The sequence below is a fragment of the Glaciimonas immobilis genome, from assembly GCF_011947285.1.
Taxonomy (GTDB): domain Bacteria; phylum Pseudomonadota; class Gammaproteobacteria; order Burkholderiales; family Burkholderiaceae_D; genus Glaciimonas; species Glaciimonas immobilis.
Genome location: NZ_JAAOZT010000001.1, coordinates 1 through 57,671 on the forward strand (window position 1 = coordinate 1; position 57,671 = coordinate 57,671).

51 protein-coding genes (1 of these 51 running past the window's edge) are annotated in these 57,671 nt (G+C 51.4%); 42 read left to right on the forward strand and 9 right to left on the reverse strand.

The genetic code is table 11. The features are described 5' to 3' along the window. Window positions 1–341 precede the first annotated feature (341 nt). Together HAV38_RS00005 and HAV38_RS00010 are read right to left on the reverse strand one after the other, a co-directional pair. Window positions 342–842, reverse strand: coding sequence for an acyloxyacyl hydrolase (locus tag HAV38_RS00005; RefSeq protein ID WP_245182139.1), 501 nt, complete (start codon window positions 840–842; stop codon window positions 342–344). A 708-nt stretch (window positions 843–1,550) separates the two neighbouring features. Further along, the gene (locus HAV38_RS00010; protein ID WP_168051194.1) at window positions 1,551–2,849 is read right to left on the reverse strand and encodes an MFS transporter; all 1,299 of its coding nucleotides are present in this window, start codon (window positions 2,847–2,849) and stop codon (window positions 1,551–1,553) included. A gap of 264 nt (window positions 2,850–3,113) precedes the next feature. On the opposite strand from HAV38_RS00010, the gene argE reads away from it, so the two are divergent. From argE to HAV38_RS00030, 4 genes are all read left to right on the forward strand, one after another. After that, the gene (gene argE, locus HAV38_RS00015; RefSeq protein ID WP_168051196.1) at window positions 3,114–4,313 is read left to right on the forward strand and encodes an acetylornithine deacetylase; all 1,200 of its coding nucleotides are present in this window, start codon (window positions 3,114–3,116) and stop codon (window positions 4,311–4,313) included. A 55-nt stretch (window positions 4,314–4,368) separates the two neighbouring features. After that, window positions 4,369–6,450 carry a molybdopterin-containing oxidoreductase family protein gene (locus HAV38_RS00020; protein ID WP_168051198.1) on the forward strand — a complete coding sequence of 694 codons (2,082 nt, stop codon included), beginning with the start codon at window positions 4,369–4,371 and terminating at the stop codon, window positions 6,448–6,450. 21 nt (window positions 6,451–6,471) lie between these two features. Beyond that, window positions 6,472–7,635 (forward strand): aminopeptidase, encoded by a 1,164-nt coding sequence (locus tag HAV38_RS00025; RefSeq protein ID WP_168051200.1) that lies wholly within the window; start codon window positions 6,472–6,474, stop codon window positions 7,633–7,635. A 299-nt stretch (window positions 7,636–7,934) separates the two neighbouring features. Beyond that, window positions 7,935–9,626 (forward strand): long-chain fatty acid--CoA ligase, encoded by a 1,692-nt coding sequence (locus HAV38_RS00030; RefSeq protein ID WP_168051202.1) that lies wholly within the window; start codon window positions 7,935–7,937, stop codon window positions 9,624–9,626. Window positions 9,627–9,807: 181 nt separating this feature from the next. On the opposite strand, the gene dgoD is transcribed toward HAV38_RS00030, so the two are convergent. From dgoD to HAV38_RS00045, 3 genes are all read right to left on the reverse strand, one after another. Further along, complete coding sequence (gene dgoD / locus HAV38_RS00035) at window positions 9,808–10,956, reverse strand: galactonate dehydratase (protein WP_168051204.1); 1,149 nt, start codon at window positions 10,954–10,956, stop codon at window positions 9,808–9,810. Between the two features lie 34 nt (window positions 10,957–10,990). Further along, window positions 10,991–11,611: a 2-dehydro-3-deoxy-6-phosphogalactonate aldolase gene (locus HAV38_RS00040; RefSeq protein ID WP_168051206.1), complete on the reverse strand. Its 621-nt coding sequence runs from the start codon at window positions 11,609–11,611 to the stop codon at window positions 10,991–10,993. A gap of 79 nt (window positions 11,612–11,690) precedes the next feature. After that, window positions 11,691–12,743 (reverse strand): 2-dehydro-3-deoxygalactonokinase, encoded by a 1,053-nt coding sequence (locus HAV38_RS00045; RefSeq protein WP_168051208.1) that lies wholly within the window; start codon window positions 12,741–12,743, stop codon window positions 11,691–11,693. A gap of 315 nt (window positions 12,744–13,058) precedes the next feature. Between HAV38_RS00045 and HAV38_RS00050 the strand changes: the two genes are divergently transcribed. Next, window positions 13,059–13,877, forward strand: coding sequence for an IclR family transcriptional regulator (locus HAV38_RS00050; RefSeq protein WP_168051210.1), 819 nt, complete (start codon window positions 13,059–13,061; stop codon window positions 13,875–13,877). Between the two features lie 50 nt (window positions 13,878–13,927). Here HAV38_RS00050 and HAV38_RS00055 read toward each other — a convergent pair whose 3' ends face one another. Continuing rightward, window positions 13,928–14,344, reverse strand: a complete 417-nt coding sequence (locus HAV38_RS00055; protein WP_168051212.1) for an acyl-CoA thioesterase — start codon at window positions 14,342–14,344, stop codon at window positions 13,928–13,930. A gap of 77 nt (window positions 14,345–14,421) precedes the next feature. Between HAV38_RS00055 and HAV38_RS00060 the strand changes: the two genes are divergently transcribed. The 15 genes from HAV38_RS00060 (at window position 14,422) to coq7 (ending at window position 31,250) form a co-directional block, all read left to right on the forward strand. Then, on the forward strand, window positions 14,422–16,287 hold the full coding sequence (locus HAV38_RS00060) for an ABCB family ABC transporter ATP-binding protein/permease (protein WP_168051214.1): 1,866 nt from the start codon (window positions 14,422–14,424) through the stop codon (window positions 16,285–16,287). 88 nt (window positions 16,288–16,375) lie between these two features. Then, a complete protein-coding gene (locus tag HAV38_RS00065; RefSeq protein ID WP_168051952.1) occupies window positions 16,376–17,332 on the forward strand; it encodes a LysR family transcriptional regulator in 957 nt (318 codons plus the stop codon). A gap of 178 nt (window positions 17,333–17,510) precedes the next feature. After that, window positions 17,511–18,797, forward strand: coding sequence for a Glu/Leu/Phe/Val family dehydrogenase (locus HAV38_RS00070; RefSeq protein ID WP_168051216.1), 1,287 nt, complete (start codon window positions 17,511–17,513; stop codon window positions 18,795–18,797). A 421-nt stretch (window positions 18,798–19,218) separates the two neighbouring features. Then, on the forward strand, window positions 19,219–20,079 hold the full coding sequence (locus tag HAV38_RS00075) for an amino acid ABC transporter substrate-binding protein (RefSeq protein WP_375791677.1): 861 nt from the start codon (window positions 19,219–19,221) through the stop codon (window positions 20,077–20,079). Between the two features lie 282 nt (window positions 20,080–20,361). Beyond that, complete coding sequence (locus HAV38_RS00080) at window positions 20,362–21,309, forward strand: amino acid ABC transporter substrate-binding protein (protein ID WP_168051220.1); 948 nt, start codon at window positions 20,362–20,364, stop codon at window positions 21,307–21,309. A gap of 156 nt (window positions 21,310–21,465) precedes the next feature. Further along, entirely contained in the window at window positions 21,466–22,218 is a 753-nt protein-coding gene (locus HAV38_RS00085; RefSeq protein ID WP_168051222.1) for an amino acid ABC transporter permease, read from the forward strand. 2 nt (window positions 22,219–22,220) lie between these two features. Next, window positions 22,221–22,916, forward strand: a complete 696-nt coding sequence (locus HAV38_RS00090; RefSeq protein ID WP_168051224.1) for an amino acid ABC transporter permease — start codon at window positions 22,221–22,223, stop codon at window positions 22,914–22,916. A gap of 80 nt (window positions 22,917–22,996) precedes the next feature. Further along, a complete protein-coding gene (locus HAV38_RS00095) occupies window positions 22,997–23,722 on the forward strand; it encodes an amino acid ABC transporter ATP-binding protein (protein ID WP_168051226.1) in 726 nt (241 codons plus the stop codon). 535 nt (window positions 23,723–24,257) lie between these two features. Continuing rightward, window positions 24,258–25,298 (forward strand): dihydroorotase, encoded by a 1,041-nt coding sequence (pyrC, locus tag HAV38_RS00100; RefSeq protein ID WP_168051228.1) that lies wholly within the window; start codon window positions 24,258–24,260, stop codon window positions 25,296–25,298. 227 nt (window positions 25,299–25,525) lie between these two features. Further along, window positions 25,526–26,146: an ANTAR domain-containing response regulator gene (locus HAV38_RS00105; RefSeq protein ID WP_168051230.1), complete on the forward strand. Its 621-nt coding sequence runs from the start codon at window positions 25,526–25,528 to the stop codon at window positions 26,144–26,146. A gap of 346 nt (window positions 26,147–26,492) precedes the next feature. Beyond that, window positions 26,493–27,767 carry a CmpA/NrtA family ABC transporter substrate-binding protein gene (locus HAV38_RS00110; protein ID WP_168051232.1) on the forward strand — a complete coding sequence of 425 codons (1,275 nt, stop codon included), beginning with the start codon at window positions 26,493–26,495 and terminating at the stop codon, window positions 27,765–27,767. Window positions 27,768–27,832: 65 nt separating this feature from the next. After that, the gene (gene ntrB / locus HAV38_RS00115; RefSeq protein WP_168051234.1) at window positions 27,833–28,735 is read left to right on the forward strand and encodes a nitrate ABC transporter permease; all 903 of its coding nucleotides are present in this window, start codon (window positions 27,833–27,835) and stop codon (window positions 28,733–28,735) included. A 108-nt stretch (window positions 28,736–28,843) separates the two neighbouring features. Next, entirely contained in the window at window positions 28,844–29,647 is an 804-nt protein-coding gene (locus tag HAV38_RS00120; protein ID WP_168051236.1) for an ABC transporter ATP-binding protein, read from the forward strand. A 73-nt stretch (window positions 29,648–29,720) separates the two neighbouring features. Then, a complete protein-coding gene (locus HAV38_RS00125) occupies window positions 29,721–30,605 on the forward strand; it encodes a DUF3025 domain-containing protein (protein WP_168051238.1) in 885 nt (294 codons plus the stop codon). An 18-nt stretch (window positions 30,606–30,623) separates the two neighbouring features. Further along, the gene (gene coq7, locus HAV38_RS00130) at window positions 30,624–31,250 is read left to right on the forward strand and encodes a 2-polyprenyl-3-methyl-6-methoxy-1,4-benzoquinone monooxygenase (protein ID WP_168051240.1); all 627 of its coding nucleotides are present in this window, start codon (window positions 30,624–30,626) and stop codon (window positions 31,248–31,250) included. A 186-nt stretch (window positions 31,251–31,436) separates the two neighbouring features. On the opposite strand, the gene HAV38_RS00135 is transcribed toward coq7, so the two are convergent. Then, the gene (locus tag HAV38_RS00135; RefSeq protein WP_168051242.1) at window positions 31,437–31,883 is read right to left on the reverse strand and encodes an OsmC family protein; all 447 of its coding nucleotides are present in this window, start codon (window positions 31,881–31,883) and stop codon (window positions 31,437–31,439) included. 658 nt (window positions 31,884–32,541) lie between these two features. Between HAV38_RS00135 and rplM the strand changes: the two genes are divergently transcribed. The 6 genes from rplM to erpA all read left to right on the forward strand — a co-directional run bounded on the left by rplM (window position 32,542) and on the right by erpA (window position 36,657). Further along, a complete protein-coding gene (gene rplM / locus HAV38_RS00140; RefSeq protein WP_108442890.1) occupies window positions 32,542–32,970 on the forward strand; it encodes a 50S ribosomal protein L13 in 429 nt (142 codons plus the stop codon). Window positions 32,971–32,979: 9 nt separating this feature from the next. Next, the gene (gene rpsI / locus HAV38_RS00145) at window positions 32,980–33,372 is read left to right on the forward strand and encodes a 30S ribosomal protein S9 (RefSeq protein ID WP_108442889.1); all 393 of its coding nucleotides are present in this window, start codon (window positions 32,980–32,982) and stop codon (window positions 33,370–33,372) included. 379 nt (window positions 33,373–33,751) lie between these two features. After that, the gene (argC, locus tag HAV38_RS00150; protein WP_168051244.1) at window positions 33,752–34,789 is read left to right on the forward strand and encodes an N-acetyl-gamma-glutamyl-phosphate reductase; all 1,038 of its coding nucleotides are present in this window, start codon (window positions 33,752–33,754) and stop codon (window positions 34,787–34,789) included. A 91-nt stretch (window positions 34,790–34,880) separates the two neighbouring features. After that, window positions 34,881–35,567 carry a DUF6776 family protein gene (locus HAV38_RS00155; protein ID WP_245182115.1) on the forward strand — a complete coding sequence of 229 codons (687 nt, stop codon included), beginning with the start codon at window positions 34,881–34,883 and terminating at the stop codon, window positions 35,565–35,567. Between the two features lie 113 nt (window positions 35,568–35,680). After that, window positions 35,681–36,142, forward strand: a complete 462-nt coding sequence (locus tag HAV38_RS00160) for a bactofilin family protein (RefSeq protein WP_168051246.1) — start codon at window positions 35,681–35,683, stop codon at window positions 36,140–36,142. Between the two features lie 155 nt (window positions 36,143–36,297). Beyond that, window positions 36,298–36,657, forward strand: coding sequence for an iron-sulfur cluster insertion protein ErpA (erpA, locus tag HAV38_RS00165; RefSeq protein ID WP_168051248.1), 360 nt, complete (start codon window positions 36,298–36,300; stop codon window positions 36,655–36,657). Window positions 36,658–36,874: 217 nt separating this feature from the next. Here the strand turns inward: erpA and HAV38_RS00170 are convergent, their stop codons facing one another. Both HAV38_RS00170 and HAV38_RS00175 read right to left on the reverse strand, forming a co-directional pair. Then, a complete protein-coding gene (locus tag HAV38_RS00170) occupies window positions 36,875–38,035 on the reverse strand; it encodes an anhydro-N-acetylmuramic acid kinase (RefSeq protein WP_168051250.1) in 1,161 nt (386 codons plus the stop codon). A gap of 82 nt (window positions 38,036–38,117) precedes the next feature. After that, window positions 38,118–39,488, reverse strand: a complete 1,371-nt coding sequence (locus HAV38_RS00175; protein WP_245182116.1) for a M23 family metallopeptidase — start codon at window positions 39,486–39,488, stop codon at window positions 38,118–38,120. 393 nt (window positions 39,489–39,881) lie between these two features. On the opposite strand from HAV38_RS00175, the gene tyrS reads away from it, so the two are divergent. The 16 genes from tyrS to murD all read left to right on the forward strand — a co-directional run. Then, window positions 39,882–41,147 (forward strand): tyrosine--tRNA ligase, encoded by a 1,266-nt coding sequence (gene tyrS, locus HAV38_RS00180; RefSeq protein WP_168051254.1) that lies wholly within the window; start codon window positions 39,882–39,884, stop codon window positions 41,145–41,147. A 122-nt stretch (window positions 41,148–41,269) separates the two neighbouring features. Beyond that, entirely contained in the window at window positions 41,270–41,731 is a 462-nt protein-coding gene (gene dtd, locus HAV38_RS00185; protein WP_168051956.1) for a D-aminoacyl-tRNA deacylase, read from the forward strand. A 126-nt stretch (window positions 41,732–41,857) separates the two neighbouring features. Next, a complete protein-coding gene (locus tag HAV38_RS00190) occupies window positions 41,858–42,517 on the forward strand; it encodes a histidine phosphatase family protein (RefSeq protein WP_168051256.1) in 660 nt (219 codons plus the stop codon). A 137-nt stretch (window positions 42,518–42,654) separates the two neighbouring features. Next, the gene (locus HAV38_RS00195; protein ID WP_168051258.1) at window positions 42,655–44,019 is read left to right on the forward strand and encodes a GGDEF domain-containing protein; all 1,365 of its coding nucleotides are present in this window, start codon (window positions 42,655–42,657) and stop codon (window positions 44,017–44,019) included. Between the two features lie 137 nt (window positions 44,020–44,156). Beyond that, window positions 44,157–45,170: a tRNA dihydrouridine synthase DusB gene (dusB, locus tag HAV38_RS00200; protein WP_168051260.1), complete on the forward strand. Its 1,014-nt coding sequence runs from the start codon at window positions 44,157–44,159 to the stop codon at window positions 45,168–45,170. Window positions 45,171–45,369: 199 nt separating this feature from the next. After that, entirely contained in the window at window positions 45,370–45,603 is a 234-nt protein-coding gene (locus tag HAV38_RS00205; protein WP_168051262.1) for a Fis family transcriptional regulator, read from the forward strand. Between the two features lie 310 nt (window positions 45,604–45,913). After that, window positions 45,914–47,479 (forward strand): bifunctional phosphoribosylaminoimidazolecarboxamide formyltransferase/IMP cyclohydrolase, encoded by a 1,566-nt coding sequence (gene purH, locus HAV38_RS00210; protein ID WP_168051264.1) that lies wholly within the window; start codon window positions 45,914–45,916, stop codon window positions 47,477–47,479. A gap of 232 nt (window positions 47,480–47,711) precedes the next feature. Continuing rightward, window positions 47,712–48,254 carry a crossover junction endodeoxyribonuclease RuvC gene (gene ruvC / locus HAV38_RS00215; RefSeq protein WP_168051266.1) on the forward strand — a complete coding sequence of 181 codons (543 nt, stop codon included), beginning with the start codon at window positions 47,712–47,714 and terminating at the stop codon, window positions 48,252–48,254. A gap of 644 nt (window positions 48,255–48,898) precedes the next feature. Further along, window positions 48,899–49,327, forward strand: coding sequence for a division/cell wall cluster transcriptional repressor MraZ (gene mraZ, locus HAV38_RS00220; RefSeq protein ID WP_168051268.1), 429 nt, complete (start codon window positions 48,899–48,901; stop codon window positions 49,325–49,327). A 10-nt stretch (window positions 49,328–49,337) separates the two neighbouring features. Beyond that, window positions 49,338–50,324, forward strand: a complete 987-nt coding sequence (rsmH, locus tag HAV38_RS00225; RefSeq protein ID WP_168051270.1) for a 16S rRNA (cytosine(1402)-N(4))-methyltransferase RsmH — start codon at window positions 49,338–49,340, stop codon at window positions 50,322–50,324. After that, a complete protein-coding gene (gene ftsL, locus HAV38_RS00230) occupies window positions 50,321–50,596 on the forward strand; it encodes a cell division protein FtsL (protein WP_168051272.1) in 276 nt (91 codons plus the stop codon). Before rsmH ends, ftsL begins: the two co-directional genes overlap by 4 nt. After that, on the forward strand, window positions 50,593–52,356 hold the full coding sequence (locus HAV38_RS00235; RefSeq protein WP_168051274.1) for a peptidoglycan D,D-transpeptidase FtsI family protein: 1,764 nt from the start codon (window positions 50,593–50,595) through the stop codon (window positions 52,354–52,356). Before ftsL ends, HAV38_RS00235 begins: the two co-directional genes overlap by 4 nt. Next, window positions 52,356–53,996, forward strand: a complete 1,641-nt coding sequence (locus HAV38_RS00240) for a UDP-N-acetylmuramoyl-L-alanyl-D-glutamate--2,6-diaminopimelate ligase (RefSeq protein WP_168051276.1) — start codon at window positions 52,356–52,358, stop codon at window positions 53,994–53,996. The genes HAV38_RS00235 and HAV38_RS00240 overlap by 1 nt, the downstream gene beginning before the upstream one ends. A gap of 152 nt (window positions 53,997–54,148) precedes the next feature. Continuing rightward, a complete protein-coding gene (locus HAV38_RS00245; protein ID WP_184013415.1) occupies window positions 54,149–55,561 on the forward strand; it encodes a UDP-N-acetylmuramoyl-tripeptide--D-alanyl-D-alanine ligase in 1,413 nt (470 codons plus the stop codon). Beyond that, complete coding sequence (mraY, locus tag HAV38_RS00250) at window positions 55,561–56,730, forward strand: phospho-N-acetylmuramoyl-pentapeptide-transferase (RefSeq protein WP_168051278.1); 1,170 nt, start codon at window positions 55,561–55,563, stop codon at window positions 56,728–56,730. Before HAV38_RS00245 ends, mraY begins: the two co-directional genes overlap by 1 nt. 9 nt (window positions 56,731–56,739) lie before the next feature. Further along, window positions 56,740–57,671 carry the 5' portion of a UDP-N-acetylmuramoyl-L-alanine--D-glutamate ligase gene (gene murD / locus HAV38_RS00255; RefSeq protein WP_168051280.1) on the forward strand. 604 nt of this gene lie beyond the right edge of the window, so 932 of the gene's 1,536 nt are visible here — the first part of the coding sequence; it begins with the start codon at window positions 56,740–56,742; its stop codon lies off the right edge, out of view.

Here is a 57,671-nt window from a genome sequence, read left to right on the forward strand (position 1 = left end):
TGCAACCAGTGTGAAAGTAGGTCATCGTCAGGCTCTTATTAAAAAACCCTCCCGGAGTAATCCAGGAGGGTTTTTGCTTTGCCGGTACGCTTTGCGCTATGGCATGCTTCATAAGTAAATAAGCGTGCCCGCCGGACCGTCTGTCTCTAAAAATGCGCCGCAGAGGCGTCAATCGCAATCCCGGTTAAAGTAAAAGGCCGCTAACCTGCGTGGGCTACGACCTTTCACGAATCTCCTTTATATGTGAAGCCCGATCATCCCGATCTTAGCAAAAGACTGACTTTTGCATTAAGACTGGCCTTGAAATTATTTGGAGTATTCAAAAAGGCTGAGCTTTAGCCTTAAAAGTGGTAACCAACACGCACTATGGCAAAATTGGCACCGCTATTGGGCTTCTTAATGCCGCCGTTTGAAAAATGCTGCAGTCTCAAACCCAGATCAACGCCGTTGCTGAATACAAAGCCGGCACCTATATGGTCACCAAACTCAAATGCTGTAGAAAAACGACGGCTGTTGTTATCGTATAAATGCGACATCACGTGAACGCCGATACCTGCCTCGGCATAGGCACCCTTTTTATCATCTTTTTGGAAGCGGAATACAGGGGTGAAACCGATATCAGTGATCTTCTTTTGTTGCCCAGGAAAATTTAAATACTGATTTTCCCGAAATTCCGTCAGACTCAAGTCCCAATAACCGCCAATATGCGTCCCGTTGGATTGCCACCATTTGGTGCCCCAATCCCATTGCGTTGCGGCGCGTACAAATTGACTCTTATTACCGGTGCCGACTTCTAATGAAGCGGAGTCGGGGGTGTAGTCGATCGCATGGGCCGCCTGCATACCCGCTAATAAGCATCCGATTGTGAGGAGTTTAAAACCCATTCGTTTGTTTGACATAGAAGACTTTCGACAAAAAAAGCAGGTAGGAAGTGTTAATGGACAATAATCAGCGGTCAATTTATCTGCCGCAAGCTATCACGCATGGCTCTAAATAATAGATTAAAAACCGTAAATTCTACCAAAATCGTAGTAATGGTGGCGTAAAAACACAATGATCAAAAATGTACCAGATTTTATGTGCCTTGATCCATTGTTACTTACCTTACCTCGCTTATTTAATCCCAACGAAAGCAATACAAGACAAGACAGTAAAGAAAATTTCATATATGCAAGGTTGATGTCAACTTATGGGTTATAAAGTTGGAGATGGGAATTTTATTATCTCGCGACGCCTCTGGGATCGCGTCCGGGGACGCGATACAAAGCTGCACCACTACCTAACGGTTTCAAAAACGCCCCAGCGAAATTAACCCGCTAGCTGGCACCGATCGGTAGTAACGCATCGTTGACCTTCTGATTGGCGTGGAGGAGGTTGCAGGATCCCAGCCATGGCCGCCGTCACGACGAGGGGCCATGGCTATACGACTTTTCACGGAAGATTTATGGCTAAATTTTTGACGAATCGCAGAAGAGAATTAAGTTGTGTTGAAGCTTAACGAAAAATCCACTCGCGGTTAGCACCAACACATTGACAACGTTGCACATTGATTACCGCAGACGCAGCCTGTGCCGCGCCGCAAGCGTTGCAATCACACTCAATATCGCACCAGCAATCACATAAAACGTCACCGCTAACTTGTTCCCCGTGGCTGCAATTAGCCATGTAATAGTCATGCCGGCAAAGCCGCCAAAAATCATCACTGCGATGTTATAACAAAGCGACATCCCGGTACCGCGCGTCTGTACGGGGAAAATATCTGACAACAGCGCAGGCATAGAGGCGAAATACATCGTCATCAAAATACCGATGATGCCCTGAACCAATAGCAAATTTAAGAAGCTCGGGTTTACAGACAAGTAAGAAAATAAAGGGTAAGTCATCACCACAAACAGGATGCTACTTGCCAGCATAAACGGTGTTCTGCCATATTTGTCCGAAAGGTGGCCGACCAGCGGCGAAAAAAACATCATGATCGCTCCGGCAAGAATGGTCGCGCTAAACGAAGCGGCAGAGGTCATACCCAATTGTTTGACGGCATAGGTCGGCATGTAAATCACCAGATATACCGATACTGTTGCCATAATTACGCTGCCAGTTCCGATCAGCAGGCGTTCTTTATGAAAAGTCAGGATGTCGCGGAGCGGTGTAGCGGTGGCATTGGTCGCCGAAAATTCTGGCGACTCTTCAAGGTTTCTACGGATGTAGTACCCGGCAGGACCGATCAGCAGGCCGAAAATAAACGGTAGGCGCCAACCCCATCCCTGTAACTGTTCGGGGGAAAGCTGCGAAGACAAAACTGCACCAAAGCTAGCGGCCAGCAAAATGCTGAGTCCTTGGCTTGCCACTTGCCAACTAGAAAAGAAGCCGCGCCGATGCGGTGCATGTTCGACGAGAAAAGCCGTAGAACTACCGAATTCGCCGCCCGCAGAAAAGCCTTGAATCAAACGTGCTAATACAATTCCTGCGGGTGCCCAAAGGCCAATTGACGCGTACGTTGGCATGACAGCAATCATTAACGTACCGATCATCATCAGCAAAATGGAGAGTGTTAGCGCCGCCTTGCGTCCGACGCGGTCTGAGTAGGCACCCAATATCACCGCCCCCAGCGGACGCATAAAGAAAGATACGCCAAATGTCGCAAACGTGATCAGCAACGACACCGTCTGGTTTTCTGTGGGGAAAAACAACTTGGCAATGGTGACGGCAAAGGCGCTATAAATCAGCACATCGAACCATTCCAGCGCGTTCCCAATAGAGGACGAAATAACGGCGCGCCAGGTTTGGGGATGATGGTCGGGTAGGATCGACACCGGGCTGGCTTCGGGACTGACTTCTTGTATGATCATATAGAACCTCCTTTGACGCGCTTGCTATTATGGATGCGATTTTATGTAAATATTATTTATATCGCCGCTTAGATCACCAGCTTCCGTATTGGCTTGGGCAAAACCTTCCAAACAAAGGTAAGATTCTGATTGGTATAACGCATATGCATCGTCGAAGATAGTAAACCAGTTTGATTGAAGCGGCATATAAATCGCTAGGATTATGCCGGCTCAGGCCACCGCTAACGAATATCTTGCACCTCAGCGAACACCAAAAAGGAACCCATGAATAGCACCGTACCAAGCCCAGCATCGCTTCATCCATCGCCCGAAATTATCACCATGATCGAGCGCCTTATCGCGTTTCCTACCGTCTCCCGCGACTCAAACCTGGGCTTGATCGAATGGACCCGAGACTATCTGGCCGGGCTGGGCGTGACATCAAGGTTGACCTATGACGCGAGCGGAAAGAAGGCAAATCTCTTTGCTACCTTGGGACAGGGGAAGAAACCGGGACTGATTCTTTCCGGCCATACCGATGTTGTGCCGGTGGAAGGCCAAGCCTGGGATACCGATCCCTTTAAGGCGACGATCAAGGATGGATTGTTGTATGGACGCGGTTCAGCGGACATGAAAGGCTATATCGCCACTGCCCTGGCTATGGCACCGAAATTCCTGGCAGCTGACATGGATGCGCCGTTGCATTTTGCGTTGTCGTACGATGAAGAAGTTGGCTGCATCGGGGTGCAAGGACTCATCAAGGATTTACAGGAACTGGGCTTGACCCCGGCCGGTTGCATCGTTGGCGAGCCAACTTCAATGCAACCGATTATTGCGCACAAAGGCACCAACCGTTTTCGCTGCTGTATTACCGGCCGTGAAGCGCATTCTAGCTACACCACTCTGGGTGTGAACGCGATTGAATATGCCGCACGCATCATCGTGTACATCCGGCAGATGGCCGATCGCTTCGCACAACTTGAAACGCGCGACTACGGATTTACCGTCCCCTACACCACCATGCAGACCGGTTTAATTCACGGTGGTCTGGCGTCCAATATCGTGCCTAAAGAATGTGTCTTCGATTTTGAAGCGCGCACCATGCCGGGCGTTGATGCAGGGGTGCTGTATCAGGAGGTGCAGGATTTTGCGGCCAAATTACTACCAGAAATGCAACTGGTTGAGCCGAACGCTAAGATCGCCTTTGAATGGCTGGCATCGGCACCGGGTCTGAATACCAAAGAGCATGACGCCATCGTCCAGTTGGCGGCTTCGCTATCGCGCAATAAGACCACAGGGGCGGTATCGTATGGCACGGAGGCTGGCCTGTTTCAACGGGCAGGCATTCCGACTGTCGTATGCGGTCCCGGCAATATTGAACAAGCGCATCGCCCGAACGAATTCGTTGCGCTGGAACAGATCGCCCAATGCGAAGCCTTTATGATGCGTCTGTTAGATCCGGTCATTTCCCTTTCGCAGAAATAGTCTGAGGGATCCAAACTAAATTGACACCAATCTTTTTATACGTAACCAGACGATCATGACTACAACTATTGTTCGCGCAGCCTGTCCACACGATTGTCCCGACACTTGTGCCATGTTGGTCACAGTTACAGACGGCGTGGCGACCGAGGTGCGGGGCGATCCCGATCATCCGACGACAGCTGGCGTGCTCTGTACCAAAGTGTCACGCTACACAGAGCGCACTTATCACAAAGACCGCTTGCTATATCCCATGAAGCGAATTGGTGCCAAGGGTGAAGGTAAATTCGCCCGCATCAGTTGGGATGAGGCGATAGAAACGATAGCGACTCGCCTGGGTGCGATAGCAGATAAAGATCCGCTCGCGATCTTGCCATACAGTTACGCGGGCACGATGGGACTGGTGCAAAGCGAATCAATGTCGATGCGTTTCTTTAACCGGATTGGTGCCTCCTTACTGGATCGCACTATCTGCTCGTCCGCTGGAGGCGCAGGCTATAAGTATACTATCGGCGCCCGCATAGGAACCGACACCGAACAATTCCAGAATGCCAAATTGATCCTGATTTGGGGCGGCAATCCGATTGCTTCCAATCTGCATTTGTGGATGCGTGTGCAGGCAGCAAAACGCAACGGTGCAAAACTGATTGCGATCGATCCTTATCGTTCGCTGACGGCAGAAAAATGTCATCAACATATTGCTTTGCTGCCGGGCACCGATGCCGCATTGGCGTTAGGCATGATGCATGTGTTGATAGCGGAGAGCCTGCTGGACCAGGATTACATCACACAACACACGCTTGGATTTGACGCGCTGCAAGCCCGCGCGTTAGAGTGGCCACCAGAGCGCGTTGCTGAGGTGTGTGGCATAAGCGCGCAAGAAGTCATTCAGTTAGCGCGCGATTACGGTACGGCTGCGCTCGCCGGTGACGGTGTCGCGATCCGGGTTAATTATGGCCTGCAACGGGTGCATGGCGGTGGTATGGCGGTACGGAATATCACTTGTCTGCCGGCATTGGTCGGGGCTTGGCGGCACGCGGCTGGCGGGGTCCAGTTATCGACATCGGATAGCTTTCCTAAAAACAGTCAGGCCCTGCAACGACCAGATCTTTTGACACGCCAAAAGAAGCCATCACGGTTGATTAACATGAGCACCATCGGCGCAGATTTACTGCGGGAGTCATCGGTTGATTTCGGCTCTAAAATTGAAGCGCTGATAGTTTATAACGCAAATCCCGTAGCGGTTGCGCCGCAATCGAGCGCAGTTGCAGCAGGCTTTGCCCGTGAAGATTTGTTTACTGTAGTGCTCGAACATTTTCAGACAGATACTGCCGATTTTGCCGATATATTATTGCCCGCCACGACGCAACTTGAGCACTCGGACGTGCATTCTGCGTACGGTCATTTGTACATGCTCGCCAACAATCCGGCCATCGCGCCGTTGGGCGAAGCGAAGCCGAATACCGAGATATTTCGGTTGTTGGCAGCGCGGATGGGATTCGATGAAGATTGTTTTAAGGAGAGCGACGATGCGATCGCCGCACAGGCTTTTGACAGTAGTCATCCGCGCGCAATCCATTTCGATTGGGACGCACTGAAGCAGAAGGGCTGGCAAAAACTAATCATGCCCGATGCACCCTTTGCGCATGGCGGATTCATGACGCCATCAGGTAAATGTGAGTTCTTTAGTGCCAGCATGCAAGCCGACGGACTGGACCCGTTGCCGACGTACATTCCACCGTACGAATCGGTCGCCAGCAACCCTTTGCTGGCGATCAAATATCCTCTGGCGATGATATCCCCGCCTGCACGTAATTTTCTCAATTCAAGCTTTGTAAATGTACAAAGTCTGCGCGATACCGAGGGCGAGCCGCATCTGGATATGCATCCTTCCGATGCCGCGCAGCGAGGCATTACTAGCGGTGCTGCGGTGCGGATTTTTAATGATCGCGGCACGTTGACGGCCAAGGTTCGCGTTACTGACAAAGCGCGACCGGGATTGGTGGTCGGACTATCTATCTGGTGGAAAAAATTTGCCTCCGATGGAAAAAATGCGAATGAGGTCACCAGCCAGCGCCTGACGGATATGGGACGGGCACCCACATTTTATGACGTGTTAGTCGAGGTTGAGTCAATGTGACAGGACCCGGGGAGCGCGCACATGGTCACGATCCAGCCAGGAAAGTTATCGATCATTGGTGTGAACGCGTTATTTCTAACGTTCTTTGCATCCCTGATAGGCGGTTGCGCGCAGTTGGATTATTACGCGCAAGCCGTGCGCGGAGAGTTCTCATTGCTGGCCGATGCACGTCCAATTCCTGTATGGCTGAGCGATCCGTCTACCAGTGAAAAACTGAAGGGGCAACTGCGCACGGTGCAGGAAATTCGGCAATTCGCCGTAACGCAGTTGCGCTTGCCCGACAACCAAAGTTATCGTAATTATGTTCAGTTGCAACGCAAGTTTGTGTTGTGGAATGTGGTGGCGACCCCGGCCTTATCGTTGAAGCCAAAACAATGGTGCTTTCCCATTGCGGGCTGTGTGTCCTATCGCGGTTATTATAACCAGCAAAGCGCCCAGCAATATGGTGCGCAACTTCGCAGCGAGGGCTACGATGTACAAGTACTCGGTGTACCCGCCTACTCTACTTTAGGTTGGTTCAACGATCCGGTCATATCTACATTTATACGTTATCCGGATGCCGAGTTGGCACGCATCATTTTTCATGAGCTTTCGCATCAGCTGCTATATGTGAAAGACGATACCGACTTCAACGAGGCATTTGCTACCACCGTTGAAGAAGAAGGGACAGAAAAATGGCTGGAAGTCCACGGTAACGACGATAGACGACGTGCTTATCAGGAATTCGAAGAACGAAAAACAGATTTCCTGGCGCTGCTTCTAACCCATCGGCAGCAATTGCAGGACAACTACGCCAGCGGATTAAGTAACCGGGAAAAATTGCGAAAAAAGGCCCTGATATTTACAGCGCTTCAGGATAGCTATCAAACCTTAAAAAAGCAGTGGGGCGGCTTTGGCGGCTATGACCGCTGGTTTGCCGAGCCACTCTCGAACGCGCATCTGGCCTTGGTAGGGACTTATTATGATCTCGAACCGGGATTCCGCGCATTGCTCGCGCAGCAAAAAAACTTCCAGCAATTTTATATCGCCGTCGCCCGGCTGGCAAAATTGCCCAAGAAAGAACGCCATCGGCAGCTGTTCGCCCTGGCTGCAGGAGCATCGCCAAACCTTAAGGCGGCGCGGCCATTGACCTTGCATCGCGAGGTCGACACAGATTTCCCTCGGGAAACTTATGTTGCACCTTAACACTCTATGATGTCGAAGAGTTACTCGAATATGCGTCAAAATGCTTGCAAGTAGGTGCTATGCCCGCTAGCATCACTACAGAATAAAACAATCGTGCTTTTTTATAAAAGGCAGCCGCTCCTGCACGTTCCTCTTTTATTTGGTACTCATTTAGTACAGATTGTCTGTTTTTGTAATCACTTTTATGTTTCATGAATACAAATACTTGAGTTCGGTAGAACTAGAGAGTCGGTCTACCAGATAGTAAGACGAATCTTTTCCAAGAGTGCATTAATAACAACGAGAGACTAAGATAGACCATGGATAAATTTTGGCTTAAATCGTATCCCGAAGGCGTTCCCGCCGAGATTGATTACACCCAGTTTCGCTCACTTGTGCATTTGCTGGAAGACGCGTTCCAAAAATATGCGTCGCGCAAAGCCTATGTCTGTATGGATAAATTTTTGACTTATGCCGAAGTCGATAACATGTCCAAAAAGGTTGCAGCGTGGTTGCAAAGCAGGGGCATGCAAAAGGGCGCGCGCGTTGCCATTATGATGCCCAACATTCTGCAATATCCGGTCGTCATTGCTGCCGTTCTACGGGCCGGATATACGGTGGTTAATGTTAATCCTTTGTATACCCCGCGTGAACTGGAGCATCAGTTAAACGACTCCGGTGCCGAGGCGATCTTTGTTCTGGAAAATTTCGCTACAACCTTGCAGCAAGTGCTAAGAAACACCAAGGTAAAGCATGTTGTCGTCGCCACCATGGGTGACCTGATGGGAGCCAAAGGTTTGATCGTGAATCTGGTGGTGCGGCATGTGAAAAAAATGGTGCCGGCATTTTCACTCCCGGGCAGTACACCGTTTAAGCGCATGCTCTCGGAATCGTCATTAATGACACTAAAGCCGATTAAGACGACGCTCAACGACGTGGCTTTTCTGCAATACACCGGCGGGACGACCGGGGTATCGAAGGGCGCGACGCTATCGCACAAAAACGTCATTGCCAACGTCTTACAAGCTGAAGCCTGGTTATCGCCAGCAATGGAAAGCGGCACCGACGCAGAGCAGCTGGTGTTTGTTTGTGCCTTGCCTCTGTATCATATCTTTGCATTGACTACGTGCTGCCTGTTCGGTACACGTGAAGGTGCGCTCAATCTGCTGATACCTAATCCGCGCGACATTCCCGGTCTGATCAAGGAACTGGCAAAGTACAAAATTAACACGTTCCCTGCCGTCAATACGCTCTACAACGCGTTGGTGAATAATCCTGAATTTTGCAAGCTGGATTTCTCCACTTATCGGGTCTGTGTTGGCGGCGGCATGGCGGTACAGAAAGCCGTTGCAGACAAGTGGATGGCAGTCACCGGTTGCCCGATTGTCGAAGGTTACGGACTATCCGAAACCTCTCCGATCGCCTCTGCCAATCCTGCCACTATTACCGCCTATAACGGCACTATCGGTCTGCCTTTACCGTCGACAGAAATGGTGATTCTGGATGACGCTGGTAACCCGGTTGCGTTAGGCCAACCCGGTGAAATAGCCATCCGCGGACCGCAAGTAATGGCCGGATACTGGAACCGTCCCGATGAAACCGCGATGGTCATGACAGCGGATGGATTCTTTAAATCCGGAGATATCGGCATAATGGACGAGCAAGGTTATACCAAGATTGTAGATCGCAAAAAAGACATGATCCTGGTCTCTGGATTCAATGTATATCCGAACGAAGTGGAAGGTGTGATAGCCGAGCATCCCGGCGTGCTTGAATGTGCCTGTATCGGTGTGCCGGACGAACACGCTGGCGAAGCTGTCAAGATTTTTGTGGTGCGTAAGGATCCTGCGTTGACAGCCGAGCAATTGATGGGTTACTGCCGCGAACAATTGACTGGCTACAAGCGACCTAAATATATTGAGTTCCGCACAGAGCTGCCGAAGACCAACGTAGGTAAGATTCTGCGCCGTGAATTGCGAGATGAAAAAGTAGAGCAAAAGCAAGTCGCTTGATGTGGCGGTTTCGGTTGCGCATTGAGAATATATTAAGGGCAATCTAGTTCTGCATGCGGAACCTGAAATCACTCAAAAATAAAAAAATCCCTGACTGTGCTTAGCGCACGTCAGGGATTTTTTGCTTATGCAGCCTGTTCGCCGGTCGCGGATCGTTTACCACACAGCACGACCGATCAATTTACCATTCTGCGAAACTGCCGTCCTTGTGCCGCCAGATCGGATTGCGCCAGCGGTGGCCAAGGGCTGCACGTTCTTTCACATAATCTTCATTAATTTCGATTCCTAGCCCCGGTCCTTGCGGTATCGTCACATAACCCTCGTTATAAGCGAACACGCCCGGATCAACGACGTAATCGAGCAAGTCATTACTCTCGTTGTAATGGATGCCCAGACTCTGTTCCTGGATAAAGGCGTTGTACGAGACCGCGTCCACCTGCAGACAGGCGGCTAATGCGATCGGCCCAAGCGGGCAGTGTAACGCAACCGCGACATCGTAGGCCTCTGCCATCGTGGCGATCTTGCGGGTTTCGGTAATGCCGCCAGCGTGCGAAACATCGGGCTGGATGATGTCCACATAACCTTCGCTAAGAATCCGTTTGTAATCCCAACGTGAATACAACCGCTCGCCCAGTGCAATCGGCGTACTGGTCAGATGCGCCAGCTCTTTTAGCGCTTCGTAGTTTTCGCTCAGGACCGGTTCTTCAATGAACATCAATTTATATTGTTCGAGTTCCTTGATCAGGATTTTTGCCATCGGTTTGTGTACGCGACCGTGGAAGTCGACGCCGATGCCGATGTGTGGTCCGACTGCCTCGCGCACGGCGGCAACGTTGGCCAGCATCATTTCAACTTTGTCGTACGAATCGACGAATTGCAATTCTTCGGTGCCGTTCATTTTGACCGCGCTAAAGCCGCGTGCAACGGCATCTCTGGCTGCCGCTGCGGTATCTGCAGGGCGGTCGCCACCGATCCACGAGTAGACCTTGATGCTGTCGCGCACCGGACCGCCCAGTAACTGACTGACCGAGACACCCAGCGCTTTGCCCTTGATGTCCCACAAGGCCTGATCGATCCCGGCTAATGCGCTCATATGGATCGCGCCGCCACGATAAAATCCGCCGCGATAGAGTACGGTCCAGTGGTCTTCGATGTTACGGGGGTCTTTGCCAATCAGATAATCGGACAGTTCTTCAACCGCCGCGGCCACGCTATGCGCCCGGCCTTCAACTACTGGCTCGCCCCAACCGACGATACCTTCATCGGTTTCAATTTTTAAGAAGCACCATCGGGGCGGCACAATGTAGGTCGTAAGTTTAGTAATTTTCATGTGGTGATCTCCCTATTATTTTATTGACCGCGCGTTAAGAGACGGCTTGCCAGGCGGCGATAAATTGCGCTGCGTTTTGACGGACTTGCTCAACCTGCATGCCGGGCTTATAAAGCGCAGATCCCAGACCGAATCCAGATGCGCCAGCAGCGATATACGGAGCCATGTTTTCTGGCGTGATACCGCCGACCGGCACCAGCGCAACACTCGATGGAATCACTGCTCGCCAGGCTTTTACGACGCTAGGCCCCAGCTGCTCCGCCGGAAACATCTTTAGGACATCGGCACCCGCGGCCAAGGCGGCAAAGGCTTCTGTTACAGTCGCAACCCCGGGTGCGCAGGCCATTCCGGCATGCTTGGCGGCGCTAATGATGGCGGCGTCGCTATGCGGCATGACGATGATCTCGCCGCCAGCATTTTTCACTTCGGCTACCTGAGATAAGGTTAAAACAGTGCCCGCACCAACGATGCAATCGGCAGCTAATGTGGTACGCAATATCCGGATACTTTCAAAGGGTTCCGGAGAGTTGAGGGGGACTTCAATCACACGGAATCCAGCGGCATACAGGGCCATGCCGATGGCAGCCACTTCACCGGGATGGACCCCACGTAGAATCGCGATCATGCCGCATTGTTCCATCGCTTTTTTTAGCATATTTATTTTCCTAAAGGGTATGCGTATTGGTAACTCTTTGTCCGAGTTGCGACGGACCACGGTCGCACTCAAGGTTCTTTCAAGACCGGTTCGCAGACACCAGACCGGCGTGCTCTGCCAGCATCCACAAGCCGCGTTCCGTCGCCTGCGACATCACCGCAGCGTCGTTAATTTCATACACTTCCAGCGCCTGTTTGTAGCGCGCACACAATGCGTTATCGCCGATCAGGATAATTTGTTGCGGTCGCTGAATCAGCTGTTCGAGGGATGCGCGTAAGACTGCGATTTCATGCCCGATCAATAGGCCGGACAGGTACTCGCGTTGGCCGGTACCATCCAGCACGCCGGTCAGCCCCAATGTGCGGGTACTAAAGATGGTAGAGAGCACACCGGCCCGACCGGCAACCGTTTGCGCCACATCCAAGCCACGCAGGAATGCAGCGTTTCCAGCATGATCGTCGTCGCTAGGCGCGCTTATAGCGGCTTGCATGGTGCGCCCCAAAATAGTATGCGCACATAACGCGGCGTAGACCTCACCGGTCATGAAGGTGTCGAACTGCTGGATAGTCGGCACCGTACTGTGTTGATGCACGCGGATCCATTTTGAATGCGTACCGGGCAATCCGATTAATACCTCGTCAACCTGCCTCTTGCCTGACTTGCGTTGCCTCTCGGTCGCGATGGACAACGCGCCGATGACCTGGGTTTCTTCGCCACGCATGACGTTGGGTAGCTCGGAATGTTGTATCAGTCCCGGCACAATATGGATGATTAATTTATCGGAAGTTTGCACCGTTGTTAAGGTATTGCCGATTTGATTAATCGCAATCGGCGTAGGCAGATAGGGCGCTTCGCTCCAACCCTGCATGCTGCCTATCATGCCGCAGGCGATAATGGGTATTTGCGGTATTTCCGGTGCCGCCATGAGCCAGTCGCCGCAAGCTTGTTTAAGCGCGATTTCAAAGCCAGCCTTATCGCCCAGCGCCGCCTGGTCGGCGCTGCTCACTGGAGGTAAATGCATGATTCCGGTAGCAAGCTGGCGTTGTTCCAACACCGCGCCATCCGGCCCGAGACGATAGGCGCGCAACGACGAGGTGCCCCAGTCCAAGGCGATTAATTGCGTTTGCGTCATGGATTTGCCTTAAACGGTGCTTTCATTGTTACTTTCGTCTTGTGATGTAGTTTTTAATTTTAGTGACGTGTTTTTTGCGTTAGTTTTTTCGGTAGCGGCAAACGAAACCGAGGACGGTGCGGTTATCAACTTTTTTAAGCAGTCATGGCACTCTAGACCCTCGCAAATATTTTGTCAATATATGAAACTTCATACCAATATGTGGGATTTTAACGCTGATTTGTGTGAGAATATGGCAAGCAGATACATTGCGGAAGCTTCCCTGGCCGGTTCGGGCCAAATATCGCAAGTAATTTTAAAATAGAAAGCGTCAACATGATCAAGCCAGAAGGCGCAGCAATTCCAGCAGAGGGGACGCAAAACGGCGCAAATCCCACCGGCACGCAAACGCTGACCCGTGGACTCGCAGTGATGCACGCGGTCGCTGGGGGAGCACGGGATTTGATGGAAATCGCCGCCGTCGTTGGAACGACGCGCAGCACCACGCATCGGCTTGCCAGTTGTCTGGTGCAAGAGCGGTATTTACGGTTCAGTTTAACGACCGGTTATGGCTTGGGGCCAAAATTGATTGAACTCGGTTTTCAGGCGCGCGAGGAGGTATCGCTGTCGGTCGTTGCGCGACCTTATCTGGAATTGCTTGCGGAGCAAACCAGCGACACGATTCATCTGGCGATACGCGATGCTGATGACGTATTGTATCTGGATAAAATTTCTGGCAAGAAAGGTCTCGAAATGCGTTCACGCATCGGGCATCGGATGCCAATCGCAACAACTGGTGTCGGTAAGGCGCTGATGTTGGGAATGAGCGAAGACGGCTGGAAAGAATTGTATGGCAAGCGCTCTTTTGCGACTACGGTCGATAGCGCAAAATTATTTAAAAAAGGTAGTTGGAACGCGTTCCTGGAGCACATGCAGCAATACGCTCAGGGCGGTTACTCCTTTGACCTGGAAGACAACGAGCCATCGATCCGTTGTGTCGCCGCACCAATCCGCGATGCAAGTCACCGGATCGTTGCTGCGATCAGTGTTTCGAGCACGATACCTTACATGCCATATAAACGGATGCAGGCGTTAATCCCGATCGTGAAGCAGACTGCCGCGGCGATCTCTCAGGAGTTGGGTGCAGCCCGTTAGCGCCGTACGGGATACAAACGACTGCGCGCCGGGCAAAGTGTGACCTCCGATCATTCTACTTTCGGGATCTGACGCGGTTTGCGGGTCGCATCGGTCGCGACGTAAGTTAATGTCGCTTCGGTCACTTTTACGGTTTCCGCTTGCAGCCGATTGCGTTCGGCGTAGACTTCTACATTGACCGTAATTGAAGTATTGCCGACTTTGATGATTTCAGCGTAGAACGACAGCAGGTCGCCGACGAATACAGGATTTTTAAATACAAACGAATTGACGGCGATGGTTGCTACGCGCCCATTGGCACGGCGGGTTGCCGGTAAAGAGCCTGCGATATCCACCTGCGCCATAATCCAGCCGCCAAAGACGTCGCCGTACACGTTGGCGTCGCTTGGCATGGGCATTACGCGTAATTGCGGCATTTTGCCAAGGGGAAGGGCGTCCGCGTTGGCGCTGATACTTTGTTCGGTCATGTTGATAATCCTTTAATCTTTAACAGCTACAATGGTTGATTCGTGCTTAGCATAAACCATTCCACTACATTCTATCCATGCGTCGTTATTCTTCCTCTTCCTCAGATGCCGCCACTCCGGTGCCAGCTCCTAAACATAGCGATTGGGCCACGTTAAAAACGTTATTACCCTATCTATGGACCTATAAATGGCGAGTATCGCTAGCGCTGTTGTTTCTGATCGCCGCCAAAATGGCCAACGTTGGCGTGCCGTTAGTCCTTAAGCGATTAGTCGACAGCATGACGATCACCGCAACGCATCCTCAGGCTATGCTAATTTTGCCACTCGGCATTTTGGCAGCCTATGGCGCATTGCGACTCAGCACGACACTGTTCACAGAATTGCGTGAATTCGTCTTTGCGCGCGTGACGCAACGTGCGGTGCGTACCATTGCGTTGCAGGTATTTCGGCATCTGCATGCATTGTCGCTGCGCTTCCATTTGAATCGCCAGACCGGCGGCATGACGCGCGATATCGAGCGGGGTACGCGCGGCATATCGTCGCTGGTATCGTACACATTGTTCAGCATCTTGCCGACTTTGGTTGAGATTACGCTAGTGCTCAGTTATCTGGCGCTCCATTACGACATCTGGTTCACCGTCATCACCAGCGCGGCGCTTGTGACTTATATTGCGTTCACCGTCGTCGTGACGGAGTGGCGCACCCATTTTCGACGCACCATGAATACGCTGGATTCAAAGGCCAACACCAAAGCCATTGATTCGCTGATCAATTACGAAACCGTCAAATATTTTGGCAATGAATCGTACGAAGCCAAGCGCTACGACGACGGCTTAATGGCCTATGAAACCGCAGCCGTAAAATCGCAGACGTCACTGTCCATATTGAATACTGGTCAGTCGCTTATCATTGCTATCGCTGTGACGTTAATTTTATGGCGCGCAACGCAAGGTGTGATCGATGGCAAGATGACACTTGGTGACTTGGTGCTAGTGAATTCGTTCATGATTCAGCTATATATTCCACTCAACTTTTTGGGTGTGATCTATCGCGAAATCAAACAAAGTCTGGCTGACATGGAACGCCTGTTTTCACTGCTCGACGAGAACCGTGAAATAGCCGATGCGCCGGACGCCATGCCGCTGTTCACCAGTGGCGCACAAGTACATTTTTCGCACGTTGATTTTAGTTATGAAAGCAATCGGCAAATCTTGTTTGATGTCGATTTCACGATACTGGCCGGCACTACTACCGCCGTGGTCGGTCATAGCGGATCGGGCAAGTCAACACTGTCGCGGTTGCTATTTCGCTTTTACGATATCGATCAGGGGAAAATCACCATAGATGGGCAGGATTTACGCAGTATTACGCAAACTTCTTTACGCCAGGCCATCGGCATTGTGCCGCAGGACACCGTATTGTTTAACGATAGTATCGAATACAACATCGCTTACGGTATGCCCGACGCCAGTAAAGACCAAATTATTGCGGTCGCAAAGGCGGCGCATATTCATGATTTTATCGAGTCATTACCAGATGGTTATGCATCGATGGTGGGCGAGCGCGGCTTAAAATTATCGGGCGGTGAGAAACAGCGTGTAGCGATTGCGCGCACGCTTCTAAAAAATCCAGCCCTGCTGATTTTCGACGAGGCGACTTCTGCGCTGGACTCTAAATCAGAGCAGGCAATCCAGACGCAATTAAAAGAGATCGCCAAAAACCGCACCACACTGGTCATCGCCCATCGCTTGTCCACGATTGCAGACGCGGAGCAGATTCTGGTATTGGATCACGGTCGCATTATTGAGCGCGGCACGCATGGGCAATTGTTGGCAGCGGATGGCGCTTATGCGCAAATGTGGGCACGTCAGCAGGCGCATCCGGAGGAAGCGCAGGCAGTGTCGCCGCCGTCTATTTCGCAGACGCCATTTGTCGAAGCTTAACTAAGTACTTTCCGCTATTTGAACCCTTATGCAGACTTATCAAATCGTGAAAGGCCCGGTTCCGGGTTATTCGCGTTACGATGGCGGCATGGAAAGTAAATGGTTAGAAGACTTTATTTCGTTGGCAGAAACGCATAGTTTCAGCCGCTCCGCAGAATTGCGCCATGTCACGCAGCCTGCCTTCTCCCGCAGAATCCAATCTCTTGAGGCATGGCTGGGGGCCGATCTGATTGATCGCACCTCCTATCCGACGCGCCTGACGCCGTCCGGTGAAGTGTTTTATGAACAGGCGATGGAGATGCTCGGTCAGATTAACAACGCCCGTGCGCTGATGCGCGGCAAGCGACCGACCGGATTAAGTACAGTCGATTTCGCCGTTCCGCACACGTTGTCGCTGACGTACATGCCGCGCTGGATACGCATGCTTGAAACCGATTTCGGACCACTTACCACGCGCCTCATTGCGCTCAACGTTCATGATGCCGTGATGACGATGGTCGATGGCGGCTGCGACTTACTGCTTTGTTATCACCATCCGCGCCAGCCAGTGCAACTCGATTCCGGGCGGTATGACATGCTCACCTTGGGCAGCGAAGTATTGCGCGCTTATGCGCATTGCAATAAAGCAGGGGTGCCGGATTATTTGCTACCGGGCAGCATTGACGCACCTTTGCCTTTCTTGTCCTATACCAGTAACGCTTACCTTGGACGGATGGTGGAATTGATATTAAACGATGCCAAGCAGCCGCTGCATCTGGACAAACGCTATGAGACGGATATGGCAGAGGGTTTGAAAATGATGGCCCTCGAAGGTCACGGCGTTGCATTTTTGCCGGAGTCCGCCGTCACGCGCGAGGTCAAGTTAAAGCAGTTGGCGCGGGTCGATGATGGCGCACCGGAGTGGGAAGCTACGATGGAAATTCGCCTCTATCGCGAACGCCCGACGGCCCACCGGCCCGGCAAGCCAGTGGTCGCACGGCTCTGGGCTTACCTCCAGCAGCAGCACGCATCGCACGTCACAGTGAGTAAAAAACGGGCACAGTAACTCTTTGCGTTTCCTGGCTGTTTGGTTCCATGCAAAAAATGCATAGATTCATGCATACAAAGCATTGGAACGAGAGGGTAGCAATGTTTTACGATTCGCTGCGAGATTGGTGTGACTATTTTACTGTACCTCACCTTTGCTAAATCAACGCATTGCAACCTACGGAGCGCGTACGAACATGTCTATCCAGCATGAAATACCTTCTTATTTGTCGAGTCATGGCATCGGTCCATGGGGCGATTATCTTGAGCAAATTGATCGTGTGACACCCTATCTCGGCCCCTTGGCGCGCTGGGTAGAGACCATGAAACGGCCTAAGCGGATTCTGATCGTTGATGTGCCAATCGAGCGCGACAATGGCACCATTGCCCATTTCGAAGGATACCGGGTACAGCACAACACTTCACGTGGTCCCGGCAAGGGCGGTGTACGTTTTCATCAAGACGTAACTTTATCGGAAGTGATGGCATTATCTGCATGGATGACCGTCAAAAACGCCGCAGTCAACGTGCCTTATGGTGGCGCAAAAGGTGGAATTCGTGTAGATCCAAAAACGCTGTCTCCCGGCGAATTGCAACGGATGACACGGCGCTATACCAGTGAAATCAATATCATCATCGGCCCGAATAAAGATATTCCCGCGCCCGATGTCAACACCAACGAGCAAATCATGGCGTGGATGATGGATACCTATTCCATGAATCAGGGCAGCACCGCATCCGGCGTCGTGACCGGGAAGCCGATTTCACTCGGCGGCAGTCTGGGCCGACGCGAAGCAACCGGCCGGGGCGTATTTGTGGTCGGCTGCGAAGCCGCCGTCAAACGCGGTCTCGATATTAAAGGTGCCCGGGTTGCGGTGCAGGGCTTCGGTAACGTTGGCGGCATCGCGGCCCGGCTGTTTTCTGAGGCCGGTGCCAAAGTGGTTGCCGTGCAGGATCACGTGAGCACCGTCGTGCGCGAGAGTGGGCTGGATGTGGTGGCACTGCAAGAGTACGTGCTAGCGAACGGCAGCGTGGCGGGCTTTCAGGGCGGCGAAGAGATTGCTGACCGGGCACTGTTTTGGGCCACCGATTGTGATATTTTGATTCCTGCAGCGCTGGAGCAACAAATCAACGTCGATACCGCGCACACTATCCGTGCAAAAATCATTCTGGAAGGCGCAAACGGCCCGACTACACCCGCCGCTGATGATATCTTGCATGACAAAGGTGTTTTAATTGTGCCCGATGTTATCGCTAACGCGGGGGGTGTCACCGTTAGTTATTTCGAATGGGTGCAAGATTTTTCCAGTTTTTTTTGGACAGAAGACGAAATTAATTTACGCCTCACCCGCATCATGCGCGAGGCGTTTACGTCAGTATGGCAACTCGCAGAAGAGAAAAAAGTATCGTTACGCACAGCGGCATTTATCATGGCCTGCACCCGCGTCTTGCAAGCCCGCGAAATGCGCGGGTTGTACCCTTGATAAAGTTTGCGCTATAGTCAGATAGTTTCCCCCTTGCATTGTCATGCGCGCATTGCATTACGATTATCCGGAGCCGGAAAGGCTAAAGCGTGACGGGCATAATGCTTTGGTGACATGTTGCGCCAGTGTCTTTGCGTTCGGCGTAAAAGGGGAAATCAATCGTTATCGCTGATCTGAAATTGTTACTGCTGGCGTAAATCTTGCGTAACAAAATCGGGCTGCGGTGTGAGCGCATCTTTTAGGGGAGAGTGTGGTTATGAGGGGAAAATTTGCTAAAGCAGCTGTTTTAAGAATAGGAATAAACTCAGGAGTAAGCCCGGAAAAATCCACCGAAACAGCGGTGCCAACGTCCACACAACCGGACCTGCGATCAAGTGGCAAGGTCGATTCGGGGCTTAAAAAATTAGCGCTGGCTTGTAGTATGTTGCTGACCGGTATTGCATCCGCGAACGTACATGCTGATGTTTTAGGCAAGATTCGAGAGTCTCAAACCATGACGATCGCGTATCGTGAAGGGGCAATTCCGTTTTCTTTTCTGGATCAAAATAAACAGCCAACTGGTTATGCCGTTGATATTTGTCTGAAAATTGCGGAAGCAGTCAAACATCAATTAAAGTTGCCCCAACTAGCAATCGTTTATGTTCCGGTCACTTCTTCTACGCGCATTCCGACCATCGTAGAAGGGAAGGCCGATCTCGAGTGTGGTGTGACGACAAATACCGCAGAGCGCCGCAAGCAGGTCGGGTTTACGATTGCCCATTTTATCGCCGGGGTGCGTATGATTGTTAATACCGATTCAGGTATTAAGAATTGGCCAGACCTGCGCGACAAGAAAGTGGCGTCCACCAAAGGTACGACCAGTGTGCAAATACTCACCGATCGCGGACAAGTGCGCTCGTTGAATATTGCATTGCGCGAAGGTCGGGAGCATACGGATTCTTTTCGTATGCTGGAGGATAAAAAAGTCGATGCATTTGTGATGGATGATGTGTTGTTGTACGGCTTGCGGGCGGCGTCCAAAAAACCCGCTGCTTATGCAGTTGTCGGCGACGCGCTAAGTACAGAACCGTATGCGATCATGTTGAACAAGGATGATCCCATATTCAAGACCTTGGTAGACCGCGAAATGGCGCATCTGATTCAGGATGGTGAATTAAATGCGATGTATCAAAAATGGTTTCTGAATCCGATAGCGGCGAAAAATAACATTAATTTAAAAATGCCCATGGGTTATCTGTTGAGAGAGTCATGGCGGTTTCCGTCCGATCAGGTCGGTGATTGATAGTGATAAGGGTTGCAGTAACACAGTATTGGTAAATATCTTTGGCGCTGGTTAGCTGGCATCGGAGATGCACTGAAAGTCCATTCGGTGATGCTGATGAATGAAACCATTTGGTGTTATTTATTTAGTATCGACTGTTTGCACTGGTGCGATTGCAGTACGGCGCAAGTTGATAATTAGATGGCTTTTCTATAATCGCTTGCGTTGATAAAATGACAGAGAAAGTTTCTCTGTTGCAGTGTGATTTTGTTAAACTAAACTATTATTTTCCGGGGAGTCGTTATGAAGGTATCAAAGTTAATCGTTGCGCTAATCAGCGTTGGTGTGATTGTTGGCGCGGCGCAAGCGCAAGAACTGACAGGTACGCTGAAGAAAATCAAGGATACTGGCACAATCACGTTGGGTGTTCGTGATTCTTCGATCCCGTTTTCATATCTGGATGACAAGCAATCGTATCAAGGTTACTCCATTGATTTATGTATGAAGGCAGCAACTGCTATCCAAAAGCAACTGGGTATGTCTGCATTGAATGTAAAGATGGTGCCGGTGACGTCAGCAACGCGTATTCCACTAATTTCAAATGGTGCTATCGATCTGTCTTGCGACTCTGCGACCAACAATCTTGAGCGTCAGAAAGTCGTTTCGTTTGCGCCGACGATGTTCGTTACAGCCAATCGTTTGCTGGCCAAAAAATCGGCCAACATTACCAAGCTTGACGATATGAAAGGTAAAACGATCGTATCTACTTCCGGTACGTCGAACCTGAAGCAGATCACCGAATTGAACGGCGAGCGTAAGCTGGGCATGAACATTCTGGCGGCAAAAGATCACGCTGAAGCTTTTTTGATGGTTGAGACAGGTCGCGCGGTTGCGTTCGCAATGGATGATATTTTGTTGTCGTCGCTTGCAGCAAGCTCAAAAAATCCAACCGATTACGCAATTACTACCGAAGCGTTGTCAGTCGAGCCGTACGGTATCATCGAACGTTCCGGCGATTTGCCTTTCAAAAAGGCAGTCGATACTGCATTAGCCAATGTCTATAAATCGGGCGAAATCAACAAGATTTACGCCAAATGGTTCTTGTCGCCAATCCCTCCAAAAGGAATTACCCTGAACATCCCGATGAGCCCGGAACTGAAGGCGGCCTTGGCCAAGCCAACGGATTCAGGCGAGCCATCTGTTTATGCAGTCGTGCCTGCCGCACAAAAAGAATCTTCCAAGAAAAAATAAAAAGCACCTATCTCAGGAGTCTGAAGGCTCCGGGAGCATCGGGGGGCGAAAGCCTCCCGTTTTGTTTTTGGCATGAATGTTGCTATAGAATACTAATACTTTTTAACGCCGGCATGGCCCTCAGAGATGACGGCTAATGTTTAACAGGGACTCAATATGCACTACAACTGGAACTGGAACATTTTCTGGCAAATGTCTCCCGATGGTGTCAGCACCTATATGGAAACCTTGCTGGTGGGGTTGAAATGGACGCTTGCCCTCTCGGCACTAGCGTGGATTATGGCGTTGGTGATTGGTACGATTGTCGGCACCATTCGCACGATGCCAAATAAATGGGCCGTGCGCATAGCCAACGGTTACGTTGAACTATTCCGTAACATCCCGCTATTGGTGCAAATGTTCCTGTGGTATTACGTCATGCCCGAACTGGTCCCGGCCAGTCTTGGAGGCTGGCTTAAAAGTTTACCGAATGCGTCGTTCATTACCGCTTTTCTCGCGTTGGGATTCTTTACTTCGTCCCGCGTTGCAGTACAAGTTTCAGCCGGAATTCATGCATTGCCACGCGGCCAAAAGCTGGCTGGTACTGCACTGGGCCTGACATTGCCCCAGACCTATCGGTTTGTGCTGTTGCCTATGGCTTTCCGCATCATCATTCCGGCATTGACTAATGAATTTGCAGCGATCATCAAGAACAGTTCAGTGGCGCTGACCATCGGCCTGGTGGAATTGACGGCTGCGACTTATTCGATGCGTGAGTTCACCTTCCAGACTTTCGAGTCGCTAACCGGTGCCACTGTCATTTACATCATCATCTCTAGTCTCGCGTTGTTATTGGCGCGCTATCTGGAGAAAAAAACAGCGATCCCGGGCTTTATTACGTCCGGCAGCGCTAGCACAGGAGGTCATTAATCATGTTTGCGAATTTTGACTTTGATGTAATTCAGCGCTCGTGGTTGTATCTATTTACGACCGGCATGAAATTTACGCTGTTGCTCACCATCTCGGCGATGATCGGCGGTATTTTCTTTGGTACTATTTTGGCCTTGATGCGGTTGTCGCATAGCAAAACGATTTCGTTCATCGCCACCAGCTATGTCAACCTGATTCGCTCGGTGCCACTGGTATTGGTGATTTTCTGGTTCTATTTCCTGATGCCGTTTATTGGTGCCTGGGTTACCGGCGCTTCACAACCGATTCAGGTCGATGCATTTTCCTCTGCCCTGGTAACGTTCATCTTATTTGAAGCTGCTTATTATTGCGAAATAATGCGCTCGGGTATTCAGTCGATTCCGCGAGGTCAGGTGTCGGCGGGCTACGCGCTCGGTATGAACTACTGGCAAATGATGGGCAACGTGGTATTGCCGCAAGCTTTCCGTAACATGATTCCTATCTTGTTCACACAAACAATCGTGTTGTTTCAGGACGTGTCGTTGGTCTATGTGTTGGGATCCGTGCCCGAGTTTGTCACCGTAGCGTCCAAGATCGCGCAGCGTGATGGTCGTCTGGTCGAAATGTATCTGTTTGTCGCAGTGGTCTATTTCGTCATGAGTTACGGCTTATCCACACTGGTAAAGAAATTGCAGGACAAGGTTGCGATTATTCGATAGCGCGCTTCCCTTGCCGCTGCTTTCAGGCGCGGCAAGAAAGAACATTTGCAAACTGCATTCAGTAATTTGGAGAATTATTCATGATTAAACTTAATAACGTCAGTAAATGGTACGGTCAGTTTCAGGTGTTGACCGATTGCACCACCTCTGTTGCAAAGGGCGATGTGGTGGTGGTGTGCGGTCCGTCCGGCTCCGGTAAATCGACGCTGATCAAAACAGTTAACGGCCTTGAGCCGTTTCAAAAAGGCGATATCAGCGTCGATGGTATTTCTGTCGGTGATCCTAAAACCAACCTGTCCAAATTGCGCGCGCGTATTGGGATGGTGTTTCAGAACTTTGAGTTGTTTCCGCATTTGTCGATTCGTGAAAATTTGACAATTGGTCAAGTGAAAGTACTGGGACGCAGCGTCAGCGAAGCAACCGAAAAAGGTTTGAAATATCTGGATCGCGTGGGCCTGATTGCGCAAAAAGATAAATTTCCCGGTCAGCTATCCGGTGGTCAGCAGCAGCGTGTCGCGATTGCCCGTGCGTTGTCGATGGATCCGATTGCGATGTTGTTCGATGAACCGACGTCAGCCCTCGATCCTGAAATGATTAACGAAGTACTCGATGTCATGGTCGGTCTGGCACAAGAAGGCATGACCATGATGGTGGTGACGCATGAAATGGGCTTCGCCAAAAAGGTCGCCAACCGCGTCATCTTTATGGATCAGGGCTTGATTGTCGAAGATTGCAAAAAAGAAGAGTTCTTCGGCGCGCCGCGTTCGGAACGTGCGCGCGACTTCCTGGCAAAAATTATTCATTAAAAATATAAGTACGTTTGTGCCTCATCATTGGTTAGGCACAAAAGACGTGGAAATCATAGGTTGAATGCTATTCAATCGACTATGTGAGCATTATCTGCCGCTTCAGCCTAAGGTTGAAGCGGCTTTTTTACGCGCCCTCTGTCGGCGTACTCGAACGCCTACAAGTATTGCGCGGCATTATTGGCAACGCCGATTATTCATCTGGGATGGATGGTCGTCATTGAATTATTGCGGGTGAAGTACGGAAGGGCGGCGCTTTAGCGGTAATTTTGGGCAATCGATCAAGGGGGCTGCGGTAAAATGCCGCAATACGTTAGTTGATTCTTATGTTTCTAGCTAAACCTGCCCAGTTTACTGAAACGCAATCCTGCTACACGATTGGTTGGCATGCCATCCGTCTTGCATTTCGGGATTCAGGAGATAGAAAGTTCGGATTTCCACGCTGATATGACTTTTATGACTACCCGAAATTTCCAATAATCCGTCCAAATAATCCGGTCTATGCTGGAACAATTTTTTGCAAAAGAGAGTGACGATGACTGATACCTTGACCATTACGCGCCCCGATGACTGGCATTTACATCTGCGCGACGGCGCAATGCTGGCCAGCGTCTTACCTGATACGGCACGCCAGTTTGGGCGGGCGATTGTCATGCCTAACCTTAAACCGCCAGTGACGACCGTCGCACAAGCGGCAGCTTACCGTGAGCGTATTTTGGCGGTCGTGCCGGAGGGAACCTCGTTTGAACCATTGATGACGCTCTACCTCACCAACAATACGCCGCCGGATGAAATCCGCCGCGCCAAAGACAGCGGCTTTGTTCACGCCGTTAAATTGTATCCTGCTGGCGCCACCACTAACTCCGATGCAGGCGTCTCCGATCTGGCCAAATGCTATAAAACCCTGGAAGTCATGCAGGAACTAGGCATGCCCTTTTTGGTACACGGCGAAGTGACCGATCCTGCTATCGATATTTTTGATCGCGAGGCGGTCTTCATTGAGCGCGTCATGCAGCCGTTGCGCCGTGACATGCCAGAGCTCAAAGTAGTTTTTGAACATATCACCACCAAAGAGGCGGCCCAGTATGTCGCCACTGCCGAGGGGCCGATTGCCGCGACCATTACCGCGCATCATTTACTGTATAACCGTAACGAGATTTTTAAAGGTGGGATTAGGCCCCATTATTATTGTTTGCCGATTCTCAAGCGCGAAGAGCATCGCCTTGCGCTGGTGCAAGCTGCGGTTTCCGGTAGTGATCGGTTTTTCCTCGGTACCGATTCCGCCCCGCATCCCAAGGGCCTGAAAGAGCATGCTTGCGGTTGTGCCGGTTGTTATACTGCATTGCATGCGATGGAGCTTTATGCGCAGGCATTTGAGGACGCGGGCGCACTAGATCAATTGGAAGCTTTTGCCAGCTTCAACGGTCCTGCCTTTTATAACCTGCCGCGCAATCAGGGGTTTGTAACGTTAAAACGTCAGAGTTGGACCATTCCAGCAGAATTACCGATGGGTGAAGCGACGATCGTGCCTTTAAATGGTGGTGAGACGATTAACTGGCAACTGATTGCACAATAGAGTGGCGCGCCCTTTAATATTAGGCGTGCGCCAGGCCCGCCTCTGAGGCGTCCGCTACCGGGCCCGGCTTCAATAGAGCGGGCTGGTGCGATTTTTGCATATTGTTTTTGAGGATGTGGCTTTATTGTTAGATGCCAATAGTTGTACATAAGTAAAGTTTTAAGTTTCGATGCCTGCATTTTTCTTCCTGCATATTTGTATTAACGACGTTCCACTGGCCATGCAACATGCTTAACCTTCGTATAGTAGTTGTCAATCCGGTCGCTATTGAAGGCGACGACGACCCTTCGTTCACCGCGCAGGCCGCGCGCAGTCACGCCTTGCGCATCGCATTGCTGGAGGCCGGATATAACATCATCGCATCGTTGCCAGCGGACTTGTACTTGCCGGAACGGATCGCGCAGATGCAGCCGGACATGATTATTATTGATGCCGAGTCCGACGCCCGAGACGTGCTGGAGCATGTCGTCATTGCCACGCGCGATGCGCGCCGGGCGATAGTCTTGTTTACCGAAGATGAAAAAAAATCCAGCATGGAGGCCGCAATGGCCGCTGGTGTGTCCGCCTATATTGTTGCGGGGCTACAGACCGCCCGCATCAAGCCGGTGCTTGAGGTGGCGATGCTGCGCTTTAATCAGGACCAAAAGCTCCTCAATGAGTTGTCGGATACCAAAACCAAGCTCGCGGATCGTAAAGTAATTGATCGCGCCAAAGGGTTGTTGATGGAACGCCAGCAACTGAGCGAGCAAGACGCTTATAAAAAATTGCGGCGTCTGGCAATGGATAAGAATCTGAAATTAGCCGAAGTCGCGCAGCGCGTGCTCGATGCTAATGATTTGCTGAGTTAACCCCAGCATTTTTGCTCGGCGAGTGTCTGTTTCGCAGGTCTTCCATGCATTTTTCTCCGCCAAGCCCGTACGCGCATACAACCCATTGCACCACTAAACACTGACAATTTGGTGCATTGCACGACGCCGGTGCGCGTCCAACTTACGTTACTCCCTATAACTTTCATAGTTGCTCCTAAGAACGCTGGCACGGCGCTTGCATACAGGTCTGCGTGCCAATGATGGTGCAACTGGACGTGGCCAATGGCGGTCGGTCCAATTAAGACAAAGGTGTCTTCCCGAATGACTGGTTCATTGGGGAAAGGCGCCTTTTTTTTATGGTCGAAATTTATCCGGAGCTGATGCTATGGAATTAAAAGTCGCAATACCAAAGAATGCTCCCGTTGCGTTAGAAAACGCTAAGCGCCGTCAGCTCATTCAAACCGCAACCATCGCCGCAGGAGCCAGTATGTTGGGATTGTCGAGTAGTGGCGTCTGGGCGGCTGGCTCAGATAAGCCAGAAAAAACGGAAGTCAAGATCGGTTTTATTCCATTGACCGATTGCGCCTCCGTAGTCATGGCCTCGGTGCTTGGTCTGGATAAAAAATACGGCATCAAAATAGTCCTCAGCAAAGAAGCATCATGGGCAGGCGTGCGTGACAAGCTTGCTAACGGCGACCTCGATGGTGCCCACGTTCTTTCCGGCCTGATCTATGGCGTACAAATGGGCATTGGCGGCCAGAAAAAAGACATGGCGATTTTGATGGGCCTGAACAACAATGGTCAGGCCATTACGTTATCCAAAAAGTTGGCCGATAAAGGTGCCGTAGATGGCCCGTCGCTAGCGAAATTGATGGCCAAAGAAAAGCGCGAATATACTTTTGCACAAACCTTTCCTACCGGCACCCACGCCATGTGGTTGTACTACTGGATGGCTGCAAATGGCATTAATCCGATGAAAGACGCCAAGGTTATTACCGTGCCGCCGCCGCAAATGGTGGCGAACATGCGCGTCGGTAATATGGACGGCTTTTGCGTTGGCGAGCCTTGGGGGCATCGTGCGATTGTTGACGGCGTCGGCATTACCGCTATCACGACCCAGGAAATCTGGAAAGATCACCCAGAAAAAGTTCTTGGTACCACCGCAGAATTCGTAAAGAATAACCCGAATACCTGCCGCGCTCTGGTCGCTGCGGTACTCGATGCCGGCAAATGGATCGATGAGTCGTTGGCGAACAAGAACAAGATGGCAGAAACCATTGCCGATAAATCGTATGTCAACACTAGCAAGGATGTGATTGACCAACGCATTATGGGACGTTATCAGAACGGTCTGGGCAAGACCTGGGACGACCCTAATTACATGAAGTTCTATAACGGCGGTCTGGTGAATTTTCCTTACTTGTCGGATGGTATGTGGTTCATGACGCAGCACCGTCGCTGGGGCTTGCTGAAGAGCGATCCGGACTATCTGGCAGTGGCCAGATCGGTCAGTCAGATTGATCTTTACAAAGACGCTGCAGCGATGACCAAAACACCCGTGCCGAAAGATGCGATGCGGACTTCGAAGCTGATGGACGGCGTTGTCTGGGACGGTAAAGACCCTAAAGCCTACGCGGCTTCGTTTAAGATCAGAGCCTGAACGGGTTCCTCATTTCCTTATACCCGCATGCGCCAGTCCAGCACATCGCTTAATCAGGAGTCAATATGAACGCAACCGTAACGTCCGCCATAGGTGAGCATGGCAACACCTCGACAGTCGCGCAAATAGAAGCAGGAGCAGTGCAAGTGAGCGCGACGCTGCCAAAAAAGTCGACCCGTCGCCGCAGTACCATTAGCCCCGGTGTTCAAGCAGTGGTAGCGCCTTTGGTCGGTCTGGCATTTTTGGTGATTGTCTGGGAGTTGATTGCGTTAAACAACAGTCAGTTTCCGACTCCGCTAGTGACCTTGAAGGAAGCTATTAAGCTTTTCGCTGATCCGTTTTATCGTACCGGACCAAACGATCAGGGCGTCGGCTGGAATATTTTGGCATCGCTTAAACGGGTCGCATTGGGATTTGGCATGGCAGCGGTGGTCGGGATTCCCTTAGGCTTTGTAATTGGCCGATTTCAATTTGTATCCAGCATGTTCGGACCGATTATCAGTTTGTTGAAACCGGTGTCACCGCTGGCCTGGTTGCCAATCGGTTTGCTGGTGTTTAAATCAGCAGATCCTGCTGCTATCTGGTCGATTTTTATCTGCTCAATCTGGCCGATGGTGATCAACACCGCCGTCGGCGTGCAACGGGTGCCACAAGACTATATGAACGTGGCGCGGGTCCTTAATTTGTCCGAATGGAAAATCATTACCAAAATCCTTTTCCCCTCGGTTTTGCCGTACATGCTAACGGGGGTCCGTTTGGCAATAGGTACTGCGTGGTTGGTAATTGTAGCGGCGGAAATGTTGACTGGCGGCGTTGGTATCGGGTTCTGGGTATGGGATGAATGGAATAACCTCAATGTTCCCCACATCATTATCGCCATCGTGGTGATCGGCGTGGTCGGGCTGATATTGGAGCAATTGTTGGTGGCGCTGGCTAAAGCGTTCACTTATGGGGAAGTCAGCTCCTAAAAAGTGCGCGTCAATCTCGGAAAACCGCGGCAGGAAAAAATATCTGCCGCTGATTCATGCCTCAGTCTCAGATAACAGATATCGGCTATAACCATACAGGGGAAAAAGATGGCACTCCGCGACGAAAAATTTATCGATATTCATCAGGCTGAAATGGTGTTTCACACACGCAAGGGCGACTTTCATGCGCTGCGTGAAATTAATCTGACAGTGCGTAAAGGTGAGTTTGTGACATTGATCGGTCACTCAGGATGTGGCAAATCAACGCTGCTTAATTTGATCGCCGGCTTACTGCAACCGAGCGACGGCGTTCTGCTGTGTGCAAATCGTGAAATTGCAGGGCCGTCGCCAGAGCGCGCGGTCGTGTTTCAAAATCACTCGTTGCTACCGTGGCTAAGTTGTTTTGAAAACGTTTTTCTCGGTGTAGAGCGGGTATTCTCTGCGACCGAAAGTAAGGCTGCCCTTAAAGAGCGCACCAATGCCGCCCTGGCGTTAGTCGGTTTGACGCCTTCGGCGCAAAAGCGGCCGAACGAAATTTCCGGCGGCATGAAACAGCGGGTCGGTATCGCCCGGGCATTAGCGATGGAACCAAAGGTGTTGCTAATGGACGAGCCATTCGGTGCCCTGGATGCGCTCACACGCGCTCATTTGCAAGATGAATTGCTAAAAATTGTCGCCAAGACCGAATCCACAGTGGTAATGGTGACCCATGACGTTGACGAGGCGGTGTTGCTATCTGATCGCATCGTTATGATGACTAACGGCCCCGCTGCGACAATTGGTGAAATAGTTGACGTGCGCTTGCCACGCCCGCGTGAAAGAGTGATGCTGGCGCAGGATCCTTTTTATGCGAAATATCGCACCACTGTGCTCGAATTCCTTTATCGGAAACAAATACGTGTGGCAGCTTGAGCAGGCCCCTGTTGGGATCTGCCTCTAGTAAACAGTTGAGGCCGTAGGGGCGGCAATGTAAAATGTCGACGCAATGCCTACGCCCTCATCTTCACTAGCTCATTTTCTCGACGTCATCGACTGGGAACAGCCATGGCTGACACCGTTGCGTACCTGTGGCTTCGGTATCTGCATCGGCACTGCAGATTGGCGTCATGCGATCAACACGATTGCCATCGCGCACGACATACGTAATCATCGCGACCACCCCATCAGATTTGTACCCCAGTCGGCATTGCCTGCCGATACCGCCTACGAAGCGTTTATCAGCGATACCGGTCAAATCCCCACACGCGAAAACCTGCATGATTTTTTCAATGCATTGATATGGTTATCATTCCCGCAAAGTAAGGCGCGTCTGAACGCGTTGCAAGCGGCAGAGTTATCCAAAGCTGGCACGTTATCCGGTAGCGGTAAGCCACGCGGGGCCGCACGCGACGCCGCGACCATCTTCGATGAAAATGCGGCGTTGCTGGTGGTCCGCGATGGAGCGGCCGGGCAGTCATTGATCGCGGCGTTAAGAGCGCATCAATGGCAGCAGGCGTTTATGGCGCAACGCTTGATGTTCGAGGCCGACCTTCAGGTATGGCTATTTGGCCATGCATTGGTAGAAAAGCTGGTGCGGCCGTATAAAGCGATTACGGCGCATACGCTCATATTGATGGCACCAGATGATTTTTTTGCGTTGGACGCTAACGCCAGACGCGCATGGATTGACCGGCGCGTGGCTGTGCACTTGATGGCGCACGGGATGACTATCGGTCAGCTGACGCCATTGCCGGTGCTGGGCGTGCCCGGCTGGTGCGCACAGCAGGATCATGCTTTTTATGCGGACAATGCGGTATTTCGTCCCAAACGTGCACCGATTACGGCTGACGACGACCGACTTGCCCTGCGCCTGATAAAATCATCAGATTGAATTATTATTGGTTGATATATGCAATTTCTAGATAAAGTGATTGTTGATTTTGATCGCGCATTACGCGTGATTGGTGGCGTCACCTCGGCGTCGCGGCCTAATCCCGCTGCGCACCTTCCCGAGAGCTTACTTGACGCCGCTGAGCAGCGCCATAGCGCCGGTTTAATGCGCGTTAATCACGTGGGCGAGGTCTGCGCACAGGCACTATATGACGCGCAAGGTCGATTTGCCCAAGGCGAATCGGTCAAACAACAGTTTGCCGAAGCCGGTCGCGAAGAAGCCGATCATTTGGCATGGACCGCCGAGCGTTTGCGTGAATTAGGATCGCGTATCAGTTTGCTTAATCCGCTGTGGTATGCAGGCGCATACGCACTAGGTACTGTCGCGGCGCGTCTGGGCGACGCGCGCAGTCTTGGGTTTGTTGCAGAAACAGAGCGTCAGGTCGAGCAACATCTGACCAGCCATCTGACCGAACTGCCAGAGCAGGACACCAAATCCCGCCTGATCATCAACCAAATGCGCGAGGATGAAATCGCCCACGGTGCTGCGGCCAAAGCGTTGGGGGCGACTGACCTTTCCGCGCCTGCGCAAAAGGTGATGCAAGCGATGTCAAAGGTGATGACGAGCGTGGCTTATTATATTTAAGCCAATGTTTTAAGCCGCGTCTGTAAGCCCTACGCCGTAATACCTGAGCGCCCGTTATTGCGGGGCGTTCTAAACTTAAGTTTTAACAAGCGTTGGGATTCAATCAGATCTACTGTCAACTAGTCAGCATCCTTAGGCCGGTTGCCGCGCAATTTCACTGAAACCAACGTCGGATTGTGCTTAGTGTCAACTATTCGGCGGCAACTCTGCCAAATCATCCACTATTTCATAGCTATGGGTCATTTCGGCCATTTTTTCCAGCATGATCGACGCCGAGCAATATTTTTCATGCGATAACTTGATCGCGCGCTCGACCACGTTCGGCTTTAGATTACGCCCACGTACTGTAAAGTGGAAATTAATCTTGGTGAATACCTTAGGATCTTTTTCTGCACGTTCCGAAGTCAATTTTACTTCGCAGCCGCGAATATCCTGGCCGCTTTTACGCAAGATCAATACAACATCGTAGGCGGTACAGCCACCAGTGCCAGCCAACACCAGTTCCATCGGACGCGGTGCCAGATTGCGACCGCCGCCGTCGGGTGCCCCATCCATCGTCACTGCGTGACCCGACCCGGTCTCCGCTAAAAAAGTCATGCCGGACAAACCGGTCCAGCGTACTGTGCATTCCATATGTTTTCTCGCTGATTAAGATAAATTAAGATCGGAATATTCTAACTGCTCTTGTTGATTGTTGTTGGTCTGCGAAGAGCGCGCAGCGCTAAAAAAGTATCCGCCAACAAGATCACTTGCATGTTGCTATGCAGCATTTTTGGTTGAAAAACTTCTATAGTTAGAAGAAAAATTCACGTTGTACCGTGATTTTTAGATGGGTTCATAGATAAATAGTGTGGATATTAAGTTTCCATTAATTTCTGCTTAAATTCTTGCGCTGCACAATTTGGTCTGCTAGTATAGACGCATTGAGTGCTGCAATCTTTGCTGGTATTCAATAAGCGTCTCCTCCACTTCCCCTTGATGTGGATTAAGCCCGAAATAAATATTTGGGCTTTTTTTTTGCCCGCGTGTGGGATGTAATACGGCAATCTTCACTGTCCGGTCAATGCAATACAACATTCTGGCGTCGCCTGGAATGAAAAAATCTACTTATTACCGCATTGCATTTGACGCCAAGTCATTGAAAACGTTATAATTTACGGCTCCGTTTGCTCAGGAGAAGATTACAAGGCAGAGTCTGGTGCTAAAAGCAAGACAATGACGTCAGCAGTGCGATGTTTTTGATAGCGCCGGAACCACCATTTGAGCGAATTAAACTAGTTAGGAAGTCAACATGAAAACTTTTTCCGCTAAAGGACATGAAGTCCAGCGTAATTGGTACGTGGTTGACGCGACGGACAAAGTCCTCGGACGTGTTGCCAGCGAAGTGGCACTCCGATTGCGCGGCAAACACAAACCTGAATTTACTCCGCACGTCGACACTGGCGATTTCATCGTCGTTATCAACGCTGGCAAATTGCGTGTAACTGGCGCAAAAGCAACCGACAAGACGTATTTCCGTCACTCCGGTTACCCAGGCGGTATCTACGAAACCAATTTCCAGAAAATGCAACAGCGTTTTCCAGGTCGTGCGCTCGAAAAAGCGGTCAAGGGCATGTTGCCTAAGGGTCCGCTTGGCTACGCCATGATCAAGAAGCTGAAAGTGTACGCTGATGGTTCCCATCCGCATGCTGCCCAGCAACCACTCGTACTTGAACTTTAAGGAATCGACATGATCGGTAACTATAATTACGGAACCGGCCGTCGCAAGAGTGCAGTTGCGCGCGTCTTCATCAAGTCCGGCTCTGGTCAAATCATCGTCAACGGCAAGCCAGCGAATGAGTATTTTTCGCGCGAAACCGGTTTGATGGTTATTCGTCAACCTTTAGTATTGACGAACAATGTCGAAACTTTCGACATTAAAGTCAATGTCAGCGGTGGCGGCGAGTCTGGCCAAGCTGGTGCAGTCCGTCACGGTATCACGCGTGCACTGATTGACTACGATGCAACTTTGAAGCCAGAACTGTCAAAAGCTGGTTTCGTTACACGTGATGCACGTGAAGTTGAGCGTAAAAAAGTTGGTCTGCGCAAAGCTCGTCGGGCAAAACAATTCTCGAAGCGTTAATTTTCGCTTTCAGAATCAAGAAAAACCGCCTGGCTTTTGCCCGGCGGTTTTTTTTTACCCATGCTGGCCCCGACCTCGGTCGCACTTTTCCGGGTAGTAGTATTGCCTTTTTTATGCAAATATTATCCCTCGGTTAATTTAAAAAACGTTATTTGCAGCGTTTGCTTGTGCGCGCAATAATGTGCAAAATTATTCGTGTGCCTGTGCAGAGTAAGTGTGGTCATGGCTGTTTGCGCGAGACTGCTAAAATAGTCAAAAATTGCGTACGGCAAAGGTCTTGCGCCCGGCAGATGCGTGGCTTTAGTTTGGTTATTACTGTGAGCGGCAATTAGTTTGACCTTCCATCGCGCTAGTGTAGTTTTTCAAGTAAGGATAAAAAATGATTAAGGTTGGTATCGTTGGTGGCACAGGATACACAGGCGTCGAATTATTGCGTTTGCTGGCAACGCATCCGCAAGTCCAGTTGATGTCGGTTACGTCACGCAAAGAAGATGGAACACCGATTGCCGACATGTATCCGTCCTTGCGCGGCCGCGTTAAGCTGGCCTTCTCCAGCCCTGAAAATGCGCATTTGGAGGACTGCGACGTCGTATTTTTCGCGACCCCCCACGGCGTTGCCATGGCGCAGGCACCAGCGTTACTGGCTGCGGGTGTTAAGGTGATCGATCTTGCAGCAGATTTTCGCCTGCAAGACACCGCTGTATTCGAAAAATGGTACAAAATGCCGCACAGCTGTCCTGATCTGCTAAAAGAGTCAGTATACGGCTTGCCTGAGCTGAACCGCGCTACGATCAAAAGCGCGCGCATCGTCGGCAATCCCGGCTGCTATCCGACGACTATACAACTGGGTCTGGCACCATTATTGAAAGCGGGCGTAATTGATGCTTCCAATCTGATTGCTGATTGCAAATCCGGTGTTTCTGGCGCTGGCCGTAAGGCGGAAATAGCCATGCTGTTTTCCGAGGCTAGTGATAATTTCAAGGCCTATGGTGTTTCCGGCCACCGGCATTTGCCAGAGACAGTGGAGCAACTGTCCAAATTAACGGATGACAAAGTCGGCTTGCTGTTTACGCCGCATCTGGTACCGATGATCCGGGGCATGCATTCAACGATATATGCACGTCTCACCCAAACCATCGATAACACTGCGCTGCAAGCGTTATTCGAAGACGCCTATAAAGATGAGCCTTTTGTCGATGTGATGCCGTTCGGCGCGCACCCCGAGACCCGTTCCACACGTGCCTCGAATATGTTGCGGATTGCCTTGCATCGTCCGAATGATGGTGATACGGTCGTTGTGCTCGTGGTGCAGGATAATCTGGTCAAGGGTTCATCCGGTCAGGCAGTGCAATGTATGAATCTGATGTTTGGACTGGAAGAAACAACCGGTTTGATGCACGTTCCAGTCATGCCATGATGTTGACCGACTCTCTACTGGAAAACGTCTGGGCCTGGATGCAATGAAAGTCACGTTGTGGCGTCGGCGGATGTCGGTTTCGGCGCCCAGAATGAGCGTAAAAAGCCACTTCCCGTGGCCGCTAAAAGCGATCTTCTTAGTATTGATCATCGCCTTTGGCGCGACTATCGCTTTGTGGGCTTATTATTCCGGTCGCAATTTTGCCAGCGCGAATGCCGTCACGGCACGGGACGTCGCGGCCCTGAACCGCCAGATCGCCGATTTAATGGTTGAGCGGGATCGCTTTTCAAGTGTGGTCAACGCTGCCGAAAGTCAGGCCAACATTGCGTCAGCCACACAGACTCACTTAAGCCAGCAGATTGCTACGCTAGAAGCTGATAACGCCAAACTCAAAGAGGATCTTGCGTTTTTCGAGGGCTTGTTACCCATTGCTACCGGTAGCGACGATATTGCGATTCAACGCCTGAGCTTTGCGTTAACAGCGCCGACCCAATTACGCTACCGCTCTTTGATTATGCGGGGCGGCAAAGTTGGACGAGACTTTGTTGGCGATTTGCAAATAGTAGTCACCGCCGTGGTACGCGGCAAGAATCTCATTTTAACTTATCCCGAACAGAGCGCTAACTCCCCCGAAAAGGCAGCCTTTCAGCTCGACTTTAAATACTATCAGCGCATCGATGGCGTATTGACGCTGCCTGATGGGACGGTGGTAAAAAGAGTGCAGGCCCGGGTGCGCGAAAATGGCAAGGTCCGCACGCAGCAAAGTGCAAATTTATAGTAGTGCAAGTTTGACTATTGTGGGAGCCTTTGAATTGGTGCAAACTAACTTCTCTGCATTGCAAAGGGGCAACGTTTACACCGATCAAGATAAATCGTAATTTGAGGAATGACATGTTTAACAGCCGCAAAGCAAAAAACACCATCGATAGTCTGATTGGCGCTGCAACCAGTATTCACGGCGATGTACATTTCAAAGGCGGCTTGCGGATAGACGGGCACATAATAGGCAACGTTATAGCCGACGAGGCGCTGACCTCCATGCTCGTGATATCTGAAAAAGCCAAAGTGGAAGGTGAAATCCGGGTAGCGCATCTCGTCGTTAATGGTGAGATATTCGGAAATGTTTTTTCGTCTGATTTGCTTGAATTACAGCCGAAAGCCCGCATAACTGGTAATGTGAGTTATAAAGCGCTCGAAATGCATAGTGGCGCGGTGGTAAGCGGTAAATTGACGCATGAACAAGCTGCGCCAATACCGGCACTAAAGTTGCTTGAAACTTCAATCGTTCCTCAGATTTCGCAATCTGTTCCAGTCCCCAGCCTTGACTTGCCGAAAGGCACAAAGGTGGGGTAGAGCGGGGCGGGCGGTATGTCTGGGGCGAGCTTGCATAATTATTAGCCCGCTGCACGGGACATATGTGGTCAGATGGATGCCGGGATGGTATCCGGCTGCATGATTGTCGCTAACAGCTTATAATGACGTACCGTATGTTCCCGCAGGAGCCAAAAATGAATGCAGTAGCTGAAATCCAAGACGTAGTATCCCCGATCCTTTTTTCCGATAGTGCGGCCGCTAAGGTGGCGCAACTGATAGAAGAAGAGGGTAACCCCGATTTAAAACTGCGCGTCTTTGTGCAGGGTGGCGGTTGCTCTGGTTTTCAGTACGGTTTCACTTTTGATGAAATCGTCAACGAAGACGACACTACCATGACCAAAAACGGCGTTCAGTTGTTGATTGACTCAATGAGTTATCAATATCTGGTTGGTGCCGAGATCGACTATAAAGACGATCTGGAAGGCGCACAGTTCGTTATCAAGAATCCAAACGCAACAACAACTTGTGGTTGTGGCTCATCTTTCTCGGCATAATTTGTTTGGTCGGGATCGTGCTGTGATGGCAGCCTGAGCTACTATGGCTGCAATGCGTTAAATTGGACTGGGTCGAGTGATAGCAGATTAACCCAAGGCTGCTGCGGTCTATAATTACGTGCATCAAGCATTTCGACAAGTTAGCCAAAACGCTGAGGATATTTTTTAAAAAAGACACCGGTATTATTTGATCCGGTGTCTTTTTTTGTCTAGACCATCAGGCCGGATAAAGTGCACCTAAAATACGCGGCCCGGCAGCACCGGTGACAGCGGGCAAATTACCGGGTAAGCGCAGATCGAAGCGTTGCGCCAGCCACGCAAAAGCCAGTGCTTCCACATGATTTGGTGCAATGCCGAGTGTATCGGTTGACGCAACGCTAGCAGACACGCCTCCCCGACTAAGCGCCTGACCTAATGCTTGCATCAAATGCGCGTTATAAGCGCCTCCCCCGCACACGACAACTGTGCTGACGTCCGCGGCGTACCGCACAATCGCATCGGCGATCGTCGATGCGGTAAGGGCGGTAAGCGTAGCTTGCACATCGGCGGGCGCAAATTGAGGAAATAATGCCAGTTTCTCTGCCAGCCAAGCCTCATGGAACAGATCGCGTCCAGTACTTTTAGGCGGTGGTAACGCAAAATATGGTTCATCCAGGCACGCCTTCAACAACTGCGGAATGACTTTGCCGCTGGCTCCCCAAATGCCGTTGGCATCGTAGTCCTGGCCTTGGTTTACCTTGACCCATAAATCCATCAGTACGTTACCGGGACCGGTATCAAAACCGATATCCGCATCGCTCACAGCGCCATTGATTTGTGGGCGCAGAACGCTGATATTGGCGATCCCGCCGATATTTACCACTACGCGTGTTTCTGCCGGACTGGCAAATACCGCTTGATGAAAAGCCGGGACCAGCGGCGCCCCTTGTCCGCCGGCGGCGATGTCGCGACTACGAAAATCGGCAATTACGTCAATTCCGGTAAGCTCCGCTAAAAGTGCCGGGTTATTGGTCTGGCGGGTAAAGCCCAGTTCCGGTCGATGCCGGATAGTTTGTCCATGGACCCCAATCGCGCGTATCTGATTGGCACGGTAACCGGTGTCGGCAAGCAAGCGCTCTACGCAAGCCGCGCAGTGCGTGGCCAAGGTATGGGCAACAAGTGATTCGCGCTCAATTTCATTTTCGCCCGCTTGTTGTAGCGCCATTAATTCCCGCCGTAGCGCCGCGGAAAAAGGCACGTAGGCAGAAGCCAAAGTAGCGATTGGATTGTGACCCATGGCATCGCTGGAGAATGATGCAATGACGCCATCGATGCCATCCAGGCTAGTGCCCGACATTAATCCAATGAAGAAAGGCGTATTCACGTTTTGCGTAGTCATAAAAAACCCGTTGTTCAATCATTCAATTTTACAAGGACTGATCAATCAACGGGCTTTTTGGAGAGGTGAGAAGCAGAATAATTTATGAGATAGACGACGATTTTGCGGCTAAATTCGTGATTTTAGCTGGCGTCTCCGCTGCATCGGCTTGCAGCAACGTAAAGCGATGCGACATATCGCTCGCTACAGCACGAAAACGTTGAAGTTTCGGACCTGCGAGCGCTTGCATGGTAGGCGCAACCACGGTGAGAGGATCTAGCGGCTTGTTAGCGACGCGATATTCATAATGTAGATGCGGTCCTGTGGCCCAACCGGTCATCCCGACAAATCCGACAACGTCGCCCTGATCGACCCTGCTACCCCGATGAAAACCTTTTTCGAAGCGGCTCATGTGTGCATAGACGGTCGAGATGTTGTTGGCATGCTTGATAATCACCACATTGCCATAACCACTTTGGACGCCAACAAAATCGATTACGCCGTCGCTGGCTGCGTGAATAGGCGTGCCGGTAGGTGCCGCAAAATCGACGCCGCTATGCATTTTCCAGGCGCCCAGAATCGGGTGAGTCCGCATGGAAAATCCTGAAGAAATCCGCGTAAATGCCAGTGGGGACTTCAAAAAAGCCTGCTTCATTGAGGAGCCGTCAAATCCATAATAGCTGCCGCCCTGCGCGCTCTTCGGGTCGTCAAACCAGACTGCCTGAAAGGTTTTGCCAGCATTCACGAACTCACCAGCAAGGATGCGTCCTGCGCGCACAAATTGACCGTTCTGCCAAAACGTCTCATAAGCAACATTGAAGCGATCGCCACGCTTAAGATCGGACGAAAAGTTAATATTGGTACCGAACATTTCGACGATCTGGGACGACACTGCATCAGGAATTTCTGCATCATCGGTGGCCGCAAACAATGATGACCGAATGATACCGGAGTGCATTTCAATACGGGTTTCAAGAACCGCTGTCTCTTCGATTGCATCGAACGCCTCCCCCTTGCGGGTCACGACGAGGTTAGGGGCGTCTTTGCCAGAGCTAGGCGTTGCCCGCAACCATTGCAGATCGCCCTGGGAGTCAGTTTGAGCTTGCACGATGCTGCCCGGTTTAAGGCGCAACATGGCACTGGCGGTGCTATCGGAGCGGATGAAACTGGAGGCAGCGGAGTCGTTGATACCAAGCCGCGTCATCAATGCAGCGATTGTATCGCCAGAGCGCATTTTTTCTTCGGCTACATATAAATTATCTTGTAATTCGAGTGCTGCGACCTGCTGGTGTAGACTCGGCAGCATTAATTCTTCTGCGATAGCGCGGACATGAATGTCGGACGTATCGGGCGTGATGGGCGCGACGCCTGCAGCACCAAAAGCGCACACAACGAGAAATAGGGCAGAAGCCGACACAATGCGGGTTTTGCGTGATGAACCGGTCAACAGCCGGAGGCTGGGACGAATGTTCATGAATTTATTTTTAAAGGACATTGAGCTATACGTTAAAATTTGCCGTTTGTACCGATTCTAGTTAATGTTCTGATGTTGCTGGACACTATGGCAAGGGGTTTAAAGGAATCGAGCATTATATCAGATACGAATTCCCTGATTTCATAAGTGTTAAATATGCAACTTTTAGGCGCGTCCGGGCGAATTCCAGCGCTTTTCAAACGCTTTTTAACGTTTCTAATACAGCTTAAGTAACGGTCATATATTTGAATAAGGATGGCCGTTGTGAGCGATTTGAGTGTTGCTTTGTAACGCGCGTCGCATTGTGTTTCACTACTTGCCTCATGGGTTGGCTCACTACCGCTTGACGCACTGATTTTTTTAGACTCATTACGCTATACGTCAGAATAAAATATGCCTTCATTATCTTTAAATACTTCTCCTGCAGTTGCAGCGGAAAACGCGCCATTGGTACTTTCCGACAAAGTTCAAGAAGCATTGGTTATCACCAAGCGTGGCACCGAGGAACTGCTAATCGAAGCCGATTTTGTGCGCAAGTTACAGCGCTCGGAGCTTAGCGGTAAACCTTTGCGCATTAAATTAGGACTAGATCCGACAGCGCCGGATTTGCATCTTGGGCATACGGTGGTGCTCAACAAGATGCGTCAGCTGCAGGATTTGGGTCATAACGTGATCTTTCTGATCGGCGATTTTACGTCGATGATCGGTGATCCGTCGGGACGGAATATTACCCGTCCGCCATTGACGCGCGAGCAGATCGAAGAAAACGCCAAGAGCTATTTTGCGCAGGCCAGTCTGGTCCTGGACGCGGACCGGACCGAAATTCGTTATAACTCCGAATGGTCCGATAAGCTGGGCGCGCGCGGGATGATTCAGCTATCGGCAAAGTACACCGTCGCACGGATTTTAGAGCGCGAGGATTTCACCAAGCGCTACAAAGCCGGCACCCCGATTTCGATGCACGAGTTGTTGTACCCGTTGATGCAGGGCTATGATTCAGTAGCGCTGGAATCGGATCTGGAGCTGGGCGGCACCGACCAAAAATTCAACCTGTTGGTCGGTCGCGAACTGCAAAAGGATTACGGTCAGGAGCAGCAATGCATTTTGACGATGCCGCTTCTTGAGGGATTGGACGGCGTAGAAAAAATGTCGAAATCCAAGGGTAATTACATCGGCATTACTGAACCCGGCAACACCATGTTCGCCAAGATTATGAGCATCTCGGATGTCATGATGTGGCGTTACTTTGAGTTGCTATCGTTCAAATCGCTGACGGAAATTGCCAGATACAAGGCGCAGGTCGCTGACGGTCAAAATCCGCGTGACATCAAGGTAACGCTGGCGCAAGAAATCGTCGCGCGTTTCCACAACCAGCAAATCGCAGAAGACGCGCTGGTTGATTTTGTCAATCGCGCTAAAGGCGGGATACCTGACGATATACCGGAAGTCAGTTTGACTGGCGCGCCGCTGGGAATAGGGCAATTGCTCAAGCAAGCCAATTTGTGTGCTTCGAGTTCAGAGGCGCTGCGCATGGTCGAGCAGGGCGGCGTACGCATTGACGGCACCGTGATCAGCGATAAAGGCTTAAAAGTGGACGCCGGAACGTTGGTGGTACAGGTGGGTAAGCGCAAATTTGCGCGGGTCACGTTGACTGCCTGATCTGTCCCTTGTCTGGCATCCTGGACGCGACGTTCGTTCTGATCGTACTGATTATGCAGAACAAACACGGCTACCTGAATGTCGCTTTCGAATGTCGCTTTCTTTACATAGACTGGATTAAATTGATTGCACTTATTCAGCGCGTAAGCCATGCAAGCGTGGTGGTGGACGCGATGACCGTCGGCGCGATTAACACCGGTTTGATGGTGCTGGTCTGCGCCGAACGCGGCGATACCGAAAAGCAGGCGAATGCGTTATTGACGAAACTACTGGCTTATCGGGTTTTTGGGGACGACGCAGGCAAGATGAATCGCAGCGTCACAGACGTGTCCGGTGGCTTACTGCTGGTGCCGCAATTCACGTTGGCGGCCGATACAAATTCTGGCACGCGGCCATCCTTTACGCCAGCCGCCGCGCCCCAGGACGGTCATCGACTGTTCAGTTATTTTGTCCGGCAGGCGCAGGCCAGGCATTCGCAAGTTGCTACAGGTTTGTTTGGTGCCAACATGCAGGTGACGTTGACAAACGATGGCCCGGTCACATTTTGGCTGCAAATTAAGCCGCCAGCAGCGGCATGCAACTAATCAGCTTCCCTTTCACTTGGCAGATACATTTCGGTACAGAGAATGTTCGCTATTGGCGAATTACAGTATTCACTTCGATCCTTCAACTCCGAAAATCTGACGCAAATCTTACTTAAACAGACGCTCATGCAGACCACAGAAATTTTATTGATTCGCCACGGCGAAACGGATTGGAATACTGAAAAACGCATACAAGGCCATATTGATATTCCCTTGAATGCCAAAGGTCGGCGTCAGGCAGCCGCGCTGAGTACGCGACTAGAGGGCTTGAGTCTGGACGCGATTTTCTCAAGCGACTTGCAACGCGCCCGAGATACTGCCGCGCCGGTCGCAGCGCACCATGGTTTGACGGTCCAGATCCATGAGGATTTGCGGGAGCGCTGTTATGGCGTGATGGAGGGGTTACAACGTCAGGAAGTCGCCCTGCGTTATCCGTTGGCGTATGCAGCGCTCGATGCACGGGCGCTGGATGTCCGTTATCCGCCCGGCATTAACGTGGCCGAGACTATTAATGAGTTTTCGGCGCGCGCAATCGGTGCATTGCACCGCCTGCTTAATAAAGCGACACATCAGCGAATCGCGGTCGTCAGTCATGGCGGGGTGCTTGATTGCATCTATCGACATGTTAGCAACGTGGCGCTGGGTGAAGCACGCGCGTTTGATATTTTGAATGCCAGCATTAATCGCCTGCTATGGAATGGCGAGCAATTCAAGCTTGTTTCATGGGGCGACATCGAACATTTAAGTCATCTGGGCGATATTGTTCTCGATGAGGTAGACAAGTGATGCGCGCAGACGTGTGAAGTAAACGTAATACCCTGCCTGCATAACATCGCACCTAATTTCTCAATACGCGGCCATCAATGTCAGCCGTTTGTGCTAGTCTCCGTCGATGTGGTCAAGATCGGTTAATCGGAGCCAGCATGAAATTTAGTTTGTTTTGCTCGCGCGAAAAACGCGCTGCGGCGGGGCTCCCAATCACTGCACTCGTTGGGCCAATTGTGGATATCGCAGATCGACAAGGAACTGCGAAAGCCGTCAGTGAGCCGAAAAAACCCAGCAATTTAAGCACCAAAAGCACAATCAGCACGGAAAGCGCCCTAGGGTCCGATGAGTCCAGTTCGGGTGAACGCTTAGGTGAGCGCGGTAACCCTGAGCGCGGAGGGGCCGAGCGCATGCGCCTCGCTGGCGCGTTACACCATTTAGTGCGCGAGTCGTCTCAGGGCAGCCGTGACGTTCAAAGTCTACAACGTGTCTGTGAACTTATACTGGCGGCTACCCCGACGTTGCGTCTGGTATGGATAGGGTTTTGTCAGGACACGGACGAGCAAACTATCGGGCCGACGGCATACGCCGGTGCCGCGATGACCGAGTCTGCGGAGTGGGCGTTGTCCAGAGATAGTTTTGATTTTGTTGCGCCTTATAAGCAGCGCGTGGATTGGCAGGCCACGCAAGAACATGAGTTCCATGCGCTGTTTAGTCCGTGGAAAAACAGCCAGCAAGAATGCTCCGTGACCTGCGCGCTAGCCATTCCTTTGCATGCCGAAAAGTCCATGATGCATGGCATGATCGTATTTTATGCAGATGATGGCAGTTATTTCAAGGATACCGGCGTTCCTGCATTTCAGGCGCTGGCGCACGTTTGCGAAATAATCTGGAAGCAATCGCATTTAACTTTTTTGCTCACACAGCACGCACGTCTGGATCGACTGACCGGACTATTAAATCGCCAGCGGATCGCACATGCCTTTACCAGAAGTGCAGTAGCGATTAAGCTCGCCAATACTACCCAAGGCACCCAAGCTCACGAGCCCGCACGACCCTTTTCCATACTCTATTGCTACCTGCACGATTTTAGCAAACTTAGCGCGCTATACGGCTGGGTAACTGCCGATAACCTTTTAGCATCTTTTGCCACTGCTACTCTGTCCCAATTGCGCGAGGACGACAAGGGTGGGCGTTGGGGAACCACAGAATTTTTGTACATATTGCCGGACACCGATGCCATGGAAGCAGCACATGTACTGACCTCGTTTATTGATCATTTTAAGAGTTCACCCGTGGTCGCTGATAGCTGGACGATTCGGATGGGATTCTCCGTCGGAGCGGCAACTTATGGCATTGATGGGGTAGGTCTGGATGAGCTACTGCAATATGCTAGCCAAAATATGCGTCATTCGACCGGGTCGAATATGGCTTATGACAGTCCTGCGTATCAGGATGCTGCGCGCTGGCGCTTTGCCGCGACCACAATTAACGCGTCATCCAATGCCGAGACCTTTAGATGAGCACGATGACTGGACTCACCACAGGTTCGTTAAAATAACTTGTCAGGTTTCCGCCAGATTTAGCGTATCTCACCCCCATTCGCGATAAAATAGTGGCTTCCCCCATTTAACGCTCTTCTGGCGCGAACCATTCTGCCGTGAATATTGGTCCTCATTTACTTCGTAACAATGTTTTTGTGGCACCGATGGCCGGTGTCACAGATCGCCCCTTTCGACAGCTATGCAAAGAGCTGGGCGCTGGTTACGCGGTATCCGAAATGGCAGCCTCCAATCCACGCCTGTGGAAGACCGAAAAAACCTCGCGCCGCATTAACCATGATGGTGAGATGGCACCGCGCGCGGTGCAGATTGCCGGTGCAGATCCGCGCATGTTGGCGGAGTGCGCACAATATAACGTCGATCATGGCGCGCAAATCATCGACATAAATATGGGATGTCCGGTCAAAAAAGTCTGCAATAGCTGGTGTGGTTCGGCGTTGCTTCAGGATGAAAAACTGGTGGCGCGGATTTTAGAGACAGTCGTGGCAGCAGTTAATGTCCCTGTAACACTGAAATTCCGCACCGGCTGGGATCGCCTTAACAAGAATGCACTGAATATCGCACACGTGGCCCAAGAGAGCGGAATTGCTATGCTGACGTTACATGGCAGAACGCGCGCCGACGGTTATAACGGCGATGCAGAATACGCGACTATAGCGGCAGTAAAGGCCGCGGTGTCGATTCCTGTGGTGGCAAACGGTGATATTACGACGCCAGAGAAGGCGCGACAGGTATTGGCGCTAACCAACGCCGACGCGATCATGGTTGGTCGTGCGGCGCAAGGGCGTCCATGGATATTTCGCGAGATTGAATATTTTCTGCGGACCGGAACCCACATGCCGCCGCCGTTAGTTAGTGAGGTACAGCATTTAATGGCCGAACATTTGCGTGCCCATTACAGTTTTTATGGCGCCTATTTGGGGGTGAGAACTGCCCGCAAGCATATCGGCTGGTACGTCCGCGATCTGTCCGGCGGGGAAGAATTTCGTCAACGCATGAACCTGCTGGAAGATTGCGATCAACAATTAGCGGCAGTAAACAGCTTTTTTGAAATGCAATATGCGCATGGCAACCGGTTACAATACGGGGCTGCAATGCAGATGGCTGCCTAAGCAAAAATGTGAGATCGGCGTGAGCGGCAAGGTGAAATTTTGGATACCAAATTTACATGTGAACGCCGCCGATTGCGCCAAAAACATGCACTAGAGCATACAGTCAGTTGGGTATTTGATCATAAAAATTTGATCAAAAGATAGCAACCTTTGCTTTAGTCTAGTCCCACTACAGTTAAGTAAAATAGTAAAGCGAAGAATGAGCAAAGAAAGTATTCAAGAAGTTGTTAAAAAAAGCCTTGAAAAATATTTCAAGGATCTGGGGGAACAACCACCCACTAACGTGTATGACATGGTGATCTCCACGGTTGAAAAACCGGTGCTTGAGGCAGTTATAGCGCGAGCCGAAGGAAACCAGTCCCATGCGGCCGAGATGCTGGGCATCAACCGTAATACGTTGCGCAAAAAGTTGTTGCAGCATGGCTTGTTGTAAATTTATTACTTTGAAGCTAAAAAAGCGGCTAGAAGCCAAGTTGACGAAGTACATAGCATAATGGTCAGTGCTAATGCTGACTGTGCCGCTGCCCTCACTGTCGTCCTGACTGCCGGATAGCGTGATTGGCAGGGCAAATGTTCTCATTTAAATGGTCACTGGTACGTTCTCCAGGACTTTACTTTATCAATCCAATAGTTACCCGGCATTGTTAAAACCGTCAGATGAATAAGCCCGCCAGGCAGCACGTTGAGTGGTTTGTTTAAAGTTTTTTTATTGTTTGTAACGCATCCTTTCCTGAGCCCCCACCATGATTAAGCAAGCCCTCATTTCAGTTTCCGATAAGACTGGCATTCTGGAATTTTCCCGCGAATTAGTCGCACTCGGCGTGAATATTTTGTCCACCGGCGGCACCGCCAAACTGCTTGCGGATAATGGGATCAAGGTGACCGAGGTTGCAGATCACACGGGTTTCCCGGAGATGCTGGATGGGCGCGTCAAGACGCTGCACCCTAAAGTACACGGCGGGATTCTGGCACGCAGAGACTTTCCCGAGCATGTCAACGCTCTGGCTGAACATCAGATCCCCCTCATCGACATGGTGGTGGTCAATTTATACCCTTTTCAAAAAACCATCGCCAACGACCAGTGCGCGCTGGAAGACGCGATTGAAAACATCGATATTGGCGGTCCGGCAATGTTGCGTTCTTCCGCCAAAAATCACAAGGACGTCATTGTCCTCTGCGATCCGTCCGACTATGCGACGGTGCTGGCTGAACTAAAGGCGAATCAGGGCGAGGCGTGCTATGAGACCAAGTTCACTTTGGCGAAGAAAGTATTCGCCCACACCGCCCAGTATGATGGTGCTATTACCAACTATTTTACGTCATTGGGTGCAGATAAAGAGCATGAAACACGTAGCGCTTATCCCACGACGCTTAATCTGCATTTCGAAAAAGTACAAGAAATGCGGTACGGTGAAAATCCACATCAGTCTGCCGCTTTCTATCGTGATATTCACGCGACGGAAGGTGCGCTGGCAAATTATCGCCAACTGCAAGGGAAAGAATTGTCTTTCAATAACATTGCCGACGCAGATGCTGCGTGGGAATGCGTTAAAAGCTTTGACGAAACCGCATGCGTTATCGTAAAACATGCCAATCCGTGTGGCGTCGGCGTGGGACTCACGACACTGGAAGCGTATAGCAAGGCATTGCAAACCGATCCGACTTCAGCGTTTGGCGGCATAATTGCGTTTAATTATGAAGTCGACGGCAACACGGCGGAAGCAGTCGCAAAACAATTCGTTGAAGTAGTCATTGCGCCATCATTCACGGATCAGGCCAAACAAATTTTTACTAACAAGCAAAATGTGCGGGTGCTAGAAATTGCCCTTGGTCATCAACGCAATACGCATGACTTGAAACGTGTTGGCGGTGGTTTGCTGGTGCAGGCACCAGATGCTAAAAATGTCACACTGGCAGAAATTAAAGTGGCGAGCAAAAAGCAGCCGACCCCCCAACAGCTGCAAGACTTAATGTTTGCATGGCGCGTTGCCAAGTTCGTCAAGTCGAACGCGATTGTTTTTTGTGGAAATGGTATGACGCTTGGCGTGGGTGCGGGCCAAATGAGTCGTGTCGACTCCGCCCGGATTGCCTCCATCAAGGCGCAACATGCAGGTTTGTCATTGGTCGGATCGGCTGTGGCTTCGGATGCATTCTTCCCATTCCGTGATGGACTGGATGTCGTGGTCAATGCGGGCGCTACCTGCGTGATTCAGCCCGGTGGTTCAATGCGCGATCAAGAAGTGATCGATGCAGCGGACGAGCAAGGCATAGTCATGCTCTTGACCGGCGTCCGGCATTTCCGTCATTAAATTCAAGTCTACTTCACGATAAACTCGGGCTAAACGGGGATAAGCGCGCCGTGCAAAAAAACGGTGCTGAAACAACCCGTGGAAGCCCTCCCGCTGACCGCCGTGAATGGCAACGGATATACTTTTATCCTTTAGCCATCATTTGTGGTCCGGCGGGCGCACCATCTCTCCTCTGTCCCATTCTTTGCCCGTCATTGGCGCCCATTATCCGCACTGCGGTAATTTATCAACTATGAGAATCCTCGGTATTGATCCAGGTTTACGGACTACAGGTTTTGGCGTGATCGACAAGCATGGACATAAGCTAGCCTATGTAGCCTCAGGGACGATTAAAACGCCGGATGCCAGCTTGCCGGAACGGCTAAAAGTCATTTTGGCCAGCGTTTCCGAAGTGATCAGAACTTACTCGCCAGATTGCTCAGCAATCGAAATCGTTTTCGTCAATGTAAATCCCCAGTCCACGCTGTTACTTGGGCAAGCCCGGGGTGCCGCTATTTGCTCGCTGGTCAGTGGCAATTTATCGGTGGCAGAGTATACCGCGCTGCAAATTAAACAAGCGGTTGCGGGTCATGGTAAAGCCCAAAAGCAACAGGTGCAGGATATGGTGCAACGACTGTTGTCCTTGCCGGGTTTGCCGGGAAGCGACGCTGCCGATGCACTGGCTGTTGCGATCTGTCACGCTCACTCCGGCGATGCGCTGGCGGCGCTATCGGCACTGGCCCCGACCCTCGGTAAAAAGGGATTGCGGGTCAAGGGCGGTCGTTTAATTGGTTGAACGGATTTAACGGCAAGCAAAGCTTTGACTTGGTTCTTAGTCGTTGTGATCGGCTAAAGGAGAATGTTATGCGCTCCTGTTGGTAACCAACGGCGACAGTCAACTTGAGGCCGGGCAATAAACCTACGCGTCGCAGCGCCGAAGGTAACTTTAGAACTTCATTAAGCGAGCCATAGACGCATAAAGTTGGAATAAAAATATGCGTTTCTGCGCCTGAAAAACTCCCCGTTCAAGACAGATAGAGAAACAGTAGTCGGATTTATAAGAATCCGATTTATTTCCTTTGCCAAAGCCTTTTGTGGCCAAAACCAATACTGATGCGGCACTAAATGTGTGCAAACTTTAAACAGGCGCGGGGACCAAAACATCGGCGTTTAGCTTAGAAGCAACCTCGCAATGTTGCCGTAAGTCCTTCATTTATCAAGGTATTTGTTTGTTCAAACCTTGGTGGCTTTGTTGTCTGAGTTGCGCTAAGTCATTGACTTTACACAAAAATTTCTAATTCACATGATGTAAATGGCTTGACCTCCTATTAGCCATCCTCTAAAGTGGGTGGCAGTGTGAAAAAGTGTTTTTTTGTGGGATCGTTTTTAATGTTTTCCTGATATTTTTTTTGCCAATACAACATTTAATAGGAGTCTGCGGTGTTTCAGGGTGCGTCAGCTTTAAATCTCGATGCAAAAGGACGGATGTCAATACCGTCAAAGCATCGTGACGCGCTGACCGTTCAATGCGAAGGCCGGCTGACTGTCACTCGGCATCCGCACGGCTGCTTATTGCTCTTTCCACGCCCGACATGGGAAAGCCACCGCGAACAAATCGCGGCATGGCCAATGTCGGCTCGCGCATGGCAACGTATTTATCTTGGTAACGCTTCCGATGTTGAGCTCGATTCCGCAGGGCGAATTTTGATCGCCCCAGAACTACGCGTCGCCGTTGGCATATCGCGAGAAATAATGTTGATGGGAATGGGTAGCCATTTCGAGATTTGGGACGCAGCCAGATTGGCTGAAAGCGAGTCGCAGGCAATTGCCGCTGGCATGCCCGATGTATTAAATAACTTTTCCTTCTGACGGCGCCAAGATGATTGAACACTCGGTGCCCGAATTCCAGCACCGCACGGTATTGCTGGATGAAGCGGTGGAAGCTCTGAATATTACCGGTCCCCGTGCGAACGGCGTGTATGTTGACGGCACATTCGGGCGCGGCGGTCATAGCCGGAAGATTTTAGAAAACTTGGGGCCTCAGGGCCGCCTGATAGCATTCGATAAAGATTTGCAGGCCATTGCCACGGCTAACACTATTGTTGATTCACGGTTTGAGATCGTGCACGACAGTTTTGCGACGATGGCTCAGGCATTGCACGCGCGTCAGATTACGCAAGTAGATGGCGTGTTGCTTGACCTTGGAATCTCTTCGCCGCAAGTTGATGACGCTAGCCGGGGTTTTAGTTTTCGCTCTGATGGTCCACTCGACATGCGGATGGATACTACGCGCGGTGTGTCTGCCGCAGAGTGGCTGGCGACAGCCGATGAACAATTAATAGGAAAGGTTGTACGCGAATATGGGGAAGAACGGTTTGCTGTTCAGATTGCAAAGGCGATTGTTGCTGGCAGGACAATCCAGCCAGTTTCAACCACACGACAGCTTGCCGCGATCGTGGCAAACGCTGTCAAAACCCGTGAAAAAGGCAAAGACCCGGCCACTCGCACATTTCAAGCTATCAGGATCTACATCAATAAGGAACTTGAAGAACTCAAAATAGTGCTGGATCAGGCTTTTGAACAGATGTCCCTTCAGGGGAGATTGGTTGTGATCAGTTTTCATTCGCTGGAAGATCGCATCGTCAAGCAGTACATGGCCTCTAAAGCCAAGCTGCCGCAGCCGGACCGTCGATTACCGATTCTCGCCGTGGATTTGCCCCAGCCGCAATTAAAACTGGTGGCGCGGGTTATGCCGTCGGACGCCGAAGTCGCCGCCAATCCGCGCTCGCGTTCGGCAGTGATGCGTGTCGGGGAGCGGCTTGCAGCCGGTTCTAAAGTCGCTCCAGTGCTGAGTAGAATTTCATGATCGGGCGCATCAATGCCGTCCTGACATTGGCCCTGGTCTTATGCGCGTTGGCGCTGGTCAATGCGCGCTATCAGGCGCGTCAGTTGTTTATTGAGCTGGGTCGCGCCCAAAGTCAGGCGCGGCAACTGGATATCGAATGGTCGCAATTGCAGCTTGATCAATCGACGCTAGGCAAAAACGCGCGGATTGAAGCCAGTGCGCGGCGCGATCTGAACATGGTCCCGTTGACGCCGCAGCGCACCCAATACTTAAGTCTGGGGGGTAAAAAATGACCCGTAATCCCCCGCGTACCGCTGCGTCCAAAGGCATGCCGTTTACTGCCAGCCCGGTACTAAAGGTCAAACTTCCGGTATGGCGCTCACGCGTCGTGCTGTTCCTGTTGTTCGCCGCATTTTTTGCATTGGTGGCGAGGGCGTTATGGCTGCAAGGCGTGTCGACCGCTTTTTTGCAAAAGCAGGGCGCGTCGCGGTATGCACGTACGCTCGAACTACCCGCGACCCGCGGCAAAATCACTGACCGAAACGGGCATGTTTTGGCCTCATCAGTTCCGGTAAAAGCGATTTGGGCTATTCCGGAAGATGTGCAGCAAGCACCCAAAGAGAAATTGCAGGCGCTCGCCAAGTTGCTCGATATGACTCAAGCCGAGCTGAACAAAAAACTCGACTCTGACCGTAGCTTCGTTTATCTGAAGCGACAAGTCGAAAAAGACGCGTCCGATCAAATTGCCAAGCTAGGTATAGCCGGGATCGAAACGCGTCCTGAATACAAACGGTTTTATCCGGAAGGCGAAGTTGCCGCGCACGTAGTAGGCTTTACCAACATTGAAGATGCCGGGCAGGATGGCATGGAACTTTCACAGCAAAAAACATTGGCCGGTACAACCGGCAGTCGCCGGGTGATTAAAGACCGCCTGGGTCGTATTGTGGAAGACATTGAAGCAGTCAAAGAGCCGCATGACGGTCGCGATCTGGTGCTATCAATCGATAGCAAGATTCAGTACATTGCGTTTACCCAATTAAAAGAAATGGTTGAGCGGACCAAGGCCAAGGCGGGCGGTATCGTCGTGGTTGACGCCAAAAGCGGCGAAGTACTCGCGCTCGCCAATCTACCTAGCTATAACCCGAATGACCGCTCGATCCTCACAGGCGCGCAATTGCGTAATCGCGTGATGACCGATACCTTTGAGCCGGGTTCAACCTTAAAGCCATTTACTGTGGCATTGGCGCTGGACACCAATCGGGTTCAGCCAGGGACAACTTTTCAGGTTCCGGACAAAATGACAATCGGTACCGCGACTATTGGCGACTCTCATCCGCACGGGTTGCTGACCATGAGCGTCGCGCAAATTATCCAGAAGTCGTCCAATCTGGGAACCGCCAAAATTGCGTTGCAAATGCCAGCTGAAGAGATGTGGGAAATGTTCACCACCGTCGGGCTGGGACAGCAACCAAAATTTGGCTTTCCTGGTGCTGTCGCCGGACGCGTCCGACCATTCAAATCATGGCGTCCGATTGAACAGGCGACGATGAGTTACGGTCATGGCATTTCGGTCTCGTTAATTCAGATGGCGCATGCGTATACAATTTTTGCACGTAATGGCGATCTAATTCCTTTGTCATTCAAAAAGGTCACTGAACCGCCCGTCGGACAGCGCGTCATCTCCGAAAAAACGGCGTTGACCATGCGCGCCATGCTGGAAAGAGTGACAGCGCCGGGCGGCACGGCACCAAAAGCACAGGTCCCAGGATATCGGGTTGGCGGCAAGACCGGCACGGCTTACAAAATTGAGAACGGCAAATACGTCAGAAAATATATTGCCGACTTCGTAGGATTTGCACCGGCATCCGACCCGCGCATTATTGTTGCCGTAATGATCGATGAACCGAGCAACGCGTTTCGTTATGGCGGCGATTCTGCCGCACCGGTTTTTGCGAGCGTGGTGGGCAATGCATTGCGTACTTTAAACGTGCACCCCGACTCTAATATTACCGATATCATCATACCAACCGATGGTCCGAAGGAGAGCTTCTGATGACTATCGCACGCGCTCACGCGGCATCTGATGTGCTATCCGAGGCAGCATCCGACGTGACCTCTGTCGTGGCCTGGTTGCGCGGACTTGCTACGGTATCACCGACAGGGAGGCCAGTCTCGGACTCGCGCAAAATATCGGCTGGTGATGTGTTTTTTGCTTATGCCGGTGACGAATCGGATGGTCGTAATTACATAGCACCAGCCTTGCAGAATGGTGCGGCTGCCGTGGTCTTTGAGGCCACCGTATCTACGCCCCCACAGCCTGCTCAACCATTTTTGTGGAATTCTGAATGGGCCGTGCCACATCTGGCGGTGGTGGGATTGAAAAAATTAGCTGGTCCGATCGCGAACAGTTTTTATCAGCAGCCTGACCGGGATATGCGCATCATCGCGGTGACCGGCACCAATGGCAAAACCTCATGCAGCCAATGGCTGGGTCACGCGTTGTCGCAACTTGGGCAGACAGTGGGCGTGATTGGCACCTTGGGCATCGGCATCTTTGCCCCGCGTCAACCGGTCGCGTTCGAGGTCACCGGTTACACCACGCCGGACGCGGTTCTGCTACAGGGTAAGTTGGCTGATTTACAGAAAGCTGGGGTGCAAGCGTTGGCAATTGAAGCATCGTCCATCGGACTGGATCAAGGTCGCTTGAATGGCATGCATATCGACATCGCCTTATTTACCAATTTCACCCGTGATCATCTGGATTATCACGGCGATATGGCGACTTATGAAGCCGCGAAGCGCGCGCTTTTTGACTGGCCCGGTTTGCAGCATGCGGTGATTAATCTGGACGATGCGATGGGGTTGCGTCTGGTGCAGCATTTGCGTCAAAACGGTAGTGAAGCCGGTAATGAAGCCGGTAATGAAACAGCGCTGATCGGCTATGCCTTGACCGATGAAGCGATGAAGAGTGCTGCGGCGTTCGGGGACCTGCCGATATTGCGTGCGACGGCAGTGCGCAGCAACGCTGGCGGCACCATCTTTAACGTTACTTCCCCGTTTGGCAGTAGTCAGGTTAAGACGCATTTGGTCGGGCAGTTTAACGTCAGCAACGTCCTCGGCATCCTTGGTGTACTGCTAGCCAAAGGGACCAAATGGGAAGTCGCGATCAATACACTGGAACGCTTGACTTCCGTGCCGGGACGAATGGAGCAGTTCGGTGGCCAGGATGCGCCATTGATCGTCATTGACTACGCGCATACCCCGGACGCATTGGAAAAAACTTTGCTGTCCCTGCGTCAGGTAGCGCAGCAACGCGGCGGTGAGTTGTGGTGCGTATTTGGTTGCGGCGGCGATCGCGATCCCGGAAAACGGCCGCAGATGGGCGCCATCGCAGAGTCAGCGGATCACGTGATAGTGACCAGTGACAATCCCCGTAGTGAGGATCCTACCGCCATCATCGCCCAGATAGTAGGGGGCATGACCGCACCGACGGCGGCCCAGACGCAACAGGATCGCGCAGCAGCAATCTTGCGCGCGGTACGAAAAGCGGGCAAAGCCGACGTCGTGTTGCTGGCAGGTAAAGGTCATGAAACCTATCAGGAAATAAAAGGAAAAAAATTGCCATTTTTAGATGCGGACCATGCTGCTCTGGCGCTGGCCTCGCGTGCGACTATGAAGGGCGGCTCGGTATGATCAAAGTGCCGACCATAGCCACCGGAATGCCGGCCACCGGAATGCCGGCCACCGGGATGCCAGCCAACACCTTGACGACTACATTCTCAGCAGCGATCAGTGATCTGCAAAACTGGTTGCAATCATCGCAGCAGCAGGTCAGCGTTGCCGCTATGAGCAACGTGGATGCCAACATTATCGTTACTACCGGCCTGAGCATCGATAGTCGCGCAGTCGCGCCCGGTAATCTGTTTGTCGCGCTGCGCGGTGACCATTTTGATGCACACGATTTTCTCGATCAAGTGATAGCACAGGGAGCAAGCGCGCTTATAGTTGCTCGTGCTCCGGCCAATTTATCTGTGCCGGCCCTTGTAGTCGCTGACACGCGTGCCGCCCTTGGCGCAGTTGCGAACGGCTGGCGTCGCCAATTCTCATTGCCGTTGATCGCGGTCACCGGCAGCAATGGCAAAACCACGGTCAAGGAGATGATTGCCGCGATTCTGGCAGCCGCATTTGGCACCGATGGTTATCTCTCGACACGCGGTAATTTGAATAACGAAATAGGCGTCCCGCTAACGCTGCAACGGCTGGGTGCAGGTCATCGGGCAGCCGTGGTCGAGCTTGGCATGAATCACCCTGGCGAGATCGCGGTACTGGCAGCTATCGCCGCGCCGACCGTTGGCTTAGTTAACAACGCACAACGCGAGCATCAGGAATTCATGGCCACTGTCGAGGCAGTCGCCGCAGAAAATGGCGCGGTCATCAGCGCTTTGCCTGAGGCCGGGATTGCCGTATTTCCTGCCGACGATGCGCATACATCTTTGTGGCGTGATCTTGCCGCAGCAAAGGGCGTTCGCGTCATGACATTCGGTTTGTCGGCCGACGCGGACGTTAGCTGCACTTATCACGCAACGGCATTTGGTAGCGATCTGCAAGTGGTCATCCAGACGCAAGGCCAAACGCAAACGCACACTTTCACGGTCACCTTAAGTGCAGCGGGCGAACATAACGTGCGTAATGCACTCGCCGCGATCGCCTGTACCTTGGCGATCGGTATTGAAGCCGATGCTATTGAGCGCGGCCTGGCTGCGTTCGCCCCGGTCAGTGGCCGCTTGCAGCAAAAATTGGCACAACACGTGGGCTGTGCGGGCGCTTTGGTGATCGATGATACTTATAACGCCAATCCGGATTCGGTGCGGGCCGCGATTGATGTGCTGGCACAGTTTGCCGCGCCGCGTTTGCTGGTATTGGGCGACATGGGCGAAGTCGGTAACGACGGCCCGGCGTTCCATCAGGAAATCGGTGCCCATGCGCGTCAGCGCGGCATCACCAATTTACTGACATTAGGTCCGTTGGCAATTGATGCCGCCCGTGCTTTCGGCGCACCTGCGCAACATTTTGACGACATCACCGCATTAACCGGCGCTGTGGACTCTCTTATGACGTCCACCACGACGGTACTGGTTAAAGGATCCCGCTTCATGAAAATGGAACGTGTAGTCGCGCATCTGGTAAATGGGGTTGGCATTAACGATTCATCAGCATTATCATCTTCACCCTTTTTACCAACTCAGGAGTCGCACTAATGCTGCTTTGGCTAGCGCAAATTTTTCAGCAGGATCATAGTTTTCTGCGCGTATTTAACTTTATTACTTTTCGTGCGGTCTTCGCGACGCTGACTTCTTTAGCAATTGGTTTGATCGCAGGTCCTGGCGTAATTCGCATGTTGGCGCGGCTGAAGGTGGGGCAGGCTGTACGCACCGATGGTCCGCAAACGCATTTGATCAAATCCGGTACGCCAACGATGGGTGGTGTTCTGATTTTGATCGCCATCGGAATTTCTACTTTATTGTGGGGCAATTTAAGTAATCGTTTTGTGTGGATCGTATTGCTGGTGACGCTGGGTTTCGGTGCCGTCGGTTGGGTCGATGACTATCGCAAGGTCGTCTATAAGGATCCAAACGGCATGCGCTCGCGTGAAAAGTATTTCTGGCAATCGCTAATTGGCGTGGTAGCGGCGATATGTCTGGCATTTTCGGTCTCCGGCGCAACCAATATGCAGGTATGGGATTTGTTTGTCGCCTGGATTAAATCCGGTTTAAGTATGGATTTGCCGCCGAAAGCAGATTTGATTGTGCCGTTCTTCAAAACCGTCAGTTATCCGTTGGGCGTATGGGGTTTTATGGCGCTGACCTATTTTGTCATCGTCGGCACGAGTAACGCGGTCAATTTGACGGATGGCCTTGATGGGCTGGCAATTATGCCGACGGTATTGGTCGGTGCCGCGCTGGGCTTGTTTGCGTACCTGACCGGTAATTTTACTTTTGCGCATTATTTGCTGATTCCCCATATTCCCGGCGCTGGCGAATTATTGATTTTTTGCGGTGCGATGGCTGGCGCAGGACTGGCCTTTCTTTGGTACAACGCCTACCCCGCGCAGGTCTTTATGGGCGATGTCGGGGCACTGGCTTTGGGTGGTGCCCTTGGCACGGTAGCGGTTATTGTGCGACAGGAAATATTGCTTTTCATCATGGGCGGCATTTTTGTCGTCGAGACGTTGTCAGTGATGTTGCAGGTGATTTATTTTAAATACACCAAGAAGCGCTTTGGCATCGGTCGCCGCGTATTGCTGATGGCACCGTTGCATCATCACTATGAACAAAAAGGTTGGAAAGAAACGCAAGTCGTCGTTCGCTTCTGGATCATCACCATGATGCTGGTGCTGTTTGGTTTATCCACGTTGAAGTTAAGGTAAAGAGTTGTAATGAATTACATCGGTAAACATGTTTTGGTGCTGGGACTGGGTGAATCCGGTCTGGCGATGGCGTTGTGGCTAGTGCGCTGCGGTGCCACGCTGCGTGTCGCGGATACGCGCGATTTGCGTGACTCGCCCGAACGTTTACTGCAATTGCAACAGGCGGTACCTGAGGTTGAATTTATCGGTGGCGCTGACGGTGGATGCTTTAACTCTCAATTGCTGGAAGGGATCGATTTTGTGGTCGTAAGTCCAGGCCTGGCACCGCATCGGGAGTTAAAAAACATTATTCCCGCCGCAGCGGTTGGTGAGATTCCGGTGTGGGGCGAAATTGAACTGTTTGCGCAAGCGTTGACCGCTTTGCGTGAGAGTCAGGAATATACACCGAAAGTGATTGCCATCACCGGCACCAACGGTAAAACCACCGTGACCAGTTTAACTGGCTTGCTATGTCAACGCGCCGGTTTAACGGTGCAGGTTGCGGGCAATATCAGTCCGGCAGCGCTAGACGTCCTGCGTACTTGTCTGGATGACGAGACGTTGCCGCAAGCGTGGGTATTAGAATTATCCAGTTTTCAGTTGCACACGACCTTTAGCCTGCAAGCAGATGTCGCCACGATATTGAACGTGACGCAAGATCATCTTGACTGGCATGGCGACATGGCGTGTTACGTTGCGGACAAGGCCCGTATTTTTGGCGAAAATACTATACGCGTGTTAAGCCGCGACGATCCATTCAGTATCCAAATGGCGAACGCCCAAAGTATCACGTTTGGTGTCGATGAGCCACTACAGGCAAATTGTTTCGGGCTGACCAACGAGAATGGAATGCAGTGGTTAGTCGTAGCGGCAGAGGTCGCAGACGAAAACGAAAAAAAGCGCGGCAAAAAACATTTGGTGGAAGCGTTGCCGATTAGCATCAAACGCCTGATGCCAGCCGA

Excerpts from the sequence above, each read along its gene's own strand:
- rsmH (WP_168051270.1), top strand. The coding sequence starts at position 49,338 with ATGATTGAACACTCGGTGCCCGAATTCCAGCACCGCACGGTATTGCTG.
- coq7 (WP_168051240.1), top strand. The coding sequence starts at position 30,624 with ATGCAATTTCTAGATAAAGTGATTGTTGATTTTGATCGCGCATTACGC.
- HAV38_RS00110 (WP_168051232.1), top strand. The coding sequence starts at position 26,493 with ATGGAATTAAAAGTCGCAATACCAAAGAATGCTCCCGTTGCGTTAGAA.
- HAV38_RS00065 (WP_168051952.1), top strand. The coding sequence starts at position 16,376 with ATGGAAAGTAAATGGTTAGAAGACTTTATTTCGTTGGCAGAAACGCAT.
- HAV38_RS00075 (WP_375791677.1), top strand. The coding sequence starts at position 19,219 with ATGTTGCTGACCGGTATTGCATCCGCGAACGTACATGCTGATGTTTTA.
- HAV38_RS00020 (WP_168051198.1), top strand. The coding sequence starts at position 4,369 with ATGACTACAACTATTGTTCGCGCAGCCTGTCCACACGATTGTCCCGAC.
- argC (WP_168051244.1), top strand. The coding sequence starts at position 33,752 with ATGATTAAGGTTGGTATCGTTGGTGGCACAGGATACACAGGCGTCGAA.
- HAV38_RS00030 (WP_168051202.1), top strand. The coding sequence starts at position 7,935 with ATGGATAAATTTTGGCTTAAATCGTATCCCGAAGGCGTTCCCGCCGAG.
- purH (WP_168051264.1), top strand. The coding sequence starts at position 45,914 with ATGATTAAGCAAGCCCTCATTTCAGTTTCCGATAAGACTGGCATTCTG.
- HAV38_RS00010 (WP_168051194.1), bottom strand. The coding sequence starts at position 2,849 with ATGATCATACAAGAAGTCAGTCCCGAAGCCAGCCCGGTGTCGATCCTA.
- rplM (WP_108442890.1), top strand. The coding sequence starts at position 32,542 with ATGAAAACTTTTTCCGCTAAAGGACATGAAGTCCAGCGTAATTGGTAC.
- HAV38_RS00245 (WP_184013415.1), top strand. The coding sequence starts at position 54,149 with ATGAGCAACGTGGATGCCAACATTATCGTTACTACCGGCCTGAGCATC.
- HAV38_RS00050 (WP_168051210.1), top strand. The coding sequence starts at position 13,059 with ATGATCAAGCCAGAAGGCGCAGCAATTCCAGCAGAGGGGACGCAAAAC.
- HAV38_RS00040 (WP_168051206.1), bottom strand. The coding sequence starts at position 11,611 with ATGCTAAAAAAAGCGATGGAACAATGCGGCATGATCGCGATTCTACGT.
- HAV38_RS00005 (WP_245182139.1), bottom strand. The coding sequence starts at position 842 with ATGCAGGCGGCCCATGCGATCGACTACACCCCCGACTCCGCTTCATTA.
- HAV38_RS00120 (WP_168051236.1), top strand. The coding sequence starts at position 28,844 with ATGGCACTCCGCGACGAAAAATTTATCGATATTCATCAGGCTGAAATG.
- HAV38_RS00170 (WP_168051250.1), bottom strand. The coding sequence starts at position 38,035 with ATGACTACGCAAAACGTGAATACGCCTTTCTTCATTGGATTAATGTCG.
- HAV38_RS00090 (WP_168051224.1), top strand. The coding sequence starts at position 22,221 with ATGTTTGCGAATTTTGACTTTGATGTAATTCAGCGCTCGTGGTTGTAT.
- HAV38_RS00205 (WP_168051262.1), top strand. The coding sequence starts at position 45,370 with ATGAGCAAAGAAAGTATTCAAGAAGTTGTTAAAAAAAGCCTTGAAAAA.
- HAV38_RS00105 (WP_168051230.1), top strand. The coding sequence starts at position 25,526 with ATGCTTAACCTTCGTATAGTAGTTGTCAATCCGGTCGCTATTGAAGGC.
- HAV38_RS00025 (WP_168051200.1), top strand. The coding sequence starts at position 6,472 with ATGGTCACGATCCAGCCAGGAAAGTTATCGATCATTGGTGTGAACGCG.
- HAV38_RS00085 (WP_168051222.1), top strand. The coding sequence starts at position 21,466 with ATGCACTACAACTGGAACTGGAACATTTTCTGGCAAATGTCTCCCGAT.
- HAV38_RS00240 (WP_168051276.1), top strand. The coding sequence starts at position 52,356 with ATGACTATCGCACGCGCTCACGCGGCATCTGATGTGCTATCCGAGGCA.
- HAV38_RS00190 (WP_168051256.1), top strand. The coding sequence starts at position 41,858 with ATGCAGACCACAGAAATTTTATTGATTCGCCACGGCGAAACGGATTGG.
- HAV38_RS00155 (WP_245182115.1), top strand. The coding sequence starts at position 34,881 with ATGAGCGTAAAAAGCCACTTCCCGTGGCCGCTAAAAGCGATCTTCTTA.
- HAV38_RS00080 (WP_168051220.1), top strand. The coding sequence starts at position 20,362 with ATGAAGGTATCAAAGTTAATCGTTGCGCTAATCAGCGTTGGTGTGATT.
- HAV38_RS00235 (WP_168051274.1), top strand. The coding sequence starts at position 50,593 with ATGACCCGTAATCCCCCGCGTACCGCTGCGTCCAAAGGCATGCCGTTT.
- HAV38_RS00135 (WP_168051242.1), bottom strand. The coding sequence starts at position 31,883 with ATGGAATGCACAGTACGCTGGACCGGTTTGTCCGGCATGACTTTTTTA.
- ntrB (WP_168051234.1), top strand. The coding sequence starts at position 27,833 with ATGAACGCAACCGTAACGTCCGCCATAGGTGAGCATGGCAACACCTCG.
- ruvC (WP_168051266.1), top strand. The coding sequence starts at position 47,712 with ATGAGAATCCTCGGTATTGATCCAGGTTTACGGACTACAGGTTTTGGC.
- erpA (WP_168051248.1), top strand. The coding sequence starts at position 36,298 with ATGAATGCAGTAGCTGAAATCCAAGACGTAGTATCCCCGATCCTTTTT.
- mraY (WP_168051278.1), top strand. The coding sequence starts at position 55,561 with ATGCTGCTTTGGCTAGCGCAAATTTTTCAGCAGGATCATAGTTTTCTG.
- HAV38_RS00095 (WP_168051226.1), top strand. The coding sequence starts at position 22,997 with ATGATTAAACTTAATAACGTCAGTAAATGGTACGGTCAGTTTCAGGTG.
- HAV38_RS00045 (WP_168051208.1), bottom strand. The coding sequence starts at position 12,743 with ATGACGCAAACGCAATTAATCGCCTTGGACTGGGGCACCTCGTCGTTG.
- argE (WP_168051196.1), top strand. The coding sequence starts at position 3,114 with ATGAATAGCACCGTACCAAGCCCAGCATCGCTTCATCCATCGCCCGAA.
- pyrC (WP_168051228.1), top strand. The coding sequence starts at position 24,258 with ATGACTGATACCTTGACCATTACGCGCCCCGATGACTGGCATTTACAT.
- HAV38_RS00125 (WP_168051238.1), top strand. The coding sequence starts at position 29,721 with ATGCCTACGCCCTCATCTTCACTAGCTCATTTTCTCGACGTCATCGAC.
- HAV38_RS00060 (WP_168051214.1), top strand. The coding sequence starts at position 14,422 with ATGCGTCGTTATTCTTCCTCTTCCTCAGATGCCGCCACTCCGGTGCCA.
- HAV38_RS00070 (WP_168051216.1), top strand. The coding sequence starts at position 17,511 with ATGTCTATCCAGCATGAAATACCTTCTTATTTGTCGAGTCATGGCATC.
- rpsI (WP_108442889.1), top strand. The coding sequence starts at position 32,980 with ATGATCGGTAACTATAATTACGGAACCGGCCGTCGCAAGAGTGCAGTT.
- tyrS (WP_168051254.1), top strand. The coding sequence starts at position 39,882 with ATGCCTTCATTATCTTTAAATACTTCTCCTGCAGTTGCAGCGGAAAAC.
- ftsL (WP_168051272.1), top strand. The coding sequence starts at position 50,321 with ATGATCGGGCGCATCAATGCCGTCCTGACATTGGCCCTGGTCTTATGC.
- HAV38_RS00055 (WP_168051212.1), bottom strand. The coding sequence starts at position 14,344 with ATGACCGAACAAAGTATCAGCGCCAACGCGGACGCCCTTCCCCTTGGC.
- HAV38_RS00160 (WP_168051246.1), top strand. The coding sequence starts at position 35,681 with ATGTTTAACAGCCGCAAAGCAAAAAACACCATCGATAGTCTGATTGGC.
- HAV38_RS00175 (WP_245182116.1), bottom strand. The coding sequence starts at position 39,488 with ATGAACATTCGTCCCAGCCTCCGGCTGTTGACCGGTTCATCACGCAAA.
- HAV38_RS00195 (WP_168051258.1), top strand. The coding sequence starts at position 42,655 with ATGAAATTTAGTTTGTTTTGCTCGCGCGAAAAACGCGCTGCGGCGGGG.
- dgoD (WP_168051204.1), bottom strand. The coding sequence starts at position 10,956 with ATGAAAATTACTAAACTTACGACCTACATTGTGCCGCCCCGATGGTGC.